The sequence below is a fragment of the Stenotrophomonas sp. NPDC077659 genome, assembly GCF_050268705.1.
In the GTDB taxonomy this organism is placed as follows: domain Bacteria; phylum Pseudomonadota; class Gammaproteobacteria; order Xanthomonadales; family Xanthomonadaceae; genus Stenotrophomonas.
On sequence record NZ_JBNNHG010000021.1, the window covers coordinates 1 to 40,438 of the forward strand.

Consider the following 40,438-nt stretch of genomic DNA (forward strand, 5'->3'; position numbering starts at 1 on the left):
GGTCATGGACCGCGGTGTGCTGACCGACACCAATGGTCGCGAAGCCAACTTCAAGAACGTGGTGCTGGTGATGACCACCAATGCCGGTGCGGCGCAGGCCTCGCGGCGTTCGATCGGTTTCACCAAGCAGGACCACGCCACCGACGCGATGGAAACCATCCGCCGCAGCTTCACGCCGGAATTCCGCAACCGTCTCGATGCGGTCGTGCAATTCCAGCCGCTGGGCTTCGAGCACATCCTGCGGGTGGTCGACAAGTTCCTGATCGAGCTGGAAATGCTGCTGCAGGAAAAGCACGTCAGCCTGTCGGCCACCCCGACCGCGCGCGACTGGCTGGCCCAGCATGGCTTCGACCCGCTGATGGGTGCCCGCCCGATGGCGCGCATGATCCAGGACAAGATCAAGCGCCCACTGGCCGACGAACTGCTGTTCGGCAAGCTGGTCGACGGCGGCAAGGTCAGCATCGACGTGCGCGACGACGAACTGGTGGTGGAGGCGCATGCCGAACCGGAGCGCCTGCTGCCGGCGACGGTGGAGTAACGGCAGCAGCCGGGCGCTGTCTGGCTGTGAAGTGAAAACCAAGGGCGGCTTCGGCCGCCCTTGGCGTATCCGCGCTCAGCGGGTGCGCTGGCGAGCCTTCTGCTTGAAGGTTGCAGCGTCGATCGGCTCCACGCGGGCAATCGCGCAACCGCCGGCATCGGTGCGCAGCTCGCTGCGGCCGGCGCTGCAGATCTGGCCTTGCTGGCCGTCGGTGACGAAGGTCAACTTCCGCGAGTAGGCGGCCTTGCCGCAGTCGCTCTTGAAGTGCACGACGTAATGATCCTGGCCGTTGCGCAGCAGCACGTTGCGCGACGCGTTGGCGCGCACCAGTTGCTGGTCGCTGCCAAGCTGGATGCAGTCTTCGGTTCCCGTGGCCGGTGCGTCAGCGGCGTGTGCAGGCATCGCCAGCAGGGTGCTGGCAGACACTGCCAGGGCGGCCAGAAGGGCGGGCAGGGAGTGCATGTTCATGGGAGGGCAGGGGATGGCGATCCGGACTGGATCGCGTATCACCTTGCCGCCCCGGGCGCGGATGCGAATCTGCCTCAGGGCGGCCTGACCGATGTCACGGTGCGTTCGGTCATGATGACATCCGGCAGGGCCGGATTACGGGCATGACAAAAGGCCAGCAACCAGGGCTGGCCTTGTCGGGATGGCGCAGCGCGCCGACCGCTTACTTCATGCGGTAGGTGATACGACCCTTGGTCAGGTCGTACGGGGTCATTTCAACCTTGACCCGGTCACCGGTGAGGATGCGGATGTAGTTCTTGCGCATGCGGCCGGAGATGTGGGCGATGATTTCGTGCCCATTTTCCAGGCGAACGCGGAAAGTGGTGTTCGGCAGCGTCTCGCTGACGGTGCCCTCGAACTCGATGGAATCGTCTTTCGACATGTAGTCCTGTGCGGTTCAGAAAACGGCCACGCTGGGCCTAAGGCGCGGTATTTTACGCGTCCTTCGTCCAGCTTGCAAAGATCTGGTTAAACCCCCGCCAGATCGCGCGCCGCCAAGCGCCCAACCGCCTGCGTCCAGGGTCCTTCGCGGCCCTCCTCGCGCACGGCCCGGCGGACCTGCCGGAGGAAATCCTCGCGCTCCAGGTGAACGGCACCCATCCGCAGCAGGTGGGGGTTCTCCACCTGGGCATCGATCAGCGGCCAGCCCCAGCGGTGCAGGGTGCTTGCCAAGGCCGCCAGTGCGATCTTGGAGCCGCCGCTGGAACCGCTGAACATGCTTTCCCCGAAGAACATCGTGCCGATGGCCACCCCGTAGATGCCGCCCACCAGGGTCTGCCGGTCCCAGACCTCGAAGGAGTGGGCGAAGCCAAGGTCATGCAGGTGGCTGTAGGCGTCGACCATCTCCGGGCTGATCCAGGTGCCGTCCTGGCCCGGCCGGGGTGCGGCAGCACAGGCCCGCATCACCCGATTGAAGGCGGTATCGGCAGTTATCTCCCAGGTGCTGGCGCGAAACTGGCGGCGGAAGCGGCTGGACAGGTGCACGCCATTGGTGCGGAAGACCATGCGTGGATCGGGCGACCACCACAGGACCGGCTCGCCCTCGCTGAACCATGGAAAGATGCCGCCGGCGTAGGCGTTCAGCAGGCGCAGCGGGTGCAGGTCGCCGCCTACGGCCAGCAGGCCGTCGGGCGTGCGAAGCGCGGTTTCGGCCGGGGGAAAGGGAGCGTCCGGCTCGTCGGCCAAGCGCCAAGGCAGAGGGCGGGTCATGCAGATGATTGTAGCCACCGCCGCACCGGTAGCGCCGGGCCATGCCCGGCGATCCCGCGCGGGCTTGGCGCCCTTGCTCTGGTAGTGCCGGCCGCTGGCCGGCAGCGCCACCTCAGTCGAGCAAGCTCGACGCTACGGGGCCGCGCGGAACGGGCTGTGCCCCAGCAGTTCCTGCCGGTACCGGCGCACATCGCGCCGCTCCTGCCGGCACCAGTCCTGCAGCGCCTCGGCAAAATCCGCATCGGCCACCCAATGGCGACTGCGCACCAGCGTCGGCAGGAAGCCCCTTGCCAGCTTGTGCTCACCCTGCGCGCCCGGCTCGAAACGCGTCAGCCCCTCGCGCAGGCAGTACTCGATGCCCTGGTAATAGCAGGCCTCGAAGTGCAGGCCGGGCAGGGTGGCGCCGCCCCAATAGCGGCCGTACAACGTGTCGCCGCCGCGCAGGCACAGCGCGCCGGCAATCGGCGCGCCGTCCTGTTCGGCCAGAAACAGCACCAGCCCACGGCCGAGCGACATCGCCAGATGGCGCAGGAACGCCTCGGTGAGTGCCGGTGCGTTGCCGTACTCCAGGAAAGTCTGCAGGTAGAAGCGGTACATCGCCTGCAGATCGGCGCGGCTGGCGTCATCGCCATGCACCACGCGGAAGGTGATGCCCTGTCGGCTGACCTTGGCGCGTTCCTGGCGGATGTTCTTGCGATGCTTGTGGTCCATCGCGCCCACGAACTGTTCAAACGTGGTCCACTCGCCCGGGTTCTGCCACTGGAACTGCACGTCCTCGCGCAGCAGCCAGTCCTCGCTGAAGGCGTCGTCGTCGCCGGTTGTGTGGAAATTGATGTGCGCCGACGACACATCCTGCCCCGACAACAGTTCGCGTAGCGCTGAAAGGAGCGCTGGCCTGTCCGAATCGTGACGGGTCAGCAGGCGCGGCCCGGTGACGGGTGAATACGGCACCGCCCCCAGCCACTTCGGGTAGTAGTCCCGCCCGTGCCGCGCGTAGGCATTGGCCCAGGCGTGGTCGAACACGAACTCGCCATGGGAGTTGGTCTTCAGGTAGCCGGGGATCGCGCCGAGCAGGGTGCCGTCATCCCACAGGGTGAGGTGCCTCGGTTGCCAGCCCCAGTCTTCGCGCAGGCAGCCGTGGGCTTCCAGTCCGAACAGGAAGGCGTGGCTGACGAAGGGGTTGCGGCCGTCGTGCAGGGCATCCCAGACGGTGGCGGGAATGGCCTGCAGGGAATCGAGGAAGCGGGCGGAAGGCATGGGGGGAAGGATAGGGCAGGCGGGATGCGAATGGTGTTGGCGGGATTGGGTTGGTTGGATTCGAGGCGGCGTGAGGAAAGTTGCAAATGTTCGGTTGTGCGTGCCGGTTACAGAACCACGGGCGCGGCGCCGGGCAGGTTGGGTGGGCGCCGCAGGAGCGGCGCATCAAACCCAAAGGAGGAACGTGCAATGAAAGGGATGAAGATTGCTGCTGTGGCGTTCGCGTGCGCCATGATCTGTGCGCCAGGTGCATCGGGGCGTGGGGTCAAGGCTCCGATGGTTACGGGGGATCCGGGAATCTATGCTGAGGTGATTGCAATGCTTGAGCGGGAAGCCGCTGGACAGTTGACGCGCCACCTGCAGAAGTCGGGAAAGCTGCGTCAGGTGAGAGTGGACATCCGGCTTGACTTGAGCGCGCGATCAATGACGATCAACTTTGGTCCCGGATACCTTCCAGGGCCAGAGGGTAGCTATGACGAATTGTTTCTACAGCCGATGGCGTCCTCGTTGCGGTTCTTTGCCGAAAGATCTGGGCTTGAGGTGAATGACATCCACTTCCTTTTCGAAGGGAAGACACTGGAAGACTATTATCCGGAAGACTTGGCTGTTCCGATGCGGAGTGCGCGCAAATCAGCTCCAACTTCGGCCCTGGTGTCGTCAAGTCATGGATACATCAGTCTGCATCCCGGCAGGGAATGGGAGTTTCAGCGGCCGGCCCCGCTCGGGCTGCAGGAGGATGTGCTGAGCCCAGTCTATGGCGATGAGCTGCAAGTGCTGATGGAACAGCGGAGCGGTCTGGTTGTACATCGTGCGCGGAGCCAATCGACCGAGCTTCATCCTGAGTCGAATCTTCCTTGGGAGCACATGTCATCCCGCTATCATCTCAAGGCCCTGTTTCCAGAGCGGGCTGACATTTGGAACGAGTTTCCCAACAGCACGAAGCCAGCGCGAGAGAAGGATGAGGACATACGGGCGCGCCCCAATTACGCCAATCACCTGGGTGTGGACGTATTGATCAGCCTGCATTCGAATGGTCATGACTCGGCGACTATTCGCGGCACCGAGGTTTACTACCACCGAGCCAAGGCGCAGGACAAGCCATTGGCCGACAGCATCATCTGCTCGATGCGGGAGCTGATCCGGGCGCAACCCGGATATGAGACATTCCCGGTTCGTGAAACCTCAAATCCAGGAGATCACGGCGAGAACCGCATTGGCAAAATGCCGTCTGTCATCGTCGAAACCGCCTATCACTCAAACCCTGATGACGTTGCGGCGCTGCAGGACCCTGTATTCCGCTCCGCCGCAATGAAGGGAGTTGAGAAAGGCTACCGCCTATGGGCGTCCGAAAAAGCTTGTGTACCTCTTGCGGGCAAAGCCATAGCCGACGTCGAAGTGCACTCTGGCAAGCGGATGGAAGTGGACATTCCGCTCGTCGGGAATCCGCAGTATCCGATCCAGATCATCACGACCAATACACAGTGTCCGCCGGGCTGGACCTGCGGCAAAGGCAAGCAGGTTGTGAATTCCCCCGATGAGCCAACCAGAATTGGTGTCAGCTGTGGTGCTGGAAGTTCCGGCACGCTCGGGTGGGAAACGCATGTGCTGGACGCTGACGGGGTGGCTTCGAAGCCGGTGCCGTTCTCGGTGCGTTGCGTGCCGGGCTGAGAAAAAGAACGGGCGCTTGCGCGCCCGTTTTCCGCAGTCGAGCATGGCTCGACGCTACAAAAACCGTTGCAGGCCTCAGCCGGCCTTGCCCTGTGCGTCCAGGTAACGCTCGGCATCCAGTGCGGCCATGCAGCCGAAGCCAGCCGAGGTGATGGCCTGGCGGTAATGCTGGTCGGCCACGTCGCCAGCGGCGAACACGCCTTCCACCGAGGTCTGGGTGGCGTTGCCGCCCAGGCCCGAACGGATTTCCAGGTAGCCGTTGTTCATCGCCAACTGGCCGTCGAACAGCTGGGTGTTCGGGTGGTGGCCGATGGCCACGAAGAAGCCGTGGGCGTCGATGTCGCGGGTGCCGCCGTCCAGGGTCGACTTCACGCGTACGCCGGTCACCCCGGCATCGTTGCCCAGCACTTCCTCCACCTGGTGGTGCCAGACGGTCTCGATCTTGCCGGCGGCCACCTTGGCGAACAGCTTGTCCTGCATGATCTTTTCCGCCTTCAGGGTGTCGCGGCGGTGGACCAGGTAGACCTTGCGGGCGATGTTGGACAGATACAGCGCTTCTTCGACTGCGGTATTGCCGCCGCCGACCACCACCACGTCCTGGTCACGGTAGAAGAAGCCGTCGCAGGTGGCGCAGGCGGAAACGCCGCGGCCCTTGAAGGTCTCCTCGGTCGGGATGCCCAGATACTTGGCCGTCGCGCCGGTGGAAATGATGAGGGCGTCGCAGGTGTACTCATGGCTGTCGCCGATCAGCTTGAACGGGCGCTGGGACAGGTCGGCCGTGTGGATGTGGTCGAAGATGACCTCGGTCTCGAAGCGTTCGGCGTGGGCCTGCATGCGCGCCATCAGATCCGGGCCCATCAGGCCGTGGGCGTCGCCCGGCCAGTTGTCCACCTCGGTGGTGGTCATCAGTTGCCCCCCCTGCTGCAGGCCGGTGATGACGACCGGCTTCAGGTTGGCACGGGCAGCGTAGACGGCGGCGGTCCAGCCGGCCGGGCCGGAACCGAGGATGACGAGGCGCTGGTGGCGGGAGGGCAGGCTGGTGCTCATGTAAACTCGCGAAAAGGTAGATGGGACAAGGCGCTGGCGATGTTTGCGCAGCCTCCGTGGCAGGCCATAGAGTGGCGGCTGGGGCGAGGTGATTCAAGCCGATGAACAGAACGCCGTCACCCACCGGTGTTTTTGGCGCCGGTCGGCCCCCTTGCCGTCACTGATGACTGAAAACTGACGCCGGGTCGTTTATTATCAAACACTAACAGCGCATTCGAAAGGTATGGTCTAAGGTGGCGAAGCAGGTGCCCGAACGCTCCAAGTCCGACGACAAAAAGGCGTCGCGTCGCTCGGCGGCAGCGGCCACGACCGACAATCCCCGCCGTCAGCGCCTGTGGCGCGACCTGGGCCTGATCGCCATCGCCCCGGCGCTGCTGTATCTGGCGGCCAGCCTGTTCACCTATTCAGCCACCGATCCGGGCTGGTCGCACACCGGCAGTGTGGTTGCGCCGGTGCACAACATGGGGGGGCGCGCCGGTGCGTGGATCGCCGACGTGCTGCTGCAGCTGTTCGGCTACATCGCCTTCCTGCTGCCGGTGGTGCTCGGCGCGCTCTCCTGGATCGCCATGTTCGGCCTGAAGCGCGAGAGCAAGGGCGAGAACGATCTCGATCCCGCGCTGCGCCTGGTGGGCCTGGTCGGCTTCCTGATTGCCGGCACCGGCTTCCTGCACGTGCGCCTGTTCAGTGGTGACGTCTCCAGCGCTGGCGGCATCCTTGGCAAGCTGGTCGGCAATTCGCTCACCGTCGGCTTCGGTGCGCTGGGCGCGAACCTGTTCGTGCTGGTGCTGCTGCTGGCCTCGATCACGCTCGCCACCGGCCTGTCGTGGTTTGCGGTGATGGAGAAGATCGGCCGGGGCGTGATGTCGCTGGCACCGCTGCTGGAACGCAAGAAGGAACAGGCCACCGAATGGCAGCAGACCCGCGCCCTGCGCGAGGAACGCCAGGAAGTGCGCAAGGCCGATGCCGAGGTGCGCGCCAAGCGCGAGCCGGTGAAGATCGAGCCGCGCCCGGAGCCGGTGATCGAGAAGAGCGACCGGGCCAAGCGCGACACGCAGATTCCGATGTTCCGTGGTGTCAATGGGGACGGCTCCGACCTGCCGCCGCTGGCCCTGCTGGATGATCCCAAGCCGCAGCCGGTGGGCTACGACAAGGACACCCTGGACGCCCTGTCACGGCAGATCGAGTTCAAGCTCAAGGACTTCCGCATCGACGCCCAGGTGGTCGCGGCCAACCCCGGCCCGGTCATCACCCGCTTCGAAATCGAACCTGCGCCGGGCATCAAGGTCAGCCAGATCAGCTCGCTGGACAAGGACATCGCCCGTGGCCTGTCGGTGAAGTCGGTCCGCGTGGTCGACGTCATTCCGGGCAAGTCGGTGATCGGCCTGGAGATCCCCAACGTCACCCGCGAAATGATCTACCTCTCCGAACTGCTGCGTTCGAAGGAGTACGACAAGTCCGCCAGCGTGCTGACCCTGGCCCTGGGCAAGGACATCGCCGGCCGTTCCACGGTGGCCGATCTGGCGCGCATGCCGCACCTGCTGGTGGCCGGCACCACCGGTTCGGGCAAGTCGGTGGCGGTCAACGCCATGGTGCTCAGCCTGCTGTTCAAGGCCTCGCCGAAAGACCTGCGCATGCTGATGATCGACCCCAAGATGCTCGAACTGAGCGTCTACCAGGGCATCCCGCATCTGCTGGCGCCGGTGGTCACCGACATGAAGGAAGCCGCCAACGGCCTGCGCTGGTGCGTGGCCGAAATGGAGCGCCGCTACAAGCTGATGAGCGCGGTGGGCGTGCGCAACCTGGCCGGCTTCAACAAGAAGGTGAAGGACGCGCAGGACGCGGGCCAGCCGCTGATGGACCCGCTGTTCAAGCCGAACCCGGAGCTGGGCGAGGCCCCGCGCCCGCTGGAGACGCTGCCGTTCGTGGTCATCTTCATCGACGAATTCGCCGACATGATGATGATCGTCGGCAAGAAGGTGGAAGAGCTGATCGCCCGCCTGGCACAGAAGGCGCGTGCGGCCGGCATCCACCTGATCCTGGCCACCCAGCGCCCGTCGGTGGATGTCATCACTGGCCTCATCAAGGCCAACATCCCGACCCGCATCGCCTTCCAGGTCAGTTCGAAGATCGACTCGCGCACCATCCTGGACCAGTCCGGTGCCGAGACCCTGCTGGGCCACGGCGACATGCTGTATCTGCCGCCCGGCACCGCCATGCCCGAGCGCGTGCACGGCGCCTTCGTTTCCGACGATGAAGTACATCGCGTGGTCGAGCACCTCAAGGCCATGGGGCCGGCCGATTACATCGATGGCGTGCTGGACGAGGTGCAGACGATGGGCGACGGCGTGGTGGTCGGTGCGACCGGCCTGCCGGAAACCAGTGCGGCCGGCGACGAATCCGACCCGCTGTATGACGAAGCGCTGCGCGTGGTCACCGAGACCCGTCGCGCGTCCATTTCCGGTGTGCAGCGGCGCCTGAAAATCGGCTACAACCGCGCGGCACGACTGATCGAGGCCATGGAAGCGGCCGGCGTGGTCAGCGCCCCAGAGCACAACGGCGACCGTACGGTGCTGGCACCGCCTCCGCCGAAGTAATACCGCAGCGCCTACGACGTCCAAGGATCCGACGCATGTTCCGACCCGCCCCGTGTGCGCTTGCGCTTGCGCTGGCCTGCCTGCTCGGCGTCGGCCCGGTCCTGGCCGGTGCGTCCTCCCCGGTGCCGGCGCCGGCGCCGCCCTTGATGGGCAGTGATGCCGAGGCCAGCAACAATTTCAGTTTCGTGCGCTACCGCGCCGATTACGTGGTGCGGCCTGACGCCGGCGATGTGCAGACCGAAACCTACGAGATCCTGCTCAAGACCAAGGCGGCGGTGGAGCAGTTCAGCCAGGTGCGGCTGAGCTACAGCGAGAAGATGGAAACCCTCGATGTGCTCAGCGCCTATACGCTGACCGCCGATGGCCAGCGCCGCGCCGTGCCGGCGGACCGCATCTACACCCAGGAAAGCTATTCCAGCGCGTCGGCGGCGATGTACGCCGACCGCAAGGTGCGGGTGATCGTGTTCCCGAACCTTGCCCCGGGTACGCGCCTGGTCTACCAGCTCCGGCGCACCCAGCAGACCCCGTATTTCCCCGGTTATTTCGGCCTGTGGGAGACGTTCAACGTGTTCACCCAGTACGACGATGCCGAGGTGACCCTGAGTGCGCCGGCCAACCTGCCCATGTACGTGGACAGCCGTGGCGTACAGGGCAGTGACACCCCGACGGTGAAGCACGGACAGACGCAGTGGCGCTGGCGCTATCAGCGCCACGACCCGATGCAGGCGCAGAACTGGGCGGCGGAGGTCTGGGAGTTCAGTCCGAACATCATGGCCAGCACCTATCGTGACTGGGCCCAGCTCGGCCACGCCTACCAGGTCAAAGCGGGCGAGGCCGCGCAGGTCACGCCGCAGATCCACGCACTGGCCGACGAGGTGACCGCAGGCATCAGCGACCGCAAGGCGCAGGCCGATGCGCTGTACCGCTGGGTCGCGCAGAACATCCGCTACGTGGCCGTGTACCTGGGCAACGGCGGGCTGGAGCCGAACAGCGCCCAGAGCATCCTCGACAACCACTATGGCGACTGCAAGGACCACGTGGTGATTCTCGAGGCGCTGCTGGCAGCCAAGGGCATCGCCAGTTCGCCGGTGCTGGTCGGTGCCGGCGGTGGCCCGACGCTGCCGAAGATCCCGGTGCTGGGACGCTTCAACCACGCCATCACCTACGTGCCCGAGTTCGATCTGTACCTGGATTCGACCAGCGCCTGGGCACGCTTTGGCCAGCTGCCCGACGGCGACCTGGGTGCGCCGGTGCTGCGCACCCGTGACGCGTCGCTGGCGCGCACCCCGGCAAATGATCCGCAGCGCAACGCCACGGCGATGGACGTGCGCTTCACCTTCGATGCGCAGGGCAACCTGCGCGGGGAGACGGTGCCGAAGTTGAGCGACAACGCGCAGATCAGGGTGCGCACGCAGTTTGCCCAGCTCAACGCGCAGAATCGTGCGCGTGCCGAGGAGCAGATCATGGCCGCGTCCGGTTTCGATGGGCGAGGGCAGTTGCAGATCCAGGGCGTGCCGGTCGACCTGACCCGGCCGTTCGGCTACCGAATGACCTTCCAGGCCGAGGACTATGTGGACTTCAGCGTGCCTGGCGGCATGGCCGTGCCGGACCCGCCTGGTGGCGAATCGGTGCGCGGGCTGTACGCCACGGCATCAGCGCCGGCCAATGAGGCGCCGTTCTACTGCAATGCCAGCCTGCGCGAAGAAACCTACCGCCTGCAGTTCCCGGGCAGCGTGCCGATCATTGCCATTCCCCAGAGCCAGCATTTCAGCAACGCCGCAGGCGACTATCGCGTGGACTGGAGGCAGGAAGGGCAGGAGGTCATCGTCCGCCATCGCCTGCAGCAGAACGCCGTGCGTGGCAGCGATGCCCTGTGCCAGCCACAGGATTACCCCGCCTTCCGTGCGTTGTATCGAGAAGTGCGGCGCGGCTTCCGTGGGCAAGTGCTGTACGGCAGATTGCCGGGTGCCGAAGGCTGAATCGCCGATGCACGCGCGGGGCGGCATAATGTCGCCCTGATCGCCCATTCATCTTTATCCGGGCACACTGGCTCCCAACTTTCCTGGCGCGTGCGCCCACAGGATTCCTGCATGAACATCCGCTTCCGCCGCTTCCTCGCCACCACCACCCTGGCCGTCGCCTGCGCCGCCGCTGGCAGCGCCTGGGCCGGTGCCCGCGATGACCTGAAGAGCTTCACCAGCGGCCTGAAGGGGCTGGATGGTCAGTTCAGCCAGCAGGTGTTCGACAGCCGCGGCAAGGTGAAGGAGTCGACCAGCGGCCGCGTCGCCCTGTCGGCGCCGCGCCTGTTCCGCTGGGAGTACGTACGCCCGCATGAGCAGCTGATCGTTGCTGACGGCAAGAAGGTCTGGATGTACGAGCCGGACCTGGAGCAGGCCACCGTGCGCGAGCAGGGCAAGGAAGAGCAGAACAGCCCGCTCACCGCGCTGATCAACCCGGCCCTGCTGGAGCAGCAGTACGACCTGAGCGAAGAGGCCGCCAAGCGCGACGGCCTGCAGTGGCTGTCGCTGTCGCCGAAGCGCGATACCGAAGCCAGCTTCCAGTACGCCGCCCTGGGCTTCAACGCCCAAGGCCTGGCCAGGATGGAAATCACCGACGCTGTCGGCCAGCGCACCGTCATCACCTTCAGTGGCTGGAAGCGCAATCCGGGCTTCGCCGCGGGCACCTTCAGCTTCACCCCGCCGAAGGGCACCGACGTCATCGGTAATTGATTCAGCCCGTGTCCTGGTGGGTGCCAACCGTTGGTTGGCACGTTTTTGATCTGCTTCGGTAGGTGTCAACCTTGGTTGACACGATGTTGATCTGCCGGCCAGCGGCCGGCACTACCAGGCGCCTCGAGCGGTCCGCCGGGGAGGGCCCGATGCGACCCACGGGCGTCGCGGTACAATGATCGGGTGCCAAGACATCGTTCCACTTCCTTCCCCGGCCCCGATCTGCTGAGCGTCGATCGGGAACATCTGCGCCCGCTGGCCGAGCGCATGCGCCCGCGTACCCTCGACGAAATGGTCGGGCAGAAGCGCCTGCTCGCGCCTGAAAGCGCGCTGCGCCGCGCGGTCGAATCCGGCCGCGTGCATTCGATGATCCTGTGGGGACCGCCGGGCTGCGGCAAGACCACCTTGTCGCTGCTGCTGGCCGAGTATTCGGACGCCGAGTTCCGGGCCATCTCCGCTGTATTGTCCGGGCTGCCGGAAGTACGCCAGGTGCTGGCCGAAGCCGCGCAGCGCTTCGCCGAAGGCAGGCGCACCGTGCTGTTCGTGGACGAGGTGCACCGCTTCAACAAAGCACAGCAGGATGCGTTCCTGCCGCATATCGAGCGCGGCACCATCCTGTTCGTCGGTGCCACCACCGAAAACCCATCGTTCGAACTGAACTCGGCACTGTTGTCGCGCTGCCGGGTGCATGTGCTGGAAGGCGTTTCGCCCACCGACATCGTCGAAGCGCTGGAGCGTGCGCTGGGTGACCGCGAGCGCGGCCTGGGCGAAGCGCGCATCGAGATTGCCCCCGAACTACTGCTGGAAATCGCCACGGCTGCAGATGGTGATGTGCGCCGCGCGCTGACGCTGCTGGAAATTGCTGCAGAGCTGGCAGGCGGGGAGGGGGGGCGCATCACCCCGCAGACCCTCACCCAGGTGCTGGCCGACCGCACCCGCCGCTTCGACAAGGGCGGCGAGCAGTTCTACGACCAGATCTCGGCCCTGCATAAATCCGTGCGCAGCTCCAACCCTGATGCCGCGCTGTACTGGCTGACCCGCATGCTCGATGGCGGTTGTGATCCGTCCTACCTGGCACGCCGGTTGACCCGCATGGCCATCGAAGATATCGGCCTGGCCGACCCGCGTGCGCAGAGCATGGCGCTGGAAGCGTGGGATATCTACGAGCGCCTCGGCAGCCCGGAAGGTGAGCTCGCGTTCGCGCAGCTGGTGCTGTACCTGGCCAGCACCGCCAAGTCGAACGCCGGCTATGCGGCCTTCAACCAGGCCAAGGCCGACGTTCGCGAGAATGGCACCGATGAAGTGCCACTGCACCTGCGCAATGCCCCGACCAGACTGATGAAGGAACTGGGCTACGGGGCCGAGTACCAGTATGACCACGATGCCGAGGGTGGTATCGCCCTCGACCAGACCGGTTTCCCGGACGCGATGGGGGAGCGGGTGTACTACAACCCGGTACCGCGCGGGCTGGAGATCAAGCTGAAAGAAAAGCTGGACCGGCTGCGCGCCGAGCGTGAAGCGGCAAGAGCGGCGAAAGGCCGCTGACCCGCTTCTGTGGTATCGAGCTTGCTCGACTCTACTCGCCACAATTTGGCACACTGCGCGCCTTCTTTTTTTCAGGGACGCCCTTGCCATGGAACAGCTCATCCTGCCGTTGAAGCGCTATGCCCAGTTCGAAGGCCGTGCCAACCGCCGCGAATACTGGATGTTCCAGCTGTTCCTGCTGCTGGTCTCGGTGGTGCTGATGATGCCGGTGATCGCGGCGCTGGTGACGCAGTCCAACGCCCTGGGCATCGCCTCCGTCGCGCTGTTCGTGGTCTTCTGGCTGGCCACCTTCGTGCCTGTCATCGCCGTTACCGTCCGGCGCCTGCACGACTGCAACCAGTCCGGCTGGCTGTACCTGCTGGCCTTCGTTCCGTTTGGCGGCCTGGTGATCTTCGTGTTCTCGCTGCTGCCGGGCACGCCGGAACAGAACCAGTACGGCCCTGTGCCGCCTGAGTTCGGCTGAACCTCACGCGTCGCATCCTCCGGGCATGGCCCGGAGGCATCGGTGTCGCGCGCGCGATACACAGCGTGACGTATTATCGATGTGATAATCATTCGCGTTTGAGGTAGACTGCGGTCCCTTGATGAAGAGGCGGCCCCGCCCGCCGCATCCGTCACCCATGATGTTTTCCGCACGTACCGTCGGCTGTCTTGCCGCCCTGATGATGGGGGTCCTGATGGCTGCTCCCTACGCCCACGCGCAGCAGCGCAATCCGCAGCAGTTGATGGGCCGCACCGTGCTCGATGCGCCGGCAGCCAGCTACCGTTTCGAGCGGTTCGTGATCAGCAGCCCCGACCAGCAACGCCGCTGGCGGGTAAACGTGGCCATTCCAGCCAAGGGCACCAGGACGCCGTCGCCGGTGCTGTACGCACTGGATGGCAACGCGGTGGCCATGGTGCTCGACCAGCCGCTGCTGTCCGAGCTGGCCGCCACCCGGGCACCACCGGTGCTGGTGCTCATCGGCTACGACAACCAACTGCGCATCGACTCGCCGGCCCGCACCCAGGATTACACCGCCTGGATCGACCGCGCCGATGACGAAGGTGGTACCCCGCAGGCGGTCGGCGGGGGCGCCGATGCCTTCCTCGATCTGATCGAACGCCGCATCAAGCCGGAAGTCGAGCGCCGCGCGCGCATCGACACCCGGCAGCAGGCGCTGTGGGGGCACTCACTGGGCGGCCTGTTCGTGCTCAATGCCCTGTATACGCGGCCGGCCGCATTCCAGAGCTATCTCGCTGCCAGCCCCTCGTTGTGGTGGAGCCAGGGCGCCGCGCTGGGCGATCCGGAGCAGCAGTTCGTGCAGAACGTGCATGGCCAGCCTGCCAAGGTCTGGCTGATGCTGGGCGGCGCCGAGCGGGCCGGGGACCGTGGCAAGCGCGACATGACCAACCCGCGGGTGGTCGCGCATCTGCGCCGTATCGGTGGCGCTACACCCGATGCCGCCCTGCAGCTGTCCGCACGCCTGGCCAAGGTGCCGGGCTTGAGCGTGCAGTACCGTGAATTCCCCGGCCTGGGCCATGGCCCGATGCTTCCAGCGTCGTTCCACGCTGCCCTGCATGAACTGTTTGGCGTGACCGACCGCAGCGTGGCCGACGGCAAACTCCCGCCATCGGCCAACGCCGCAGACTGATCCCGCTACGCACGGCCTGCCCGTGCAACCTCACCACCCAGGCGCGACTGCCAACATGCAGCGGCCCAGGCAACCGATGACCCCCGCGCCACGCGGCGCGACCTACGTGTGCAAGGAGCCTTCCATGTCGTTTCGTCCATCCCTCCGCCTGACCTCCCTGGCCGCCAGCCTGCTGCTGGTGGTCACCGCCACCGCGCAGCCGGTGTTCGACCAGCCCGCCAGCGCCACGTTCAAGGGCACGGTGATCTCACGTGGTGAGAACGTGGTGCCGGGCAGCACGGCCGATGTCATCGGTCGTGGCTTCGTGCCGGGCCAGCAGGTCAGCCTGCAGCGTGGCGACAGCGTGCTGAACACGCAGCCGGTCGTGGTCGACGCCGATGGCAACTTCAAGACCCAGCTTGCCATCCCGGCCGACGCAGTGCCGGGCACCCATCCGGTCATCGTGCGCGCCAGCCAGCCGGCAGCGGCCACCGTGCTGAAGCTGCGCGTCTCGCCGCAGTTGCCGCTGTCGGGCCAGCAGCAGTTCGCCATCCAGTCCAACAAGCTGGTGCCGGGCCTCTACCAGTCGGCCTACAGCGCCGCCAGCAATGCGGTCTATGTGACCTCGGCCGTCGGCCGTCCACCGGTCACCCAGTCGCAGTTGCTGAAGCTGGACCCCAGGACGCTGAAGGTAACCAAGGCGATCACCCCGGCACAGGTACCCGGCACCACCAATGGCGCGGTGTACGCGGTCTATGGCGTGGGCGTGGATGACACCAACGGCAACGTATGGGTGACCAACACCCGCCAGAATTCGATTGCCGTGTACCGCCAGAAGGATCTGTCGCTGGTTCACCAGTTCCCGGTCGACACCGTGCCGCATGCACGCGACGTCGTAGTAGATGGCACCCACGGCAAGGTGTTTGCGTCGGCCACCGGCGAAGACCACCTGTCGGTGTTCGATGCGAAGACGCTGAAGGAACTGCCGTCGATCACCCTTGAATCGGGCGTGGACGAGGGCAAGTTCACCCCGATGAGCCTGGTGCTGGATGAGAAAGCCGGCAAGCTGTTCACCGTCAGCATCGGTACGCCCGAAGCGGCGGTCATCGATGTGGCCACCGGCAAGGTCGACAAGGTCATCGACCTGGGCAATTCGATCAGCGCCTCGGGCGTGGCCTTCGATGCGAAGCACAACCGCCTGTACGTGGCCTCGCAGGGCACCGACAACCTGCTGATCGTGGACGTCGCCAGCGGCAAGGTCGTGCATGACGTGCCGGTCGGCGCCGGCGCGCTGAACGTCGCCTTCGATGACAAGAGTGGCCTGGCCTACGTCACCAATCGTGGTGCAGGCACCGTCACCGCCGTCAATCGCGATGGCAAGGTGGTCGGCAACCTCGATGGTGGCACCCTCCCCAACCACGTGCGTGCCGACGGCAAGGGCAATGTGTTCGCGGTGAACAAGTCGCGCGGCGCTGACGATGCCAAGGGCGACCGTATCACCCGCATCACCCTGCGCCAGCCGTAACCCCCACGCCGGGCGAGGCGTATTGCCTTCGCCCGGCAAGCAAGGAGATTCTGCATGAACATCGCTTCCCGCCTGCGCCTGTGCGCGCTTCCGTTGGCGGTTTCGCTGGCGCTGGCTGCCTGCAGCGGGCCGTCCGCTCCGCCCGCCGCCCAGGATGCTGCCGCACCCGCGGCTGCCGACAAGCACGACGCGGTCGAACTGCCTGCCGGCTGGCAGCGCGTTGCGGGAACCGATGTGCCGGCGTTGGCCGGCCAGGTGCCGGTCCTGCCGGCCACAGTGCCGTCCGACGATGGCGTGCAGGCCGAAGTGACCGACACCAGCCGCATCATCGCCGGCGGTGATGATGTCATCGCCGTGCTGGAGGCATTGGGCCTTGGCAAGCAGGTATTTGCCGCACCGACCAACACCACCACCCAGGCGGGCCAGGCTGCACCGCACCAGTTCCTGTTCAACCGCACCACCGGCGTGGAGGGCGTGGTGAGCCTGCATGGATCGTTGTTCCTCGGCAACAGCCTGCGCCGCCACGCCGTGCTTGCCAGCAAGCTGCGCGAAGTGGGGGAAGCCGCCGTGGTCATCGATGATCTGCAGCCTGCGCCGGACAAGGTACGCAAGGTGGCGGCCGCAGTCGGTCTGGCCGACGCTGGGCAGGCCCTGGCCACCCAGGTGCAGCGTCAGCTGGATGAGGCGGCCACTCTCGGCAAGGGACTGGCGCACGCGCCGCGCGTGATTCACGTATCGGCCACCGGCGGCGGTGGCGCGCCGACCGTGGCGGGTGCGGACAGCGCCTCGGCCGAGATGATCGCGCTCGCGGGAGGCATCAACATCGGCAGCGAGGCGGGGGTGAAGAACTACTCGCAACTGAGCAACGAAGGGGTGATCGCGGCAGCGCCGGAGGTGATCCTGGTGACCGAGCACGACCTGCAGCAGTTCGGCGGTGCCGAAGGTCTGTGGAAGGCGTACCCGACCCTGAAACAGACACCGGCCGGCGCCGCGAACCGGGTCTGGGTGATGCCGGATGTGCAGCTGAAGTACACCAGTGTCGGTACCGGTGCCGGTGCGCTGGCCCTGGCCAAGGCACTGGCGGCGCTGCCGCCGGCATGAGCCTGGCGGATCGGCGCCGCCGACGCGGGCGCGTAATGCTGCTGGTGGCACTGCTGACCCTGGTGGGCGCGGTGCTGGCATCGTTCGCGATGGGTCCGCTGCGTCTGCCGCCCATGGATGTCCTGCAGGCCCTGGGGGTGAAGCTGGGCCTGGTGGATCCGCAGGCGGTCAGCCGCCGCGATCTCGCCGTGGTCTGGCAACTGCGCATTCCGCGCGCCCTGCTGGGGGCCATGGTGGGGGCAGCGTTGGCGATGGCCGGTGCAAGCCTGCAGGGATTGTTCGGCAACCCGCTCGCCGACCCCGGTATCGTCGGCGTCAGCCAGGGCGCGGCGCTGGGTGCGGTTGCAGCGATCGTCCTGGGGGCGGCAGGCGCAGCGGGCTGGCTGGTGCCGGTGGCTGCATTTGGCGGTGGCGCGCTGGCCATCGGCCTGACCTACGCATTGGCGCGCCCGGGGAAGGGCAGTGGCAATGCGACATTGTTGCTGGTGGGCATTGCGATGGCGGCGTTCTGCTCGGCGCTGATCGGCTTCCTCACCTACATCGCCAGCGAGAGCCAGCTGCAGTCGCTGGTCTTCTGGCAGATGGGCTCGTTGGCGCAGGCCAACTGGGCAGACGTAGCCGCCGTGGTGCCGCTGTTCGCCATTGGCGTGTTCGCGCTGCTGCGTTTGGCCACGCCGCTGGACATGCTGGCGCTGGGTGAGCGCCAGGCGCAGCACCTGGGCCTGGATGTCGCGCGTACGCGACGGATGCTGGTGGCCTTCAGCGCGTTGCTGGTGGGCGCAGCGGTGGCGTTTGCTGGCTCGATCAGTTTCGTCGGCCTGGTGGTGCCGCACGTGGCGCGGCTGCTGGTCGGCCCGGGCCATCGCTGGTTGCTACCGGTGTCGGGCGTGCTGGGCGCGCTGTTGATCGTCATTGCCGATACCGCCGCGCGCACACTGGATCCGCCGGCGGAAATTCCGCTGGGCCTGTTCTCGGCCGCGCTGGGCGCGCCGTTCTTCCTGTGGCTGGTGCTGCAGCAGCGCCGCAAGGACACGCCATGAGCGATTTCCTGCAGTTGCGCGATGTGGTGGTGCGCCGCCAGCAGCGCGAGATCCTGCATGGCATCAATCTGGCCTTCACACGGGGCACAGTGACCGCGCTGGTGGGTCCGAACGGTGCCGGCAAATCGACCCTGCTGGCGGTGGCCGCCGGCGATCTGCGCCCTGATGTTGGCGAAGTGCAGCTGCATGGCGCGCCATTGCGCAGCTACAAGTCCGGCCCGCTCGCGCGCGAACGCGCGGTGATGCCGCAGGAACATGGCGTGCGCTTTGCCTTCAGCGTTGAAGAAGTGGTCGCGATGGGGCGGCTGCCGCATCCGCCGGATCCCGCAGTGGACGATGCGCGGGTGGAAGCTGCCATCGACGCTGCCGAGCTGCAGGCGCTGCGTCTGCGCGAAGTGCAGCAGTTATCCGGTGGTGAATCGGCACGCACCACGTTTGCGCGCGTGCTTGCGCAGGACACACCGCTGCTGTTGCTGGATGAGCCGACGGCCGCGCTGGATCTTCGCCACCAGGAACGCACGCTGCGCAGCGTGCGCACATGTGCTGAAGCGGGTGCCTGCGTGATCGTGGTGCTGCATGATCTGAATCTTGCGGCCGGCTATGCCGATCGCATCGTGCTGCTGGAGCAGGGCAGGGTGGCGACCGATGGCACGCCTGCGCATGTGCTGACCGAAGCGAACCTGCAGCGCGTGTATCAGCAGGATGTGGTGGTGCTGCAGCATCCGCGCCGGGGTGTGCCGCTGGTGGTGGTGACCTGAGGGTGCCGATTGTCGCAATTGCCCCCCCGACAGTGCGAAACACCCTCGAGTACATGGTCTCGCCCCCGCCTGGCCGCATGAGTGTTGCGCTGCCGCGCGATTTTCAGTCAGTTTGGCCCTGGTGACGCGGGCTGATTGACGAGCGGCCGCCCAGTTCGCTCTTGAACTGGGCGCGGCGGCAGTGTGAGCATGATTCGTTGATACATGCGGCAATGGTTGGATTTCGAGTGGCATGCCACCTTATTGACATGCCTGAAGACTTGGCCCGTCAAATCCACGTGCGGTTGTCGCAGGACAGAAGTCGTCGGGTCAGGGGTCAAGTAGAGGAGAACTGGAATCTGATCCAGAGCCCAGGCAAGTACTCCTGATCTGCTGTCGTTGATCGTGACCTGCTGCAGTAAAGCGTCGTGTTGCATCGCGACGTATCATTGGCGGCTCGTTTTTCTCAATGGACTGCCCCCCATGAAGCATCATTTCCCCCGCGCCGCGCTGCTGGGTTCGTTGGCTGCAACGGCGTGCAGTGCGCATGCCGCCTCCACCCGCACGGTGTCGATCGAGAAGGCGGCCGACCAGGCCACGTCGATCGAAACGCGGCATGCAAGCCGTGCTGGCGCCGCACCTGATCTGTTCACCACGCACTACTTCACCGGTGGCGCGATGATGATGGCGTGGGGCGATCAGCGCGTGCTGCTGCTCTGCAAGAAGTCGGCATATCTCAAGCTGCCGGGCATGAAGCCTGCGGCCAGCGAGTTGCCGCTGGAGAAGCGCCAGATGGTCGGCTACGAGGCCATGATGGCCGGCTACGGTGGCATCGCTGCCATTGCAGGGCTGGCAGATGGTTCGGTTGAAGTGGCCGACGATGGAAGTGAAGTGCGTCGCCATGCCGAGCGCTCGTGGGCTTATGGCACTGAACGCTACGATGTGATCAGCCAGCGCATGCCGGGTGGTGCGCTGCGCGTACGCGCGTTGAAGACCGCAACGGTGAACACTGCGAAGCCGTCCAAGCCGGGCGCCACCTTCAGCAGCGATGAGGACCAGGCTGCACGCCTGGCCGAGCTGGGTGCGGTGGGCAGCTGGACCGAGATCACGATGTACGACTCGCCCAAGCGTGGCGAGGTCGATCCTCTGTACCCGTTGAATGACTGGGTGTCGGTGACCGGTGACCATGCCGCGACGGTGGCTGAGGCGCGCCGGATCAACGGCTGCGAGTGATGCTCGCTGCAGGGGTCAGAGCCCTTGGCTTTGCCAAGGGATCCGACCCTTTGGCCGCCCCGGGGGCGGATCCTTTCGCGTAGCGAAAGGCTCTGACCCCACCAAGCCTGATCGTTCCATCCATGCGTGCAATAGTCACTTGCGCGCAGGAATCACAGGTCTAGAATGCGCCCCATGAACCGGATGCCGCTCCTGAAGTTTTTCACCCTGACCCGCGCAAGCGCGGAACGGGCGTGCCTGCCTGGAGTGCCACGGGGCCGTTGATCCGGCCATCGATGGACCATCCACAGAGCGCCCTTCGGGGCGCTCTTTTCGTTTCCGCCATTTCATTCCACCCGCAGCACCGAGGAGAACGTGCCATGCACCTGATCGCCGAGACCGAACGCCAGCCGCGCGCCCTGTCGCCAACCGGGGTGCGCGGCCCCTGAAGTTGGCTTTGCAGGAATCTATTTCATGAACACCCACACCCTGTCCCTACGTCGCAACCTCGGCATCATTGCCCACATCGACGCTGGCAAGACCACGCTTACCGAGCGACTGCTGTGGAAAAGCGGCCAGATCCATCGCGTCGGCGAAGTGCACGAGGGCAATGCGACCACCGATTTCTCAGTGATCGAGAGAGAACGCGGCATCACCATCGGCGCAGCCGCCGTGCAGGCGCAATGGGCGCCGCGCGATCTGCCGCCGCATCGACTGACGCTCATCGACACCCCCGGCCACATCGACTTCGCCATTGAAGTCGAGCGCTCGCTGCGCGTGCTCGACGGTGCCGTGGCCGTGTTCTCGGCCGTCGATGGCGTGCAGCCGCAGTCGGAAACCGTGTGGCACCAGGCGCGGCGGCATCGCGTGCCGCTCATCGCCTTCGTCAACAAGATGGACCGTGTCGGCGCCTCGTTAGAGCGCGTGCTGAAGCAACTGGAGGACAAGCTGCAGGCGCGACCGTGGGCGCTGGGCGTACCACTGGGCAGCGAAAGCGACTTCCATGGCTGGGTCGACCTGGTGGACGAGCGCGTGCTGCGCTGGCAGGACGGGGCAGCGGCGCTCATCACCCGCTGGGGCGAGGACGAGCGCGCGCAGTGGCAGGCGCAGCGGCAAGCGCTGATCGAGGCCGTGGCCGATCATGACGACGTGCTGGCCACGGCGTGGCTGGAAGGTGCGGCGGTCGATGCGGCGATGCTGCGCGCGGCGATCCGCCGGGCCACGCTGGCCGGTGCTGGCGTGCCGGTACTGGCGGGCGCGGCCTTCAGGGACAAGGGCATCGAAACGCTGCTGGACGCAGTGGTCGACTACCTGCCGTCGCCACTGGATCGTCCGGCCGTGACCGCAGAAGCCTCGGCTGGCGAGGTGGTACTGCCGCCGGATCCGGACGGTCCGTTGGCCGGCCTGCTGTTCAAGATCACCCACCAGCAGCACGGAGCGCTGAGCTTCGTGCGGCTGTACTCAGGCACCTTGAAGGTCGGTGATGCCATCGCCAGTTCGCAGCACCCGCAGGGGCGCCGCGTCAGCCGGCTGGTGCGCGTACAGGCCGCACAGACCCACGACATCGCGCAGGCCGTGGCCGGTGACATTGTCGCGGTACTGGGCTGGAAGGACGCCGTCAGCGGTGAAACGCTCAGTGGGCGAGGGCAGCCGTTGCGACTGGAGAGCATCCACTCACAGGCACCGGTACTGGCCTGGCGGCTGGAGCCGGCCCGTGCGGCCGGCCTGATCCGCATGGCGCAGGGGCTGGCCAGCCTGGCCCAGGAGGACCCGTCGTTCAAGGTGGAAACCGAGCGCGACAGTGGTGAAACCCTGGTCTGGGGCATGGGCGAACTGCACCTGGAAGTGATGGTCGAACGCCTGCGCACTGAGTGGAAGGTGGACGTTGGCGTTGGCGCGCCGCGTGTGGCCTATCAGGAAACCCCGTTGCGTGCGGTGTCCGGCGTGGTTGGCCGGGTGTCCAAGCAGAACGGCGGCCAAGGCCAGTTTGCCCATGTGGTGCTGGACGTGGCGCCACGCGAGGACGACCAGGTCGTGTTCAAAGACCAGATCGTCGGCGGCGTGGTGCCGCGTGGTTTTATCGCAGCGGTGGAAAAGGGTGTACGCGCGGCCCTGACGTCCGGCCCGCAGGGGCATCCGGTGGTGGGCATCGAGGTGCGTATGGTGGATGGTGAGAGCCATGCCAAGGATTCGTCGGAGATGGCTTTCCATCGCGCTGGCAGCGAGGCGATCAGGGCCGCGCTGGCCGCGGCTGGCACGCAGCTGCTGGAGCCGGTGATGGCGGTGACGGTGCGCTCGCCGTCAGCCTCGGTGGGAGATGTAGTGGGCGATCTCACCCGTCGCCATGGACGCATCGCCCGCATCGACGATCAGGATGGTCGTGCCGAAGTCCATGGCTTTGCTCCGCTGGCGGATCTGGCGGGGTACACCACCTCGCTGCGCTCGCTCAGCCAGGGGCGGGCGAGCAGCGAAGCGCACCTGCAGGGGTATGAGCCGGTGCGCGCTGCCTGATGCATGGAGGGGGAGCCCGTTCGCGGGCTCCCTTTTTATCGACTGGCGGATGATGTGCGTATCCACGCATGGCGTGGATCTACTGCGAGAGGGGGAGTACGTATCCACGCATTGCGTGGATCTACTGCGCGAGAGGGGGGTATCCACGCGTGGCGTGGATCTGCTGGGCGGATGATGTGCGTGACGGGTCGTGGTAGATCCACGCCATGCGTGGATGGAGCCTCACGCGCTGCAGCGCAACAAGACTGCAGAAAAAGCTGGATTAAAGTGATGCCTCACGATAAATTGCGCACCCCCTGCTGATTTGCCACCGACCGCACCCGCCATGCGTGATGACAATGACCCCGGTACCCTGGAGCTGACCCTGCCGCGCAAGCGCGGCCGGCCACCCAAGTTCGGGTATGCCATGAGCGATGCACAGCGGGCGGCGCGCTACCGCGCGCGCAGGGCAGGGCAGGCCAACCACGCTGACGTGCGCTCCTGCAGCGACATGGTTCTACTGGACAAGATCCGCGCCGCCGTCAGTGCCCGCGACACCGAACTGGCCGGCTTCCTGGTCCACGTTCTGTGGCAGCGCTATCCATTGCAGTTGAAATAAATCTGCGCCAGGGTGGCTCTTGCCACCCAGCTTGTTGATAATGCGGGATTCAGGTTGTTCCCGCTGGCGCGCCCGGGATGGCAGGCGTGCATGTTCGACATGACTTTGACGATGACCACCACCAGCGACACTACCACCGAAGCTGCGCAGAGCGGCGCACCCCTGTTCTACACCCGCCCGGTGCCGCTGCAGGCCGACGTGCATGCCGATGTGCGCATCCTGCCGGGCAAGCTGGAGTTTGCTGCCAGCAGCAACTCGATCCCGTTGGTGCTCGGCGAGTTCTCGCTGGCACTGCATCACTTCCCGATCCTGTTCGCCGGCCCGACCGCAGTGCCGATGGCGGCCGTGGGCGTGACCACCGACAACCTATTCATCACCGATGGCCTGTGGGCGGATGAGACCTACATTCCGGCCTACCTGCGCCGCCACCCCTTCATCTTCATCGACACCGGCAAGGACAACGATTTCCTGCTGGGTATCGACGAAGAGAGCCCGCGCATCGTGCGCGGCGGCGAAGAAGGCCAGCCGCTGTTCGTCGATGGCAAGGCAACCGAGATGGTGCAGCAGGCCCTGGAATTCTGCGGCCAGTTCACCCGCGAGCACGAACAGACCCAGGCCTTCTCCAAGGCACTGCTTGAGAACGACCTGCTGGTCGAGCGCAACGCCACCATCCGCCTGCCGGACGGCCGCGAATTCAACCTCAATGGCTTCTTCGTGGTGGACGTGGAGAAGTTCGTCGCACTGCCCGACGCCAAGGTGATCGAATGGCACCGCAGCGGCTGGCTGGCATTGATCCACCAGCACCTGATGTCCCTGGGTCGGTTCAACGACCTGACCCGTCGCCAGGCCGAGCGCAAGCCGGCCTGAGTCCGGTACCTGGCGCGGCGGCACTGCCGTCGCGCCAGCCCAGCAGCGCCTGCAACAGGCGCTGCGCGTCGGCCCAGTCCGGCTCCGCGGCGTTGCCTACACCCCACAATTCGGCAGCCACGTCTTGCATGGTCGCGGCACCGCGCATCTGCAGTACCCCTCGCAGGCGATGGGCGTGGCGGCACAGCGCCCGCCTCGGCGGCGGCCAGCGCGGCGTGCATGTTCGCCACCCGGATGATCTGCGCAGACGGATGGCGTTCGGTGATCCAAACGGGGTAGGGCCCACCCTTGACGGCCGCCACGCGCAATGTGCGCAGGCCTGCAGCATCGTGGGGCCATGGGCTGCCCAAGCGACCCGCCAGTACGGTGTCGCCCCCATCGAATGCACGCGATTCGATCAACCCTGGGCAAGGAGGCTGCAGATCGTTGGCCGAGCCTTGCACCAGCACGATATCTGCCTGTCCTGCACAGATCGCGGCAACCGCAGCACGGGCGCTGCCGTAGGGATGTTCGACGAAGTCCAGGCCGGAATGGTGCGCGGCCAGAGCGGCATAGCCACGCGCAAGGGCAGGGGGGCACACCCGCCTGGACGGAGCCAGGAAAGGGACGCAACTGCGGCGCAATGGCAACACGTATCGGCTCATCGCCGCGCCATGGGGCCGGCGCGTCCTTTGCGGCCGCACTGGCCAACAGGCTCCAGGCCAGCGACCGTCTCTGCCTGGCGGAACTCACAGGGATTCCAGTCGCGCGCGCAGCGCGTAGATTTCGGCGTCGTTTCGCAGGCCCAGCTTTCGCAGCGCCGCGCTCTTCTGCGTGCTGACCGTCTTGATGCTGCGATGGCGCCGCAACGCAATTTCCGACATGGTCAGGCCGCCCAGCAACAAGTGCAGCACCTCGCGCTCATTGCGGCTGAGCGGCTCCGGCGAAGGGGGTAGTTTGTAGGCTGGCGGCAATCGGCGAAGCCCTTGGGAGACGCGGACCACAGCCTCCGACAGCGCAGGCAACGGCTCGCATTTACTGACGTAGCCACTGATTCCCGCATCAAGCAGCGCGTGGATTTCCGCATTCGATGACTGCCCGGAAAATGCCAGTAGCGCGGCCCTTGGCGCGCACTCACGGAGCTTCAGAACCAGTTCCGGACCGGCCAGATCGCGGGGGCCCAGGATCATGTCGATGATGGCCACATCGACCGGATGAGCAGCCATGTATTGCAGCAGTGGCTGACTATGGCCGTGGCTGGCGACGATCCTGAAGCGCCCATCGGTGCCGAGGTGCTGTGCTACGCCAAGACGTACAACGTCATGATCGTCAAGCAGTACCAGCCGAAGACGACGCGGTGCCGGGGTTCCGTTCATGCGCAATGAGGTGATCGTCGCCCAAGGGGCGTGGCGCTCATTCTGGCGCTGCGGTCGCGGCGAACATCGAACAAGTACGATTTTTGCGATTTTTCCTAAAAATTCGATGCAGATGCGACGCATTCGGGCCGCAATCGGGCGTGGATTTGGTGATGTCCGAGGGTCAGGAGTCTGCTGCGGCGATCAGATTTCAAGACGTTTCCGAGACCCAATTAATGTGACGCGTCACGCCAAGTATGGTTCCGTCGGGTGATGGGTGGCCGACGTCATTCGAATCCTCGCCAGCGCCTCAGCTGCCCTCAGGGCGTTGTCACAATGACGGATCGCCGGTAGCCACGCCCGGGCCATCTACGAAATGATTCGCCCAGACCAATCCAATTATCGTCCAGTGCGGACTTCCGCAGGAAGCCGGGACGCTGGCCGGCATTGAACGGCTATGCGGTGGCCGGGCGCACTTTGCCATTGCACCGAAAACGCCTGGTTGCCAAGGAAGACTGCAATGGGGGCGTCGGTGGCGGACTCATAACATAATATACATTATGCGAAATAAGAGGCGCGCGGCGCAGACTGCGTCGCTGGGCTGCTTTCGTCGGTTCTGCCTATCTGATTGCCGCGGACAAATGACGAAGCAGGTAAATCTGTTACCAAGCGCCATGTAAATCTGTTACTTGTTCAGCAATGACTGTGTGTGGCCAGGCAAATCCTTCTAGGTTGGCCGTCGAACGTCAAGGCTGACGTTGTAGCTCGATCTCACGCCTAGACAGGATCTCTTCCCGGCGCAGTAGATCTGACTCCCAGGCACTTAGAAGATCAATGAGCGGACGCCATGGACTGTCCTCTGGTAGTGCATCTTCCAACAGCTTCATTCCGCGAGGAGCATCCGAACTTGGCGGTTGCCCAGCGATCTCTCCATTAGCCGTCCGATTCGACGGAAGCACCAAATGACGACCGTACTGAGCATAAAACGCCTCGACGAAGCCCTTGAGCTCGGGGCCTGAGCCGCGCCCCCCGAGTTCTCGTCGGAGATTCCGCTGAGTGCTGAACAGTCCTCTGTGAAGAAGGGAAATTATTGCTGAGAAGGCTTCGTCTTGATTGATTGGATCGCGCACAGTCCCGCTCCTGATGCGAGGGTCTGAGCCTCATTCTGCGCCGATTTTGACTCCCATCAAGTGCCCTCTCCTATTCATGCCCGCACTACGATTAGCGCGCGGAAACGCGCCCATGTCTTTGCGGATCACCAAGTAACCTGACAGGCTCAGTGGGTTGAGACATTTCCCCCACAGGTTACCTGAGTGACAAGCCGTGGCATTCTTGCGGCATGCGCTGGGATCTACCACCGGAAACGACCGCATCTGCTCATGCCAGGGCGGACGTCACGACGGATTGGCTCGATGCGGATACGTTCGAGGCCCTACTGAGTCCGGACGCCCTCCAGGGCCGGACCCTGCAGCAATGCATGCAATCTGACGACGTTTTGGGCGTGTGGATTGCAGAGCGGAGGCGCTATCTCTTTCCTCCGTGGCAGCTCGACCCTGCTGGGACACCACGGAGTGGCCTCTCTACAGTGCTGGCGCTACTGCGTGGTAAATTCGGCGTTTCAGGCGGCAGGCCTACGTCGGGCTGGGAGGAACTCGAATGGCTTGTTGCTCCCCACGCTCTGCTGCAAGGTCGCACTCCATCAGACATGCTGGCTTTGGAGCCTGGGCTGGTGATTAACGCCGCGCGGCAAGACTTTTCTGCCTGGAGCGCGGACGCAAGATGGTGACGGAACTTCCCCAAGCCAGGCGCGACCAAGGAAAAGGAGCCCATGCTGGCGATCGACGCTGCGCGCATGCTGGTGCATTGGAACCAGAGCCATCCGGATAAGAAGCCGGCGCAGCGGGTAACGGACAAGATCGTAAAGCACACTGGTCAGTTGGCTGTCGATGCTGGCTGGGCAGGCGCGGCTGTCGTCAAGGATGCGATCTCAGGTCACACCTCCGGCATGGTGCTCTTGCGGCAGAAGAAGACCACCATCACGCCCGATATCATTGAAGGTGTGGCAGTTGTGCAGAAGCCGTTGAAGATCAAGAAGGACTAGTCGTCAGTAGATTTGGAGCGGGTCGTGCCGCACACCACGACCCGCTCCTGGCATTGGCACGGCCGTCAAGCGGTCGTTTATAGACTCTCAGGAGAACCGGCGCTTGGTTATTTCCGCCCGGTCTTCATCCGTCAAGTCATCGATGTGGACGTATTGCGTGCCCTCACCTCTGGGCGGCGAGATCAAGCGTGTGACATCCGCCGCATGTTCCTTCCCAAGCCGGGGAGAAATCAGGCCGACCACCGTGCCATCCGGGTCAATTCGCCATAAGGCCACGCGATAGTAAGTTCGGGGAAAGCTGGCTCCCTCACCATTCGGAAAAGTAAAGTACCAGCCGTCAGCCGGCAGGTGCGTTGATGCGTCGTTGGCCACTAGCTATCACTCCGAAAGTCTTGGTTGTAGGTAATCGTTAGCGGCGAAGGGTCGACCTTCTTAAGTCATTTGTGGGATTTTTCTTTGAAGCCTGAATGACTGATTGCCAATGCACCTGCAATGAGTAGCGACAGCCCTGTGCCAGTCCATGCGACCCAAACGAACGCTTTCTGAAATGCTTCCTTGGCGGCTGCGGCAACCGCTGCCCCCTGCTCCGCCGGAAGATTCTTGGCGATGTGTAACCAGTGATCTACATTGCCGCCCTCACTACTTGCAAAACGCGGATGTAGTGGCAGCTCGAAGGAGTGGGTAAACCCTGCAGCCAGGATGCTGCCAAGAACTGCGATCCCCAGCGCTCCGCCCAGTTCAAAGGAGACCTCTTGGATCGATGCCGCCATACCCGCTTTATCCATCGGTGCGTTCCCGAGAATCGCGCTGGAGGCGACGGTGACGCAGGTGCCTAAGCCTATGCCGAACAGGCCCAGCGACAAACAAAGCAGCAATGGGCGCTTGTCGAGGACAAGCGAATTATCCCCCTGCCCGATTCGATCACTTTGGACGAGGGGGCCGCGTTCCCAATCAACTTCGTCACCGCCTACCAAGCCCTCAGGCGTGTTGGCCAATCTCGGCTTCACAGCAACTGATATCACCGGTGGCCATGGCGGAACCATCGAGCGAGGCGCATCCGCCGCGGTCCGCCTTGCGCTGCTGCCCGATGACGGCCCTACAGGCGGCTTCTTCGGTGCTGACGGCAGGGAGCCCTGGTAGTCTGCTAAAGGAGCTCCACACCTGGCGCTGGAACGTCTCGTCCTTCTTCTTTGCTTTCCAGCCCAGATCCAACGCTCTGCGAAGGTGGTCGACGGTGTTGATGTCCACATCCGCCGTGGTCGCTTCCACCTGGCGGACCAAGCGTAGATATGCATCGGCACCGAGCGCAGCAAGCTCATGGATTTCACGGCCCTTGGCACCGTCCGACGCCAGGGCGACGTCCGCGCAACGAGCTCTGAGCCAGAGCAGTTGCGTGTTCCGCGCGATCGCTGTCGCCGCGGCGAAGTCATTGGCGTCCATGTCCCCCAGCCCTGCGCTCCAGCGTTCCGGGGTGATGTATCGAGGCGTCAGCAGCACGTCGCTTCCTACCTGCAGGTGCATGGAGGCAAGGCAGGCGACGAACACCAACAGTGCCGCTGTTGCGGTGTCGCCTCGGCCACCGCTAGCTGCAAGTTCTGCCGAGCGCGCTCCTGGTCACGGTCAGCGCGCTCGGCAGCCAGCTGGTCGCGGTGAGCGTCCAGCACGGCCTGCTCGGCCGCCCCGGCGGCGCGGGCATGCTCGGCGGCCGCTTCCAGCGCCGCGTTCCAGCAGCGTTGCGCCAGCGCGGACACCGCGCCCGGTACATCCGGGCGCTCCTGCTCACGGGCACGCTGGCGCAGTCGCGCACCGACGCTGCCCCACCAGCTGTCCAAGTGACGGGTCACGCTATTGGGCGAGCCGGTGCCCAGGTGGGCGCGGATCCGCTCCACGGTGGGTCGTTCGCCCTGGCTGACGATGTCGTCGGCGGCGTCATGGACGTCCAGATCGGTCAGGCCTCGAGCCGTAGCAGGGTCTGATTGCCGCGGACAAGTTGCCCATGTTCCGGAGGAAACCCGCCTCTTTTGTCGCGGATACTCGCCCATGTTTTCGCAGAACCCCGAATAAGATGCCCTGTTTTTCGCGTTGCCGCGGATAAGGTGCCCCTTATTTCATTAATGGCCCACTTCCGCCAGTACAGGCGGATCGCCCGATCAGTCTGCGTAGAGATGATTCGCGACAAGCCAACTATCGGCAAGAAGAATCCGGCCGGAGTTTCCTTCGCACCCTGGACGAACCCGCGGAGCATTCCAGTCATCAGATTCATGGTCGTCACCTCGCCCAATGGTGGATCAGATGTATCGGTACCGGGAGAATGGCAAGCTCCTGCAAGAGCACCCGCCGCCTCTCAGTTGATGAGGTCAGCGTTCTCGTACAAGGGTTGAAGGTCGGCCAGGGTGATCTTGGCCTGACAAAGAAGAATAAGCGCGAAGTACAGATAGCAGAATAGGAACGTCCAAGACGCAGCGGTGACCGAGTCGCCGGAGGCCGAGAGGCTGTTCAATCGTGAAGCGGCATTTCCGTGTGCCGCATTGTTGCGACTCGCATAGAGAAGCGGGCGCACCAGGAAGGACAGCCAGTGCTGCTGACTGTTGAAGCTCCCTGTCACGGTGCCGCTTGTCACGCTGGCCCCTAAAGCCTCCTGCCGGAGCAGAAGGCTGGCTTGGTGGACAAGCGCCCTTGCCTTCTTGCCATCTTGTGGCTTGATTCCAAAGTCCAGTTCCGTCCCGCAGGACGACTCTGTAATGGCGCACAACTTGGCATACTTCACGCCCATTGAGCTCTTGAGCTTGTCAAGGATGCTCTCGAACTCTTTTTTGAACGACCAATATGCTGCAGGAACGAGGATCAGCCTGACAGCCATGGTGGGGGGCGCACTGGCGTTGTGCTCCTCAACCGCGATGCCGCGGAGGATGTACTGCGCCACAAAGTTGAAGTTCCTCGCTGGCGCATTTTTTAGGTAGCGCTTGATCAGATCCCCGATCGAAATGCCTTGCGCAATCAAGGTTGGAGACGGCGTGGTTGGCACTATCTGATTCAGTCGGGCAGCGATTTCACTTAGCGAGAAGTCGATGGACCTCTTGTCCGTCAACGTTCCTGAGGCGGCGCCCTGCGGACCGCTGAGGAAAAGATCGTTGTAGGAGTTATTGGTGGCTGACCACAGCGAATTGAATGCTAGATCCGGCCGTCGTGGCAGCTGCGAATAGGCATCCAGGAGGCTGGTTGCGGCAACGTACGGGATGTTCACAGGGTTAGACCACGACGTCGGGCTCAGGCTACGGAAGTGCGCGTACCAAGCAAACCGCGCGTGATTCTTTGGGAGCATCTGTGCTTCATGCCGTGCCAGCGAGTAGCCGGTGACCATTTCGCCGAGAATTTCTAGCCTTGTTTTCTGTGGCATGCGCGACCTGACGTCCGTTGTCTGGAGGAAGTGGATCTATCGCTACCGGCGATCAGCGGCGCGTGCTCACGACTATATCGGCCCCTGCCGTCCAATCTTGAGCGAGCCACTGCTGGCACCCAACCGCGCGGCATCGCCCATCCGCAAGGCGATTCCGGCGGAAACTACCTTAGCGCGTACGCTGGACCTGCATGGGGCGGCACCACTCGATTGAGCCCATGCGCGGATGCTGCCATCCGTGCTGAAGCGCTGGCACGGAGGCCACAGGGTGACCGCCATGCCACTAAACAAATCAGGCCGCGTTGCGCCCAGCCTGGCGATGGGTCAGGTCGTTGAGGCGACGCAGCGACATCAGGTGCTGGTGGATTAGAGCCAGCCAGCCGCTGCGGTGCTATTCGACCACCGTGGCGTCCGGCAGCGCGACGAACTTCTCCACATCCACCACGAAAAAGCCATTTCGGATTGCGGAATATCAATCTAACTCATCTCTTCCAGTAGCTGCGGAAGGTGGTTGCGGTCCATGTAGCCTGCCGTTACCCGTGGTCCTCGACCGAGTGCAACGATAATCTCACAACTTCGATGTCCAAGCCGTGCAGCAGCCTTCGACTGATGAGGTTAAAAAGTTTCTTGAGTGCGACCCCGTCGGGACCTTGATCAATGCAGGCAGCAAGCGCTAGCAGCTTGTCACCATTTGACCCGCCAGACGCCGCCGCCAGTGCAGGTTCCACAGTGCTGGACCTGACTCCATTCGGCCGTACCCTCAAGGCGGACAATGCCCTTCTTTGCCTTATCGGCTTTGGAAGCGTTCTGCCATGACGTGTGTCCACAATCCGCGATCGGCACCAGAACGTCATAGTTGGATTTGCTATGGATCTTTTTGTAGAAACGGACGTCCCCGCTGGGCGGCTTAGTGGGTAGAGGCGGTGGGCCTGCGTCACCGGGAATGGCCAGCGGCTGAGCTTGGCTTTCCTGCGCTTCACGAAGTTGCTGATGCAGGCGCGCAATGGTCTGGCGGGCTTCTTCCAGCGCCTTTTCACCTTCGAGGTTTGCTGCGCGCAGCGCTTCAAGCTCGTCATTGCGCGAGGTCTCATCGGTGGCCGCTGAGATCATGCGCGCCCGCCGGGCCTTGAAGTCAGTCATCGGCCGCGGTTCTACCACCGCCTCTGCCGACGCTGCCAGGACGCGCTGCCGCACCTGGCCAACAAACCGATCACGCGCCTGCTCATCAAGGCTTTCATCCGTTGGAAGCAGCTTGGATGCTGTCCAGACAGTTGAGTACAACCGTTCTGAGTCACCGGTCTTGGGCCAGTAGAGTCGGGCTGCCCCCAGATAGCACGAGTTGAGCTTTCCCACCTTGGAGCTCAGGCCCCAGGATGCATCATCATCAATGGAAACCACCTGCGCCAGGCCGGCCAAATCGTAGGCGAGTTTTTCGCCAAGACCCGGCAGCAGTTCCTCACCATCCAGGTCGCAAATTACAACGATTGGATGGACCCGCGATGCGTTCTGGATGGCGTCGGCCAACCGAATGCCATCGACCTCCCCTGTGGCCTGGATCAGCTCATTGGGCGCAGCCTGCCCGTTGAACGACCAGGCCGGCCATTGCTGCAGGATCTCGCGGACAATCCTTGGGCATTTGGCACTGACGATCTGTGGTGCCACCATCGACCCGGTGGATTGGGCAGACAGGGTGACAAACACCTCGACGGCATCTGGGCGCGAGAGCACCTGAAGTTGGGTTTCAAACAGGAGTTCGGCGCTGGTGAACTCATGCAGTCGCAGCACCGTGAGCTGTTCGCCATCCTGAGACAGGGTCTGCAGTTGGTAACTCCCGTCGGGGTTGCCGCGTGTCCTGGAGCGGAAGCTTCCTGTCTGAGCAATAGGTGACGCGACGCCCTTCTGCTGCAGCCAGGTTGTCACCAGGCCCAAAATCCTCTGGCTCAGCTCCGAGGCCTCAGTGGGGCTGAGATGATCGGCGGTGAATGCATACTTGGCTAACGAAGGCATCGGGTCTCACTTCCTTGAGGATGATGCGCGAACTATCGCGGCGTTGTCGGCAATCTAGACCGTTGATCGGGCGCTCGCAACAGCAGGCCCCTGCCTGCTACGGCAGTGGCCTGGGGCCCGCACTGGTCGCCTGACGGGGGCTGCGTTGCCGCAAGCGCCCGCGGCAGCTGGCCCGCCAGGCGAGCTAGGGTGCAGTCGGAGCGGACCGACGTCGCCCTCGGGGCGCTTGCGGGGTGGCCTTTTCCAAGGCGGCGCGCAGCTGTTGCGGCAGGTCGCCGAGAGCGGCCAGTTGGGCGGCGGATCTTTCGGCCAGTGCCGTCTGCACGTGCAGCTCGCGCTGGGCAGTCGCCATCGCAGCGTCGGCTTGCCGGCGGGCGGTCTCGGCACTGGCGAGATCACGGGCATGCCGGGCATGGGCCGCGCTGGCCGAACGCTCGACCTCGCGCAGGGCTTGCCGGGCGCGATCGATCTCGCCCAAGGCATGCTCTTCAGTGGCACGGATATGGGCACGCAACTCCCCGCGCTCCTGCTCGTGCTGCCGTCCAAGGGCCTCCAGTTGTGCGGTCGTGGTTGCCAGCTGCTGATCCAGTCGATCATTGCGGGCGAATGCGCCGTCACGCTGGCGTTGCAGGTCATCGGCATGGATAGCCAGCTGCTGCAGTTGTTCCCGCAAAGCGGCCACGGCCGTCTCCTGCACGTTGGCCTGATGCCGCGCCTGATCCAGCAGCGCCTCGCGCTCGGCCTGGCGCTCACGCTCGGCCTGCCATTGCGCTTCCCACGTCGCCCGCGCCGCCTCCAGCTCATCGCGTTGGCCGGCGAGCGCAGCGTGGGCATGCTCCGTCGCCATTTCCAATGCCGTGGTCCAACAGCGCTGCGCCAAGGTGTCGACTGCCAGCGGGAGCTGTGGCCGCCCCTGCTCGATCGCGCGTTGGCGCAAGCGTGCGCCAACGCTGGACCACCAGCTATCGAGGTGGCGGACCACGGTATTGGGCGAGCCGGTGCCCAGGTGGGCGCGGATCCGCTCCACAGTGGGGCGTTCGCCGCCGGCGACCAGGTCGTCAGCGGCGTGATGGACATCCAGCTCAGTAATGCCGCGGGCCATGGGGCCTCCAGAGTGTTTGAGGAGCTCAGTCGTGCGCGTACCTCCGATAATGTAGAATTATCGGAAATAGCCGGTACCGCATGTAGTGAGAAGTACATATTACATATGAAAATCATTACTTCACCGACCGTTGATCGGCTCCTCACCCTCCCCGATCCGGCGAAATTGTCTGAAGAGGCAGCGGCCGCCGCCGACCAGATCCTGGCTGCGGCGCGCAGCGCCAACACCATGCGCAGTTACCGTACGGCCCTTCGCTATTGGGCCGGGTGGTACCAGGGTCGCTACGGCCAGCCGCTCCGCCTGCCGCTGCCGGCGGCAACAGTAGTGCAGTTCATCGTCGACCACCGCGAGCGTGACACCCCGGAGGGCGTGCGCTGGGAGCTGCCGGCCGCGCTGGACCAAGCGCTGGTGGCGGCCAGGCTGAAGAGCCGCCCCGGCCCGTGGCGGCTGGCCACCCTCACCCATCGCGTCTCGGTGCTCAGCAAAGTCCATCAGCTGCAGCACCTGGCCAATCCCATCGACAACGTTGAGGTACGCCAACTGCTGGCCAGCGCCCGTCGGACCGCGCACAGACGCGGCGAGCGCCCGCATAAAAAGGCGGCGATCACCCGCGTGGAGCTGCACGCGCTGCTGGCCACCTGCGGGCCCGATCTGGCCGGCCTGCGCGATCGAGCCCTGCTCTGCTTCGGGTTTGCCAGTGGCGGCCGCCGTCGCAGCGAGGTGGCGGCAGCAACCCTGGCCCATCTGCGTGCCCTGCCCGAGGGCGGTTTCGTCTACCACCTGGACCAGGGCAAGACCCTGCAGGACGGACCCAGAACCGGCGGCAGTCCGGACAAGCCGCTATTGGGCGTGGCCGCGACGGCTCTGCAGGCCTGGCTGGACGCGGCCAAGCTTACCGAAGGGGCGCTGTTCCGCCGGGTCTGGGGCAGCCGGGTCGGCCCAGCGCTCAGCGACCGTGCCATCGCGCTGATCATCCGACGGCGCGCCACCTTGGCGGGACTCGAGGGAGACTTCGGCGGTCACAGCCTGCGCTCGGGCTTCATCACTGAGGGTGCCAGACAAGGGGTCGCCCTGCCCGCGCTGATGGCGATGACCGACCACCGCTCGGTCGCCAGTGTGATCGGCTATTACCAGCACGGTCGGGTGGCCGACAATCCGGCGGCGCAGCTACTGGAGGAGCCGTGACCGCCCGAAGCCGGGGGGGGGGCTGCTACTGACACTGGGGGGTGCAGGGATCCTGCTGTGGCAGCCCGATTGTAGGCGGCCCGCAGTACAATCGGCCTCAGCACCGTGTGCGCGGAGTTCGCACAGAAGGAGGGGGGATGGATCCATCGAGCTGCATGTATCGCCAGAACGATTGGAATACATCCGAGCGGTTGTTCAAAGAGGTTCATGCCGGCAACGGGGATGTCATCGTCCCGCACGGCCATAACGACCTTGATCGATACGGCCCAAGGCGGCAGCGTGACGTCTACATCGCTCAACAACCCGCGCGCCCCCCTTCACTGCGAACTACCCTGCGCCCTGTGCAGCCCAGGTGCGGCGCTGGACGGCTCGACGCCGAACATAGGGGCTGATTTGCACGCGCGCAGGGAAGATCCGCGCAGGCGCTTGTGCCTGGCATTCTCCGGCGCGACACGTTGCCACCAGCACACAACTACGAGAACAGGGGAGTTCAGTAATGGAGCGTACGTCGCAAGGGGCGTTGTGGAGAGTATGGGACTTTCACTGCCATACGCCGGCATCGTATCAATGGAGTGGCTCGCCGAACTTGCGTGGAGCCGTTGGCGAGGCCAGGCAGGCGATCGTCAAACAGACAGTTCTTTCACTGAAGAATGCCGAACCGGACGTCTTCGTGATCATGGACTACTGGACATTCGATGGGTACTTGGCGCTGGCCGAGCATGTGCGCCAGCACCCGGAGGAGCTCCCGAACAAGCAGATCTTCCCCGGTATCGAGCTGCGTGTGGAGAGCTCGCTGGACAAGCGACTCAACGTACACCTGGTTATCGATCCCACAGTAGAGCGTCAGGTCCTCCAAGACGTGCTGAATGACCTGAAGGTCAGCCTTCGTGCCGGCGAACGGGGCCTGAGTGAAGCGTGCCTGACGCAATACGCCCGGGAGCTGGGCGCAGACAAACTTGGCCGCCACGGCTTCGATCCTGAGCGTGTGGCCCAGGACGCGGAGTACGCATTGGCGGTCGGATGGCAAACCGCCATGGTGACGCCCCAGTCCTTGGCCAAAGCACTGGATACACTGGGCCCGCGCGGACTGGTTCTGATGCCTTGGGACACTTATGGAGGCCTTAAAGACATTAAGTCGGGGCCGCACTATGCGGAGGTCAGGCGTCACATGACCGCCGCGAGCATCTTCGAGTGCAAGGACCAGGGCAACCGCGACGCCTTTCACGGCGTCAGGTCGGCCGCCAATGACAAGTACTTTGATGCCTTCTGGGAATCGCTGGGGTCGACGCCGCGCTTGTGCGTGCGCGGTACAGATGCCCACAAGCATGCAGACTACGGCGTGTTCCCGAACGGCATGAAGACGTGGATCAAGGCTGAACCCACCTTCCAAGGAATGTGCCACGCGATCAAGGAGCCATCGTTCCGTTCCTACATTGGCGACATCCCGCCCAAGCTCGCGCAGGTGCGAGACAACGGTCGCCTGTTCATGAAGCGATTGAAGGTCATGCGAAAACCCACGGCCACCCTCACCGAGAGGTGGTTTGACGGAACGGACATTGAGCTGAACCCGGATCTGGTGGCGATCATTGGCAACAAGGGTTCAGGCAAGAGCGGCCTGGCGGAAGTTTTGGCCTTGGCCGGGAATTCCAAAGCCCATGAGTACTTCACCTTCCTGATCGATGACCGTTTCAAGAGCGGGGCCACTCAACGAGCCGCAGCCTTCGAGGCAGCGCTGACATGGTGTAACGACGATGTCGGACAAGTGTCGTTGGACCACAGGTTCAAAGAGGATCAACCCGAACGCGTGAAGTACATCTCGCAGGACTACTTCGAGATGCTCTGCAACGATCACATCAATGGACAGTCCGATCAGTTCAGTGCAGAGATTCGGCAAGTGCTCTTCTCCCACCTGGACAGCGCTGACAAGGGATCGCACGCCGGTTTAGATGAGTACCTCGCGGACAAGGAGCGGCCCACGCTCGAGCGCGTCAGCGCTCACCGAGTCGCGCTCGGCGAGATCAACCACGCGCTCGCTGACCTGGAGCGGCAAGCAAGCGCAGGCCACCTCAATGAACTCAGGGAGCGTCTGGCATCCAAGGAGCTCGAGCTGGGTGATCACAACGCAAAGATGCCCGCCGAAGTCCTGAAGCCTGAAGCCAGTAGTGATGACCCGTCCCCGGAGGCGGAGCGCCTTAAGGTCATTGCCGAGGAGCTCGCGATTAGAGAATCAACCCGGCAAAGCTCGGAGGCAACTCGGCGGATGCTTGCGTCACGCCGCACTAAGGTGGCGAGCGTCGCACAGCGCCTGGACGATTACGCCGCACAGGCCGCACAGCTCGGGGCGAGCCTGGAAAAGGAGCTGGAAGAAGTGGCGGTCAACATCCAGCCGTTAATTACCATCGACGTCAAGTCGGGGCTTCTGCGGCAAGTAGCGGCAGATGATGCACTTCATATCGAGCAGCTCGTTATACAGGAATTGGAGCATCAATCCGTGCGACAGGCGCTGGAAGCCGAGCAGAAGCAGCTTCAGGAGAAGCTGGATGGCCCTTCCAAAGCCTACCAAGAGTATCTTGCCACTCGCGCGACCTGGGAGCGCGTTCGCGCCCAGATTGTTGGAACCGACAGTCAGACCGACACCGTGGCTTTCTACAAGTCCAGAATTGCAGAGCTGTCCACCCTGCCCGATCGATGCAGGGAGCTGCAGGCGAAGCAAGATATGATTGTGCGGCAGATTCACCAAGAGCTCCTTTCAATTGCGGAGTCGCGTCGACCACTCTTTGATGGTGTTGAGGAGATTGTCAGGTCAGTTCCGGGCGTGGCTGAAGAGCTCAAGGTCGCATTCCAGAGCTCGCTGTTCTTTGATCGATCTGCCTTCTTCGAAAGTTTCTTTGCGCAGATTAAGCAGAACACGGGCGGCTTCCGTGGCGAGGTGGAAGGAGCATCGAAACTGAGTGGACTGATTCGCTCGATAGACTTCAACGACACGGAGAAGGTTGTTGCGGGCCTGCGAGCTATTCGCAACGAGATCACGCAGAATGGCGACAACGAACTGCCTTTGCTGCCGATCCTGAGAGCAAAGGTTGAGGCGGCGGACTTCTATGACTCCCTGTTCGATCTTCGCAACTTGGAGGCTAAGTTCTCACTTAGCTTGGCAGGCACAAGCATTCAGCAAATGTCGCCGGGACAACGAGGTGCACTGCTACTAATCTTCTACTTGCTGGTCGACACTGATCCAACCCCTCTGATCCTGGATCAGCCAGAGGAGAATCTCGACAACCAGACGGTCTACTCAATGTTGGTTCCGATCATCCAGCGAGCTAAGCAGAGCAGGCAGATCGTGATGGTGACGCATAACGCCAATCTGGCGGTGTGCTGCGATGCTGAGCAGATCATTCATGCGGAGTTTGATCGCGCTGCCGGTTTCGTTTTGCGTTATCAAAGTGGGGCGATTGAGAGCATGGAGCTGAATCGGTCGGTGCTCAACGTGCTGGAGGGGACCACTCCAGCATTTGAGAATCGGCAGGCAAAGTACCTCCACTAATAGAGGTGCCGACGCTCGCCCTCTCGCGAGCGTCGGCTGCACTGAATGTGGACAGCAGCTCGAGTTTCGCCCCCTGGCTCAGAGAGGGAGGTCCGGCGCAATGCTCCTGGGGACATGGCGCACCTTATCGGCCCGCTTGAGAATCCGCTCCCTTTCTCGCCCCAGAGCGATGACATACGCTCGATCCTCTTGTCGAACGCGGCCCTTGTCGCAATAAGCGAGTTTCTTCTGTTCGTGCAAGCGCAGGTGAATCGGGCAGCTCTGGCGCGCACCTGGCTGATGCAGCGCCCAATGTGGGGAAGGACCGAATAGATCACACAGCATGGACTGCCTGTTTGAACGGTCGACCAGCGAGTGTAGACGGGCAAGATTTGCAATCCACGCCTCGAACGAGCTTATATAACTGGACGCCGTCGCGTGCATGTCTGGCAACCGGATAGCGACCTCAGAGCGTCGATTCCCAGGGAGACGATCTATGCGAGACACGCTCATCCGCTCGGAAATCTCGCAAAGCTCCTCGCGCCGCTGCAGTAGCCATACGGCGTATGCCTGGCCGGCACAGCATAGGTGCGGCCTTAGAGTCACGGGAGCCCATCTATTTCGCTGAGTGCGGCCGCCGCCTACTGTTCTCATCGCATGGATTCGGCAGCTGGAGTGTCCTCTGAGATAGGTACGCCTAATTTGACGTGCAATGCACCTAAGAAGCTGCTCGTATGGCCTGATGGCAGCCTCGTGATCATCGGCAGGAAGCGGTAGCAGGAGTGCGGTCTTTGGACGCTGCTTGAAAGAGGTTGGTGTTGGCAACAGCGCTTTCCGTACCATCGAGTTCGGGAACTGGATCAGTGCGTACCAGTAATTGCCTGCATTGCTCTCAGCGCGATTTCCGCTCCAGCGTATTGTCGATTCACCGCTGTGAGCCCTCTGGCAACCGTCGAGCGAGTCATTAGCAGCCCTAAGCCAACGGTGCAATTGGTCTAGGGTTCGCGCGTATGACGCTGTCTTACGGGCGCTCAGTGCACCGGACACGTCGGACTGCAGTAGGGCTCTCCCGCACGATTTACATGTGAAGCCGTGCACCAGAGTCCCTTTCGTGTCCAAAGCAATTCGACAGGACGGGCAACCGGTCCTCAATCGCACTCGATGCAGGACGCAGCGAACAAATCGGTCATCTTGTTGATATTGGTAGTGTCTCCCAACTTGGATGCAAGCTGGACAGTAACGGAGAGCTTCAGCATCCAACCATCTGATTGGCTCAGCCAGGACTGACTGAACATCGCGCAGCTGGTCCGAATGGTTGTGCGGGCGTTGGTCGTAAAGCCCCTGCTCCGAGAGATACACGGTGGAGCGCGAAAGCAGAAGGCACCAGTCTTGGCGACCATTCATCCACTTAGCATCGAAGCCGTTGAACAGGGTGGTCTCAACCCCCCACGTCAGAGTAGTTGTCGCCCGGATAAGATCCTGCAGTGGGGCGATAAC

Annotated in this window: 32 protein-coding genes and 1 pseudogene; 19 read left to right on the forward strand and 14 right to left on the reverse strand. The window is 64.0% G+C overall.

The annotated features are described in order from the left end of the window. Nucleotides 1-538 (forward strand): AAA family ATPase (locus ACQKDV_RS05120; protein WP_427782705.1); only part of this gene is annotated, 538 nt, incomplete at its 5' end. A gap of 75 nt (nucleotides 539-613) precedes the next feature. Here the strand turns inward: ACQKDV_RS05120 and ACQKDV_RS05125 are convergent. From ACQKDV_RS05125 to ACQKDV_RS05140, 4 genes are all read right to left on the reverse strand, one after another. Continuing rightward, a complete protein-coding gene (locus ACQKDV_RS05125; protein WP_427782706.1) occupies nucleotides 614-1,006 on the reverse strand; it encodes a hypothetical protein in 393 nt (130 codons plus the stop codon). A 202-nt stretch (nucleotides 1,007-1,208) separates the two neighbouring features. Beyond that, nucleotides 1,209-1,427 carry a translation initiation factor IF-1 gene (gene infA, locus ACQKDV_RS05130; RefSeq protein WP_005409596.1) on the reverse strand — a complete coding sequence of 73 codons (219 nt, stop codon included), beginning with the start codon at nucleotides 1,425-1,427 and terminating at the stop codon, nucleotides 1,209-1,211. Between the two features lie 86 nt (nucleotides 1,428-1,513). Beyond that, nucleotides 1,514-2,254, reverse strand: a complete 741-nt coding sequence (gene aat / locus ACQKDV_RS05135) for a leucyl/phenylalanyl-tRNA--protein transferase (protein WP_427782707.1) — start codon at nucleotides 2,252-2,254, stop codon at nucleotides 1,514-1,516. Nucleotides 2,255-2,386: 132 nt separating this feature from the next. Further along, the gene (locus ACQKDV_RS05140) at nucleotides 2,387-3,511 is read right to left on the reverse strand and encodes a GNAT family N-acetyltransferase (protein WP_427782708.1); all 1,125 of its coding nucleotides are present in this window, start codon (nucleotides 3,509-3,511) and stop codon (nucleotides 2,387-2,389) included. A 189-nt stretch (nucleotides 3,512-3,700) separates the two neighbouring features. Between ACQKDV_RS05140 and ACQKDV_RS05145 the strand changes: the two genes are divergently transcribed. Then, a complete protein-coding gene (locus ACQKDV_RS05145; RefSeq protein WP_427782709.1) occupies nucleotides 3,701-5,179 on the forward strand; it encodes an N-acetylmuramoyl-L-alanine amidase family protein in 1,479 nt (492 codons plus the stop codon). A 75-nt stretch (nucleotides 5,180-5,254) separates the two neighbouring features. Here ACQKDV_RS05145 and trxB read toward each other — a convergent pair whose 3' ends face one another. Next, the gene (gene trxB / locus ACQKDV_RS05150; protein WP_427782710.1) at nucleotides 5,255-6,226 is read right to left on the reverse strand and encodes a thioredoxin-disulfide reductase; all 972 of its coding nucleotides are present in this window, start codon (nucleotides 6,224-6,226) and stop codon (nucleotides 5,255-5,257) included. Nucleotides 6,227-6,459: 233 nt separating this feature from the next. Here trxB and ACQKDV_RS05155 point away from each other — a divergent pair, with 233 nt between their 5' ends. The 14 genes from ACQKDV_RS05155 to ACQKDV_RS05220 all read left to right on the forward strand — a co-directional run bounded on the left by ACQKDV_RS05155 (nucleotide 6,460) and on the right by ACQKDV_RS05220 (nucleotide 24,295). Continuing rightward, nucleotides 6,460-8,820 (forward strand): DNA translocase FtsK, encoded by a 2,361-nt coding sequence (locus tag ACQKDV_RS05155; protein WP_427782711.1) that lies wholly within the window; start codon nucleotides 6,460-6,462, stop codon nucleotides 8,818-8,820. A gap of 35 nt (nucleotides 8,821-8,855) precedes the next feature. Beyond that, nucleotides 8,856-10,799, forward strand: a complete 1,944-nt coding sequence (locus ACQKDV_RS05160) for a DUF3857 domain-containing protein (RefSeq protein ID WP_427782712.1) — start codon at nucleotides 8,856-8,858, stop codon at nucleotides 10,797-10,799. Between the two features lie 111 nt (nucleotides 10,800-10,910). After that, nucleotides 10,911-11,549: an outer membrane lipoprotein chaperone LolA gene (gene lolA / locus ACQKDV_RS05165; protein ID WP_427782713.1), complete on the forward strand. Its 639-nt coding sequence runs from the start codon at nucleotides 10,911-10,913 to the stop codon at nucleotides 11,547-11,549. 267 nt (nucleotides 11,550-11,816) lie between these two features. Further along, the gene (locus tag ACQKDV_RS05170; RefSeq protein ID WP_427782714.1) at nucleotides 11,817-13,094 is read left to right on the forward strand and encodes a replication-associated recombination protein A; all 1,278 of its coding nucleotides are present in this window, start codon (nucleotides 11,817-11,819) and stop codon (nucleotides 13,092-13,094) included. An 88-nt stretch (nucleotides 13,095-13,182) separates the two neighbouring features. Further along, entirely contained in the window at nucleotides 13,183-13,557 is a 375-nt protein-coding gene (locus ACQKDV_RS05175; RefSeq protein ID WP_427782715.1) for a DUF805 domain-containing protein, read from the forward strand. 157 nt (nucleotides 13,558-13,714) lie between these two features. Then, nucleotides 13,715-14,725 carry an alpha/beta hydrolase gene (locus ACQKDV_RS05180; RefSeq protein ID WP_427782716.1) on the forward strand — a complete coding sequence of 337 codons (1,011 nt, stop codon included), beginning with the start codon at nucleotides 13,715-13,717 and terminating at the stop codon, nucleotides 14,723-14,725. Between the two features lie 124 nt (nucleotides 14,726-14,849). Continuing rightward, nucleotides 14,850-16,229, forward strand: a complete 1,380-nt coding sequence (locus tag ACQKDV_RS05185; RefSeq protein ID WP_427782717.1) for a YncE family protein — start codon at nucleotides 14,850-14,852, stop codon at nucleotides 16,227-16,229. 54 nt (nucleotides 16,230-16,283) lie between these two features. Then, the gene (locus ACQKDV_RS05190; protein ID WP_427782718.1) at nucleotides 16,284-17,330 is read left to right on the forward strand and encodes a heme/hemin ABC transporter substrate-binding protein; all 1,047 of its coding nucleotides are present in this window, start codon (nucleotides 16,284-16,286) and stop codon (nucleotides 17,328-17,330) included. Next, nucleotides 17,327-18,370, forward strand: a complete 1,044-nt coding sequence (locus tag ACQKDV_RS05195) for a FecCD family ABC transporter permease (RefSeq protein ID WP_427782719.1) — start codon at nucleotides 17,327-17,329, stop codon at nucleotides 18,368-18,370. The genes ACQKDV_RS05190 and ACQKDV_RS05195 overlap by 4 nt, the downstream gene beginning before the upstream one ends. Further along, nucleotides 18,367-19,128 (forward strand): heme ABC transporter ATP-binding protein, encoded by a 762-nt coding sequence (locus ACQKDV_RS05200; RefSeq protein ID WP_427782720.1) that lies wholly within the window; start codon nucleotides 18,367-18,369, stop codon nucleotides 19,126-19,128. The genes ACQKDV_RS05195 and ACQKDV_RS05200 overlap by 4 nt, the downstream gene beginning before the upstream one ends. A 462-nt stretch (nucleotides 19,129-19,590) precedes the next feature. After that, a complete protein-coding gene (locus tag ACQKDV_RS05205; protein ID WP_427782721.1) occupies nucleotides 19,591-20,340 on the forward strand; it encodes a hypothetical protein in 750 nt (249 codons plus the stop codon). 453 nt (nucleotides 20,341-20,793) lie between these two features. After that, a complete protein-coding gene (gene fusA / locus ACQKDV_RS05210; protein ID WP_427782722.1) occupies nucleotides 20,794-22,830 on the forward strand; it encodes an elongation factor G in 2,037 nt (678 codons plus the stop codon). 325 nt (nucleotides 22,831-23,155) lie between these two features. After that, a complete protein-coding gene (locus tag ACQKDV_RS05215; protein ID WP_079221882.1) occupies nucleotides 23,156-23,428 on the forward strand; it encodes a hypothetical protein in 273 nt (90 codons plus the stop codon). Nucleotides 23,429-23,539: 111 nt separating this feature from the next. Further along, nucleotides 23,540-24,295 (forward strand): SapC family protein, encoded by a 756-nt coding sequence (locus ACQKDV_RS05220; RefSeq protein ID WP_427782733.1) that lies wholly within the window; start codon nucleotides 23,540-23,542, stop codon nucleotides 24,293-24,295. Nucleotides 24,296-25,023: 728 nt separating this feature from the next. On the opposite strand, the gene ACQKDV_RS05225 is transcribed toward ACQKDV_RS05220, so the two are convergent. Beyond that, entirely contained in the window at nucleotides 25,024-25,773 is a 750-nt protein-coding gene (locus tag ACQKDV_RS05225; protein WP_427782723.1) for a response regulator, read from the reverse strand. A 1,684-nt stretch (nucleotides 25,774-27,457) separates the two neighbouring features. On the opposite strand from ACQKDV_RS05225, the gene ACQKDV_RS05230 reads away from it, so the two are divergent. Then, nucleotides 27,458-27,730, forward strand: a complete 273-nt coding sequence (locus tag ACQKDV_RS05230) for a hypothetical protein (RefSeq protein WP_427782724.1) — start codon at nucleotides 27,458-27,460, stop codon at nucleotides 27,728-27,730. An 87-nt stretch (nucleotides 27,731-27,817) separates the two neighbouring features. Here ACQKDV_RS05230 and ACQKDV_RS05235 read toward each other — a convergent pair whose 3' ends face one another. From ACQKDV_RS05235 to ACQKDV_RS05270, 8 genes and pseudogenes are all read right to left on the reverse strand, one after another. Then, a complete protein-coding gene (locus ACQKDV_RS05235; RefSeq protein WP_427782725.1) occupies nucleotides 27,818-28,102 on the reverse strand; it encodes a hypothetical protein in 285 nt (94 codons plus the stop codon). 65 nt (nucleotides 28,103-28,167) lie between these two features. Further along, nucleotides 28,168-28,725 carry a hypothetical protein gene (locus ACQKDV_RS05240; protein WP_427782726.1) on the reverse strand — a complete coding sequence of 186 codons (558 nt, stop codon included), beginning with the start codon at nucleotides 28,723-28,725 and terminating at the stop codon, nucleotides 28,168-28,170. Further along, nucleotides 28,709-29,251: a DUF7380 domain-containing protein gene (locus ACQKDV_RS05245; RefSeq protein ID WP_427782734.1), complete on the reverse strand. Its 543-nt coding sequence runs from the start codon at nucleotides 29,249-29,251 to the stop codon at nucleotides 28,709-28,711. The genes ACQKDV_RS05240 and ACQKDV_RS05245 overlap by 17 nt, the downstream gene beginning before the upstream one ends. Then, on the reverse strand, nucleotides 29,236-29,772 hold the full coding sequence (locus ACQKDV_RS05250) for a DNA-binding protein (protein ID WP_427782727.1): 537 nt from the start codon (nucleotides 29,770-29,772) through the stop codon (nucleotides 29,236-29,238). The genes ACQKDV_RS05245 and ACQKDV_RS05250 overlap by 16 nt, the downstream gene beginning before the upstream one ends. A 302-nt stretch (nucleotides 29,773-30,074) precedes the next feature. Beyond that, nucleotides 30,075-31,127 (reverse strand): hypothetical protein, encoded by a 1,053-nt coding sequence (locus tag ACQKDV_RS05255; RefSeq protein ID WP_427782728.1) that lies wholly within the window; start codon nucleotides 31,125-31,127, stop codon nucleotides 30,075-30,077. Between the two features lie 292 nt (nucleotides 31,128-31,419). After that, nucleotides 31,420-31,584, reverse strand: a pseudogene (locus ACQKDV_RS05260) (SapC family protein); the annotation flags it as partial. A 227-nt stretch (nucleotides 31,585-31,811) separates the two neighbouring features. Beyond that, nucleotides 31,812-33,134 (reverse strand): hypothetical protein, encoded by a 1,323-nt coding sequence (locus ACQKDV_RS05265; protein WP_427782729.1) that lies wholly within the window; start codon nucleotides 33,132-33,134, stop codon nucleotides 31,812-31,814. Between the two features lie 184 nt (nucleotides 33,135-33,318). Next, nucleotides 33,319-34,236, reverse strand: a complete 918-nt coding sequence (locus tag ACQKDV_RS05270; protein ID WP_427782730.1) for a DNA-binding protein — start codon at nucleotides 34,234-34,236, stop codon at nucleotides 33,319-33,321. Between the two features lie 105 nt (nucleotides 34,237-34,341). On the opposite strand from ACQKDV_RS05270, the gene ACQKDV_RS05275 reads away from it, so the two are divergent. Both ACQKDV_RS05275 and ACQKDV_RS05280 read left to right on the forward strand, forming a co-directional pair. Beyond that, the gene (locus ACQKDV_RS05275) at nucleotides 34,342-35,421 is read left to right on the forward strand and encodes a site-specific integrase (protein ID WP_427782731.1); all 1,080 of its coding nucleotides are present in this window, start codon (nucleotides 34,342-34,344) and stop codon (nucleotides 35,419-35,421) included. A gap of 496 nt (nucleotides 35,422-35,917) precedes the next feature. Beyond that, a complete protein-coding gene (locus ACQKDV_RS05280) occupies nucleotides 35,918-38,962 on the forward strand; it encodes a TrlF family AAA-like ATPase (protein ID WP_427782732.1) in 3,045 nt (1,014 codons plus the stop codon). Nucleotides 38,963-40,438: the final 1,476 nt, after the last annotated feature.

Excerpts from the sequence above, each read along its gene's own strand:
- ACQKDV_RS05140 (WP_427782708.1), bottom strand. The coding sequence starts at position 3,511 with ATGCCTTCCGCCCGCTTCCTCGATTCCCTGCAGGCCATTCCCGCCACC.
- ACQKDV_RS05160 (WP_427782712.1), top strand. The coding sequence starts at position 8,856 with ATGTTCCGACCCGCCCCGTGTGCGCTTGCGCTTGCGCTGGCCTGCCTG.
- ACQKDV_RS05220 (WP_427782733.1), top strand. The coding sequence starts at position 23,540 with ATGACCACCACCAGCGACACTACCACCGAAGCTGCGCAGAGCGGCGCA.
- ACQKDV_RS05170 (WP_427782714.1), top strand. The coding sequence starts at position 11,817 with ATGCGCCCGCGTACCCTCGACGAAATGGTCGGGCAGAAGCGCCTGCTC.
- infA (WP_005409596.1), bottom strand. The coding sequence starts at position 1,427 with ATGTCGAAAGACGATTCCATCGAGTTCGAGGGCACCGTCAGCGAGACG.
- fusA (WP_427782722.1), top strand. The coding sequence starts at position 20,794 with ATGAACACCCACACCCTGTCCCTACGTCGCAACCTCGGCATCATTGCC.
- ACQKDV_RS05215 (WP_079221882.1), top strand. The coding sequence starts at position 23,156 with ATGCGTGATGACAATGACCCCGGTACCCTGGAGCTGACCCTGCCGCGC.
- lolA (WP_427782713.1), top strand. The coding sequence starts at position 10,911 with ATGAACATCCGCTTCCGCCGCTTCCTCGCCACCACCACCCTGGCCGTC.
- ACQKDV_RS05265 (WP_427782729.1), bottom strand. The coding sequence starts at position 33,134 with ATGCCTTCGTTAGCCAAGTATGCATTCACCGCCGATCATCTCAGCCCC.
- ACQKDV_RS05200 (WP_427782720.1), top strand. The coding sequence starts at position 18,367 with ATGAGCGATTTCCTGCAGTTGCGCGATGTGGTGGTGCGCCGCCAGCAG.
- ACQKDV_RS05190 (WP_427782718.1), top strand. The coding sequence starts at position 16,284 with ATGAACATCGCTTCCCGCCTGCGCCTGTGCGCGCTTCCGTTGGCGGTT.
- ACQKDV_RS05250 (WP_427782727.1), bottom strand. The coding sequence starts at position 29,772 with ATGGGCGAGTATCCGCGACAAAAGAGGCGGGTTTCCTCCGGAACATGG.
- ACQKDV_RS05180 (WP_427782716.1), top strand. The coding sequence starts at position 13,715 with ATGATGTTTTCCGCACGTACCGTCGGCTGTCTTGCCGCCCTGATGATG.
- ACQKDV_RS05280 (WP_427782732.1), top strand. The coding sequence starts at position 35,918 with ATGGAGCGTACGTCGCAAGGGGCGTTGTGGAGAGTATGGGACTTTCAC.
- ACQKDV_RS05270 (WP_427782730.1), bottom strand. The coding sequence starts at position 34,236 with ATGGCCCGCGGCATTACTGAGCTGGATGTCCATCACGCCGCTGACGAC.
- ACQKDV_RS05245 (WP_427782734.1), bottom strand. The coding sequence starts at position 29,251 with ATGCACCTGCAGGTAGGAAGCGACGTGCTGCTGACGCCTCGATACATC.
- ACQKDV_RS05145 (WP_427782709.1), top strand. The coding sequence starts at position 3,701 with ATGAAAGGGATGAAGATTGCTGCTGTGGCGTTCGCGTGCGCCATGATC.
- ACQKDV_RS05125 (WP_427782706.1), bottom strand. The coding sequence starts at position 1,006 with ATGAACATGCACTCCCTGCCCGCCCTTCTGGCCGCCCTGGCAGTGTCT.
- ACQKDV_RS05230 (WP_427782724.1), top strand. The coding sequence starts at position 27,458 with ATGCTGGCGATCGACGCTGCGCGCATGCTGGTGCATTGGAACCAGAGC.
- ACQKDV_RS05255 (WP_427782728.1), bottom strand. The coding sequence starts at position 31,127 with ATGCCACAGAAAACAAGGCTAGAAATTCTCGGCGAAATGGTCACCGGC.
- aat (WP_427782707.1), bottom strand. The coding sequence starts at position 2,254 with ATGACCCGCCCTCTGCCTTGGCGCTTGGCCGACGAGCCGGACGCTCCC.
- ACQKDV_RS05185 (WP_427782717.1), top strand. The coding sequence starts at position 14,850 with ATGTCGTTTCGTCCATCCCTCCGCCTGACCTCCCTGGCCGCCAGCCTG.
- ACQKDV_RS05195 (WP_427782719.1), top strand. The coding sequence starts at position 17,327 with ATGAGCCTGGCGGATCGGCGCCGCCGACGCGGGCGCGTAATGCTGCTG.
- ACQKDV_RS05175 (WP_427782715.1), top strand. The coding sequence starts at position 13,183 with ATGGAACAGCTCATCCTGCCGTTGAAGCGCTATGCCCAGTTCGAAGGC.
- ACQKDV_RS05225 (WP_427782723.1), bottom strand. The coding sequence starts at position 25,773 with ATGCGTCGCATCTGCATCGAATTTTTAGGAAAAATCGCAAAAATCGTA.
- ACQKDV_RS05275 (WP_427782731.1), top strand. The coding sequence starts at position 34,342 with ATGAAAATCATTACTTCACCGACCGTTGATCGGCTCCTCACCCTCCCC.
- ACQKDV_RS05205 (WP_427782721.1), top strand. The coding sequence starts at position 19,591 with ATGAAGCATCATTTCCCCCGCGCCGCGCTGCTGGGTTCGTTGGCTGCA.
- trxB (WP_427782710.1), bottom strand. The coding sequence starts at position 6,226 with ATGAGCACCAGCCTGCCCTCCCGCCACCAGCGCCTCGTCATCCTCGGT.